The sequence below is a fragment of the Nocardiopsis sp. NPDC006139 genome, assembly GCF_040614155.1.
GTDB lineage: Bacteria > Actinomycetota > Actinomycetes > Streptosporangiales > Streptosporangiaceae > Nocardiopsis > Nocardiopsis changdeensis.
On record NZ_JBEXTT010000027.1, the window covers coordinates 1 to 56,334 of the forward strand.

The 56,334-nt window shown below is 74.4% G+C and carries 49 protein-coding genes (1 of these 49 only partly in view); 29 read left to right on the plus strand and 20 right to left on the minus strand.

Going from position 1 to position 56,334, the window contains the following annotated elements; translation table 11 throughout:
* The first annotated feature begins 361 nt into the window (after window positions 1-361).
* Together ABZ249_RS27630 and ABZ249_RS27635 are read left to right on the plus strand one after the other, a co-directional pair.
* Window positions 362-1,609, plus strand: a complete 1,248-nt coding sequence (locus ABZ249_RS27630; RefSeq protein WP_355268801.1) for a cytochrome P450 — start codon at window positions 362-364, stop codon at window positions 1,607-1,609.
* 246 nt (window positions 1,610-1,855) lie between these two features.
* Window positions 1,856-3,550, plus strand: coding sequence for a serine/threonine-protein kinase (locus tag ABZ249_RS27635; RefSeq protein ID WP_355268675.1), 1,695 nt, complete (start codon window positions 1,856-1,858; stop codon window positions 3,548-3,550).
* Between the two features lie 84 nt (window positions 3,551-3,634).
* Here the strand turns inward: ABZ249_RS27635 and ABZ249_RS27640 are convergent, their stop codons facing one another.
* The 3 genes from ABZ249_RS27640 to ABZ249_RS27650 all read right to left on the minus strand — a co-directional run bounded on the left by ABZ249_RS27640 (window position 3,635) and on the right by ABZ249_RS27650 (window position 6,711).
* On the minus strand, window positions 3,635-4,576 hold the full coding sequence (locus ABZ249_RS27640; RefSeq protein WP_355268677.1) for a glutaminase: 942 nt from the start codon (window positions 4,574-4,576) through the stop codon (window positions 3,635-3,637).
* 270 nt (window positions 4,577-4,846) lie between these two features.
* The gene (locus ABZ249_RS27645) at window positions 4,847-5,533 is read right to left on the minus strand and encodes a response regulator transcription factor (protein ID WP_220563594.1); all 687 of its coding nucleotides are present in this window, start codon (window positions 5,531-5,533) and stop codon (window positions 4,847-4,849) included.
* Window positions 5,530-6,711 carry a histidine kinase gene (locus ABZ249_RS27650; protein ID WP_355268679.1) on the minus strand — a complete coding sequence of 394 codons (1,182 nt, stop codon included), beginning with the start codon at window positions 6,709-6,711 and terminating at the stop codon, window positions 5,530-5,532. The genes ABZ249_RS27645 and ABZ249_RS27650 overlap by 4 nt, the downstream gene beginning before the upstream one ends.
* 144 nt (window positions 6,712-6,855) lie before the next feature.
* On the opposite strand from ABZ249_RS27650, the gene ABZ249_RS27655 reads away from it, so the two are divergent.
* Window positions 6,856-7,668 (plus strand): NAD(P)H-binding protein, encoded by an 813-nt coding sequence (locus tag ABZ249_RS27655; RefSeq protein WP_220563592.1) that lies wholly within the window; start codon window positions 6,856-6,858, stop codon window positions 7,666-7,668.
* A 69-nt stretch (window positions 7,669-7,737) separates the two neighbouring features.
* Here ABZ249_RS27655 and ABZ249_RS27660 read toward each other — a convergent pair whose 3' ends face one another.
* Window positions 7,738-8,895, minus strand: coding sequence for an acyl-CoA dehydrogenase family protein (locus tag ABZ249_RS27660; RefSeq protein WP_355268682.1), 1,158 nt, complete (start codon window positions 8,893-8,895; stop codon window positions 7,738-7,740).
* Window positions 8,896-9,046: 151 nt separating this feature from the next.
* Here ABZ249_RS27660 and ABZ249_RS27665 point away from each other — a divergent pair, with 151 nt between their 5' ends.
* The 4 genes from ABZ249_RS27665 to ABZ249_RS27680 all read left to right on the plus strand — a co-directional run bounded on the left by ABZ249_RS27665 (window position 9,047) and on the right by ABZ249_RS27680 (window position 14,471).
* Window positions 9,047-9,778, plus strand: a complete 732-nt coding sequence (locus ABZ249_RS27665) for a helix-turn-helix domain-containing protein (RefSeq protein WP_355268684.1) — start codon at window positions 9,047-9,049, stop codon at window positions 9,776-9,778.
* Between the two features lie 77 nt (window positions 9,779-9,855).
* Complete coding sequence (locus tag ABZ249_RS27670; protein WP_355268686.1) at window positions 9,856-11,481, plus strand: peptide chain release factor 3; 1,626 nt, start codon at window positions 9,856-9,858, stop codon at window positions 11,479-11,481.
* A gap of 706 nt (window positions 11,482-12,187) precedes the next feature.
* Window positions 12,188-13,477, plus strand: a complete 1,290-nt coding sequence (locus ABZ249_RS27675; RefSeq protein WP_220563588.1) for a citrate synthase — start codon at window positions 12,188-12,190, stop codon at window positions 13,475-13,477.
* Window positions 13,478-13,694: 217 nt separating this feature from the next.
* Window positions 13,695-14,471, plus strand: coding sequence for an HdeD family acid-resistance protein (locus tag ABZ249_RS27680; RefSeq protein WP_355268688.1), 777 nt, complete (start codon window positions 13,695-13,697; stop codon window positions 14,469-14,471).
* Here ABZ249_RS27680 and ABZ249_RS27685 read toward each other — a convergent pair.
* Window positions 14,468-14,782, minus strand: a complete 315-nt coding sequence (locus ABZ249_RS27685) for a putative quinol monooxygenase (RefSeq protein ID WP_355268690.1) — start codon at window positions 14,780-14,782, stop codon at window positions 14,468-14,470. The genes ABZ249_RS27680 and ABZ249_RS27685 overlap by 4 nt on opposite strands.
* Window positions 14,783-14,999: 217 nt before the next feature.
* Between ABZ249_RS27685 and ABZ249_RS27690 the strand changes: the two genes are divergently transcribed.
* From ABZ249_RS27690 to ABZ249_RS27735, 10 genes are all read left to right on the plus strand, one after another.
* Window positions 15,000-16,166, plus strand: a complete 1,167-nt coding sequence (locus ABZ249_RS27690) for a macrolide family glycosyltransferase (RefSeq protein ID WP_355268692.1) — start codon at window positions 15,000-15,002, stop codon at window positions 16,164-16,166.
* Window positions 16,167-16,433: 267 nt separating this feature from the next.
* On the plus strand, window positions 16,434-16,997 hold the full coding sequence (locus tag ABZ249_RS27695; RefSeq protein ID WP_355268694.1) for an AAA family ATPase: 564 nt from the start codon (window positions 16,434-16,436) through the stop codon (window positions 16,995-16,997).
* 261 nt (window positions 16,998-17,258) lie between these two features.
* A complete protein-coding gene (locus ABZ249_RS27700) occupies window positions 17,259-18,530 on the plus strand; it encodes a hypothetical protein (RefSeq protein WP_355268696.1) in 1,272 nt (423 codons plus the stop codon).
* Window positions 18,527-21,121, plus strand: a complete 2,595-nt coding sequence (locus tag ABZ249_RS27705; protein ID WP_355268698.1) for a tetratricopeptide repeat protein — start codon at window positions 18,527-18,529, stop codon at window positions 21,119-21,121. The genes ABZ249_RS27700 and ABZ249_RS27705 overlap by 4 nt, the downstream gene beginning before the upstream one ends.
* Window positions 21,122-21,510: 389 nt before the next feature.
* The gene (locus ABZ249_RS27710) at window positions 21,511-22,758 is read left to right on the plus strand and encodes a protein phosphatase 2C domain-containing protein (protein ID WP_355268803.1); all 1,248 of its coding nucleotides are present in this window, start codon (window positions 21,511-21,513) and stop codon (window positions 22,756-22,758) included.
* On the plus strand, window positions 22,742-24,088 hold the full coding sequence (locus ABZ249_RS27715) for a VWA domain-containing protein (RefSeq protein WP_355268700.1): 1,347 nt from the start codon (window positions 22,742-22,744) through the stop codon (window positions 24,086-24,088). The genes ABZ249_RS27710 and ABZ249_RS27715 overlap by 17 nt, the downstream gene beginning before the upstream one ends.
* 9 nt (window positions 24,089-24,097) lie before the next feature.
* Complete coding sequence (locus ABZ249_RS27720; protein WP_355268702.1) at window positions 24,098-24,820, plus strand: FHA domain-containing protein; 723 nt, start codon at window positions 24,098-24,100, stop codon at window positions 24,818-24,820.
* Between the two features lie 7 nt (window positions 24,821-24,827).
* Entirely contained in the window at window positions 24,828-26,378 is a 1,551-nt protein-coding gene (locus tag ABZ249_RS27725; protein ID WP_355268704.1) for a hypothetical protein, read from the plus strand.
* 26 nt (window positions 26,379-26,404) lie between these two features.
* Window positions 26,405-27,250: a glutamate ABC transporter substrate-binding protein gene (locus tag ABZ249_RS27730; protein ID WP_355268706.1), complete on the plus strand. Its 846-nt coding sequence runs from the start codon at window positions 26,405-26,407 to the stop codon at window positions 27,248-27,250.
* Between the two features lie 150 nt (window positions 27,251-27,400).
* The gene (locus ABZ249_RS27735) at window positions 27,401-27,715 is read left to right on the plus strand and encodes a DUF6221 family protein (protein ID WP_220563579.1); all 315 of its coding nucleotides are present in this window, start codon (window positions 27,401-27,403) and stop codon (window positions 27,713-27,715) included.
* A gap of 40 nt (window positions 27,716-27,755) precedes the next feature.
* On the opposite strand, the gene ABZ249_RS27740 is transcribed toward ABZ249_RS27735, so the two are convergent.
* Together ABZ249_RS27740 and idi are read right to left on the minus strand one after the other, a co-directional pair.
* Window positions 27,756-28,451: an HAD family hydrolase gene (locus ABZ249_RS27740; protein ID WP_355268708.1), complete on the minus strand. Its 696-nt coding sequence runs from the start codon at window positions 28,449-28,451 to the stop codon at window positions 27,756-27,758.
* 159 nt (window positions 28,452-28,610) lie between these two features.
* Window positions 28,611-29,147, minus strand: a complete 537-nt coding sequence (gene idi, locus ABZ249_RS27745; protein ID WP_355268710.1) for an isopentenyl-diphosphate Delta-isomerase — start codon at window positions 29,145-29,147, stop codon at window positions 28,611-28,613.
* Window positions 29,148-29,283: 136 nt separating this feature from the next.
* On the opposite strand from idi, the gene ABZ249_RS27750 reads away from it, so the two are divergent.
* Window positions 29,284-30,741: an SDR family NAD(P)-dependent oxidoreductase gene (locus ABZ249_RS27750; RefSeq protein ID WP_355268712.1), complete on the plus strand. Its 1,458-nt coding sequence runs from the start codon at window positions 29,284-29,286 to the stop codon at window positions 30,739-30,741.
* Between the two features lie 239 nt (window positions 30,742-30,980).
* Here ABZ249_RS27750 and ABZ249_RS27755 read toward each other — a convergent pair whose 3' ends face one another.
* The 3 genes from ABZ249_RS27755 to ABZ249_RS27765 form a co-directional block, all read right to left on the minus strand.
* On the minus strand, window positions 30,981-31,994 hold the full coding sequence (locus ABZ249_RS27755) for a zinc-binding dehydrogenase (RefSeq protein WP_355268714.1): 1,014 nt from the start codon (window positions 31,992-31,994) through the stop codon (window positions 30,981-30,983).
* Between the two features lie 168 nt (window positions 31,995-32,162).
* Window positions 32,163-32,801, minus strand: a complete 639-nt coding sequence (locus ABZ249_RS27760; RefSeq protein WP_355268716.1) for a response regulator transcription factor — start codon at window positions 32,799-32,801, stop codon at window positions 32,163-32,165.
* Between the two features lie 52 nt (window positions 32,802-32,853).
* The gene (locus ABZ249_RS27765) at window positions 32,854-34,026 is read right to left on the minus strand and encodes a histidine kinase (protein ID WP_355268718.1); all 1,173 of its coding nucleotides are present in this window, start codon (window positions 34,024-34,026) and stop codon (window positions 32,854-32,856) included.
* Window positions 34,027-34,392: 366 nt separating this feature from the next.
* Here ABZ249_RS27765 and ABZ249_RS27770 point away from each other — a divergent pair, with 366 nt between their 5' ends.
* Window positions 34,393-35,601, plus strand: a complete 1,209-nt coding sequence (locus tag ABZ249_RS27770; RefSeq protein ID WP_355268720.1) for a DUF418 domain-containing protein — start codon at window positions 34,393-34,395, stop codon at window positions 35,599-35,601.
* A 113-nt stretch (window positions 35,602-35,714) separates the two neighbouring features.
* On the opposite strand, the gene ABZ249_RS27775 is transcribed toward ABZ249_RS27770, so the two are convergent.
* The gene (locus tag ABZ249_RS27775) at window positions 35,715-35,999 is read right to left on the minus strand and encodes a ubiquitin-like small modifier protein 1 (RefSeq protein ID WP_355268722.1); all 285 of its coding nucleotides are present in this window, start codon (window positions 35,997-35,999) and stop codon (window positions 35,715-35,717) included.
* Between the two features lies 1 nt (window position 36,000).
* Window positions 36,001-37,101, minus strand: a complete 1,101-nt coding sequence (locus ABZ249_RS27780) for a sialidase family protein (RefSeq protein WP_355268724.1) — start codon at window positions 37,099-37,101, stop codon at window positions 36,001-36,003.
* A 452-nt stretch (window positions 37,102-37,553) separates the two neighbouring features.
* Between ABZ249_RS27780 and ABZ249_RS27785 the strand changes: the two genes are divergently transcribed.
* Window positions 37,554-38,156 carry a TetR/AcrR family transcriptional regulator gene (locus ABZ249_RS27785; protein ID WP_220563569.1) on the plus strand — a complete coding sequence of 201 codons (603 nt, stop codon included), beginning with the start codon at window positions 37,554-37,556 and terminating at the stop codon, window positions 38,154-38,156.
* Window positions 38,157-38,168: 12 nt separating this feature from the next.
* On the opposite strand, the gene ABZ249_RS27790 is transcribed toward ABZ249_RS27785, so the two are convergent.
* Together ABZ249_RS27790 and ABZ249_RS27795 are read right to left on the minus strand one after the other, a co-directional pair.
* Window positions 38,169-39,464 (minus strand): MFS transporter, encoded by a 1,296-nt coding sequence (locus ABZ249_RS27790; RefSeq protein ID WP_355268727.1) that lies wholly within the window; start codon window positions 39,462-39,464, stop codon window positions 38,169-38,171.
* A 76-nt stretch (window positions 39,465-39,540) separates the two neighbouring features.
* Window positions 39,541-39,948 carry a nuclear transport factor 2 family protein gene (locus ABZ249_RS27795; RefSeq protein ID WP_355268729.1) on the minus strand — a complete coding sequence of 136 codons (408 nt, stop codon included), beginning with the start codon at window positions 39,946-39,948 and terminating at the stop codon, window positions 39,541-39,543.
* A 76-nt stretch (window positions 39,949-40,024) separates the two neighbouring features.
* Here ABZ249_RS27795 and ABZ249_RS27800 point away from each other — a divergent pair, with 76 nt between their 5' ends.
* Together ABZ249_RS27800 and ABZ249_RS27805 are read left to right on the plus strand one after the other, a co-directional pair.
* The gene (locus ABZ249_RS27800; RefSeq protein WP_355268731.1) at window positions 40,025-40,471 is read left to right on the plus strand and encodes a MarR family winged helix-turn-helix transcriptional regulator; all 447 of its coding nucleotides are present in this window, start codon (window positions 40,025-40,027) and stop codon (window positions 40,469-40,471) included.
* 188 nt (window positions 40,472-40,659) lie between these two features.
* Window positions 40,660-41,745, plus strand: a complete 1,086-nt coding sequence (locus tag ABZ249_RS27805) for an enoyl-CoA hydratase/isomerase family protein (protein ID WP_355268733.1) — start codon at window positions 40,660-40,662, stop codon at window positions 41,743-41,745.
* 58 nt (window positions 41,746-41,803) lie between these two features.
* Here the strand turns inward: ABZ249_RS27805 and ABZ249_RS27810 are convergent, their stop codons facing one another.
* Entirely contained in the window at window positions 41,804-42,985 is a 1,182-nt protein-coding gene (locus tag ABZ249_RS27810) for a beta-1,3-glucanase family protein (RefSeq protein WP_355268735.1), read from the minus strand.
* Window positions 42,986-43,248: 263 nt separating this feature from the next.
* Between ABZ249_RS27810 and ABZ249_RS27815 the strand changes: the two genes are divergently transcribed.
* Window positions 43,249-43,983, plus strand: coding sequence for a dienelactone hydrolase family protein (locus ABZ249_RS27815; RefSeq protein ID WP_355268737.1), 735 nt, complete (start codon window positions 43,249-43,251; stop codon window positions 43,981-43,983).
* A 26-nt stretch (window positions 43,984-44,009) separates the two neighbouring features.
* Here ABZ249_RS27815 and ABZ249_RS27820 read toward each other — a convergent pair whose 3' ends face one another.
* Entirely contained in the window at window positions 44,010-47,312 is a 3,303-nt protein-coding gene (locus ABZ249_RS27820) for a BTAD domain-containing putative transcriptional regulator (RefSeq protein ID WP_355268739.1), read from the minus strand.
* Window positions 47,313-47,456: 144 nt separating this feature from the next.
* Here ABZ249_RS27820 and ABZ249_RS27825 point away from each other — a divergent pair, with 144 nt between their 5' ends.
* From ABZ249_RS27825 to ABZ249_RS27845, 5 genes are all read left to right on the plus strand, one after another.
* Entirely contained in the window at window positions 47,457-47,975 is a 519-nt protein-coding gene (locus ABZ249_RS27825; RefSeq protein ID WP_355268741.1) for an NAD(P)H-dependent oxidoreductase, read from the plus strand.
* Window positions 47,976-47,986: 11 nt separating this feature from the next.
* Window positions 47,987-49,579: an MFS transporter gene (locus ABZ249_RS27830; protein WP_355268743.1), complete on the plus strand. Its 1,593-nt coding sequence runs from the start codon at window positions 47,987-47,989 to the stop codon at window positions 49,577-49,579.
* Between the two features lie 177 nt (window positions 49,580-49,756).
* Window positions 49,757-50,695 carry an ATP-binding cassette domain-containing protein gene (locus ABZ249_RS27835; RefSeq protein WP_355268745.1) on the plus strand — a complete coding sequence of 313 codons (939 nt, stop codon included), beginning with the start codon at window positions 49,757-49,759 and terminating at the stop codon, window positions 50,693-50,695.
* Complete coding sequence (locus ABZ249_RS27840; protein WP_355268747.1) at window positions 50,692-51,486, plus strand: ABC transporter; 795 nt, start codon at window positions 50,692-50,694, stop codon at window positions 51,484-51,486. The genes ABZ249_RS27835 and ABZ249_RS27840 overlap by 4 nt, the downstream gene beginning before the upstream one ends.
* 93 nt (window positions 51,487-51,579) lie before the next feature.
* A complete protein-coding gene (locus tag ABZ249_RS27845) occupies window positions 51,580-52,302 on the plus strand; it encodes a DUF6882 domain-containing protein (RefSeq protein ID WP_355268749.1) in 723 nt (240 codons plus the stop codon).
* A 6-nt stretch (window positions 52,303-52,308) separates the two neighbouring features.
* On the opposite strand, the gene ABZ249_RS27850 is transcribed toward ABZ249_RS27845, so the two are convergent.
* The 4 genes from ABZ249_RS27850 to ABZ249_RS27865 all read right to left on the minus strand — a co-directional run bounded on the left by ABZ249_RS27850 (window position 52,309) and on the right by ABZ249_RS27865 (window position 55,832).
* A complete protein-coding gene (locus ABZ249_RS27850) occupies window positions 52,309-52,917 on the minus strand; it encodes a response regulator transcription factor (protein ID WP_355268751.1) in 609 nt (202 codons plus the stop codon).
* Window positions 52,914-54,005 carry a histidine kinase gene (locus tag ABZ249_RS27855; RefSeq protein WP_355268753.1) on the minus strand — a complete coding sequence of 364 codons (1,092 nt, stop codon included), beginning with the start codon at window positions 54,003-54,005 and terminating at the stop codon, window positions 52,914-52,916. The genes ABZ249_RS27850 and ABZ249_RS27855 overlap by 4 nt, the downstream gene beginning before the upstream one ends.
* Before the next feature lie 28 nt (window positions 54,006-54,033).
* Complete coding sequence (locus ABZ249_RS27860) at window positions 54,034-55,089, minus strand: medium chain dehydrogenase/reductase family protein (RefSeq protein ID WP_355268755.1); 1,056 nt, start codon at window positions 55,087-55,089, stop codon at window positions 54,034-54,036.
* 251 nt (window positions 55,090-55,340) lie between these two features.
* Window positions 55,341-55,832, minus strand: a complete 492-nt coding sequence (locus ABZ249_RS27865; protein ID WP_220563555.1) for a GreA/GreB family elongation factor — start codon at window positions 55,830-55,832, stop codon at window positions 55,341-55,343.
* Between the two features lie 187 nt (window positions 55,833-56,019).
* On the opposite strand from ABZ249_RS27865, the gene ABZ249_RS27870 reads away from it, so the two are divergent.
* Window positions 56,020-56,334, plus strand: the start of a protein-coding gene (locus tag ABZ249_RS27870) for a helix-turn-helix domain-containing protein (protein WP_355268757.1). 1,254 nt of this gene lie beyond the right edge of the window; the window shows 315 of its 1,569 coding nt (coding positions 1-315); its start codon is at window positions 56,020-56,022; its stop codon lies off the right edge, out of view.

The window sequence follows — 56,334 nt, forward strand, 5'->3', positions numbered from 1 at the left end:
CTGGCCGGTGCCGCCATGGCGTTCTCCAGCGTGTTCGTGGTGACCAACAGCCAGCGGCTGCACCGCTTCGGCCGCTGAGCCGCGGACGCCCGACGCCGTGGCCGGGACCGGTCACGGCGGCATCGCCCCAGGCCGCAGGGCGGGCGGCGGGGCACGGGAGGGGGCGGGCCTCGCCCCGGCGGGACCCCGGGCGCTAGTGTGAGCCCGCACACCCGCAGGGGTTCCGGGCCGGGTACGTCCGGGACCGCCGTGTCCAGGCCGCGTCAGCCCACTCCCCGAGGTCGCCGTGTCTTCAGGATGCCCCCACGCCGCGCTGTACCAGAGCGAGCCGCACCCCGACCCGTACGGCGTCTACGCGAAGATGCGCGCGGACCACGGGCCGGTGGTCCCCGCCGAGCTCTCTCCCGGGGTGCACGGCTGGGTCGTCACCGACTACGCCACCCTGATCTCCTGGTCGCGGGACACCACCACGTTCACGCACGACGCACGGCTGTGGCGGGACTTCACCGAGGGCCGGATCGGCCCCGACGACCCCCTGCTGCCGATGATGGCGCCCCGTGCCAGCGCCCTGTTCCTGGACGGGGCCGAGCACCAGCGGCTGCGCCGTGCGATCACCGACGCCCTGGGCGCGGTCACCCCCGCTCACCTGGCCTCCGTCACCACCCGCTACGCCGACCGGCTCATCGACGAGTTCTGCGCGCGCGGCCGGGCCGACCTGCTCAACGAGTACGCGCGGATGCTGCCGCTGCTGGTCATGAACGACCTGTTCGGCATGGACGAGGACCAGGGGCTGCGGTTCGTCGCCGCCATGCGCAACCTGTGGGCCGGGGTGGACGCCGAGCGCTCCAACGCCGAGGCCGAGCGGGCGCTGTCGGAGGTCGTGGACGCCAAGCACCGCGAACCCGGCGACGACCTCACCAGCCGCCTGATCCGGCACCGCGCCGGACTCTCGGACGAGGAGGTCATCATGCAGCTCCTCCTCGTCATCGCGGCCGCCAACGAGCCGACCGCCGCCCTCATCGACTCCGCCCTGCGGGCCGTCCTGGCCGACCCGTCCCTGCGCGTCCCCGGCGGCCCCTCCCCGGCCGCTCTGAGCGACCTGGTGGAGCGGGTGCTGTGGCGCGACCCGCCGATCACCAACTACCCGGTGATCTACCCCCGCGTCGACGTCCCGCTGGACAACGGCCGCGTCATCGAGGCCGGGTCGCCCATCCTGCTCGCCTTCGCCGCCGCCAACCACTTCTTCCAGAAGGACAACGCCGAGCAGGTGGCCGACGGGGCCAACCGCGCCCACGTGGCCTGGGGGGCCGGTCCCCACCGCTGCCCCGCCCGCGACGAGGCGACCGCGATCGCGACCATCGCCACCCGCCGGATCCTGGAGCGGCTGCCCGACCCGGCCCTGGCCGTCCCCCCGGAGGACCTGCGGTGGCGGCTGGCCACCCTGTCCTGGTCCCCGGTCTCCCTCCCGGTCCGCTTCACCCCGCAGGCTCCCGCCGCCCCGGCACCCGAGCCCGAGCCCGCACCCGCGCCGGCCGCCGAACCCGCCCGGGGCGGCGCGGTGCCGGCCCTGTCGAACCTCCTGAAGAGGCTGCTGGTGCGCCGGGGCTGACACGCCCGGGTACCGGCCCCGCCGAACCGGCCCCTCGGCGGGCCGCCGCGGTGGAATCGTCGCATGTCAGGGCGGTTTGCGGGGTTATGTCACCTCGAAGGGAGGAGACCGGCACCCCCGGGAGGAGGGTCGAGCGCCCTCCGGGGAACCTAGAATTCTCTCTCGGTCCCCCGGCCGCTCCAGACTTCTCCCCCGCACACCCGTCTTCTCCCCTGTACGCCCTTCCCCGCAGAGGATCGCGCGCCCATGAACAGTTCGGAAGCCGACTCCGGTCGACTCCTGGCCAACCGGTACCGCCTGGACGAGGTCATCGGCGCGGGCGGCATGGGCCGGGTCTGGAAGGGCAGTGACACCCTCCTGGACCGGCCGGTCGCCGTCAAGGAGCTGACCACCCCGCCGAACCTGCCCGCGCACGAGGTGGAGGTCCTGCGCACCCGCATGCTCCGCGAGGCGCGCAGCGCCGCCCAGCTCAGCCACCCGTCGATCATCACCGTGTTCGACGTGGCCGAGGAGGACGGCCGCCCCTGGATCGTCATGGAGCTGGTCAGCGGCTCCTCCCTGGGCGACGTCATCCGCGAGGGCGGGGTGCTGCCGGTCGCGCGGGTCGCCGACATCGGCGAGCAGATGGCGGCCGGGCTGTCCGAGGCGCACGCGAGCGGCATCGTCCACCGCGACATCAAGCCCGGCAACGTGCTCATCGACGGCAGGGGCCGGGCGGTGCTCACCGACTTCGGCATCGCCCACCTGGACGGCTCCACCCACCTGACCAGCACCGGGCTGCTCATCGGCTCGCCCAGCTACCTGGCCCCGGAGATCGCCCACGGGCACTCCGCCACCCCCGCCTCGGACGTGTGGTCCCTGGGCATCACCCTGTTCCAGGCCCTGGAGGGGACCCTGCCCTTCGACCGGCCCACCCCGGTGGCGACGCTGACCGCGATCGTCACCCAGGAGCTGCCGGCCCCGGTCAACGCCGGCCCCCTGGCCCCGCTGCTGCGGGAGCTGTGCGCCAAGAAGCCGGAGGACCGGCCCGGCATCGACGCGGTCCGGGCCCGGCTGCGGGAGATCCGGGACCGCGCCGAGGCGGCCGCCCCCGCCCCGGTGGCGCCGAACCTCACCACGACGGTGCCGACCGCGGAGCCGCGGTCCGAGGAGGCGGCCCTGGCGGCCGCTCCGCCGCCCGCCCCGGAACCGGCCGCACCGGCCCCCGCCGCGGCGCCCCGCGGCACCGAACGGGACCGGTCCCGGCGGCGCGGCCTGCTCGTGGTCGCCGCGGCCCTCGTGGTCCTGGTGGTCGCCGCCGGGACGACGCTCTACATCAGCATGAACCGGAGCGGCGCCTCCGGTGCCGGCCTGGTCTCCCAGCAGGAGTCCGGGGCGGCCGCCCCGCCGGAGGAGGAGTCCGAGCCGCCCGCCGGCGGGGACGGCGGGGACGGCGGCGGCGAGCCCGAGGAGGAGCCCTCGGAGTCGCCCGAGGAGCCGGAGGAGGAAGAGGACCCCTGGGCGGGCGGTCTGGCGGTCCACGAGGACTCCAGCGGCTTCACCGTGGAGTACCCGGACGGCTGGACCCTGCGCCGGGAGGGCCACATGGTCTACTTCGACAACCCCGACGGCGGCTACCTGCTCGTCGACCAGACCGACGACCCCGGTCCGGACGCCGCCCAGGACTGGCGCGACTTCGAGCCGGTCGGCAGCGGCAACTTCCCGGGCTACGAGCTGGTCGGCATCGAGGAGGTCGAGGACGACTGGACCGACGCCTACATCACCGCCGCCGACTGGGAGTTCACCTACGACGGCCGCAACGGGCGCATGCACGCCGTGAACCGCGGCTTCCACACCGAGGAGAAGGGCTACGCCCTCTTCCTGGTTGCCGACAACGACCACGCCGACATCAACCGGGAGCTGCTGGACCGGATCTCGGAGACCTTCGTCCCCGCCGCCTGAGGCGCCCGCCGCACCGCGGGGCCCGGGGACCCTCCCGGGGCCCGCGCGGCCGGCCGGGACACCGGGGGCCGGGGCGCCGGGCGGTCAGAACACCGAGCAGTTCGTCACCTGCGTGAACGTGTCCAGGGCCAGGGCGCCCGTCACCGAGTTCCCCTTGGCGTCCAGGCCCGGCCCCCAGGCGGCGACGGAGTAGCGGCCCGGCACGATGGCCAGGATGCCGCCGCCCACCCCGCTCTTGCAGGGCAGCCCCACCCGGTAGGCGAACTCGCCCGCCGCGTCGTAGGTGCCGCAGGTGAGCATGATCGCCATGATGCGCCGGGCGGCGTTCCGGTCGATCATCCGGCTCCCGTCCGCCCGCACCCCGTGCCGGGCCAGCAGCAGTCCCGCCCGGGCCAGCTCCTCGGTGCTGATGGTGATGGAGCACTGCCTGAAGTAGTGGTCCAGCACCTCCGGGACGGGGTTGCGCATGTTCCCGAACCCCGCCATCAGGTAGGCCAGCGACCTGTTGCGGTCGCCCGTCTCCAGCTCCGAGCGGGCGGTCACCCCGTCGGCGTCCAGGTCGGGGTTGCCGGTCTCGGCGCGCAGCAGCCCGCGCAGGGCGGCGAACGCGTCCCCGGTGTTGGCCAGCAGCTCGTCGGTGACCACGATCGCGCCCGGGTTGATGAACGGGTTGCGCGGGACGCCGTTCTCGAACTCCAGCTGGTAGAGCGAGTTGAACGCGCTGCCGGAGGGCTCCCGGTGCACCCGGTCCCAGATGTGCGTCTCACCCGCCTGGGTGACCAGCGCCAGGGTGAACACCTTGGTGATGCTCTGCATGGAGAAGCGCACTCCGGTGTCGCCGACGGTGTGCACCGACCCGTCCGCGGCCGCCACCGCGAACCCGAAGCGGGCCGGGTCCACCCGCCCCAGCTCCGGGATGTAGTCGGCGACCTTCCCTTCACCGATGTGCGGGCGGACCCGCGCCATCACGGCGGCGAGGACGTCGTCCAGGTCGATGTCGCCGGGCGGCCCGGACGCGGGGCTCACCGGCCGCCCCCGGGCACGCCCCGGCGCGCCGCCCTCCGGGCATGACCGCCGCCGCGGCCTGGCGTGGAACCGCTCACCGGACCCCTCCCCCTGTTCCTGGTGCCGCTCCGGTCGCTCACAGTACGGGCGGGGCTCCGGCGGGGGCCGCTACCGCGCCCGGCGTGTCGGGCGGGGGTGTCCAGGGCCTGTTCTCGGATGCCCCCTGTACTGCCGGGGGGTTCGTGAGGCGCCCGGCGGGCCCAAGCGCAGCGGAGGTACGAAAGAACACGGCTAGCCGTCCTGGACGAGGCGGGCGTCGTGCACCAGCAGCGCGACCTGCACCCGGTTGTTCAGCCCCAGCTTGGTGAGGATGCTCGACACGTGCGTCTTGACCGTCGGCACGCTCAGGAACAGCGACGCCGCGATGTCGGCGTTGGACCGGCCCTGGCCCACCGCCACCGCCACCTCCAGCTCCCGGGCGTTGAGGCCGGCCAGCCGCCCCCGGGCCCGGTCGGCCCGCGCGTCCGCGTCGCTGTCGCCCACCCGCTCCACCAGCCGCCGCGTCACCGTGGGGGAGAGCACGGACATGCCCCGCGCCACCTGGCGCACCGACTCCACGATCTCCGCCGGCGGGGTGTCCTTGAGCAGGAACCCGGCCGCACCCGCCCGCAGCGCCCGCAGCACGTGCTCGTCGGCGTCGAACGTGGTCAGCACCAGCACCTCCGGCGGGTCCTCCAGCGCCCGCAGGCGCTCGGTGGCGGTCAGCCCGTCCACGGTGGGCATCCGGATGTCCATGAGGACCACGTCGGGGGAGTACCGCTCCACCAGGTCCAGGACCCTGCCCCCGTCCTCCGCCTCCGCCAGGACCTTGATGTCGGGTGCCCCGCCCATCATCATCACCAGCCCCACCCGGACCAGTGCGTCGTCGTCGACGATGACCACGCCGATGTCCCGGTGGTCGCGCTGCGCCTCGCTCATGCGGGCCACGGTAGCCAAGCGGACAGGCGCCAGCCACCTCCGGGCGTGGGGCCGTGCTCCAGCCGGCCCGACAGCAGCGACACCCGCTCGGTCAGGCCCACCAGCCCCTGGCCGTCGGAGCCGCCCCGCGGCACCGGGGCCGGGGCCCGGCCGTTGCGCACCTCCACGGTCAGGCCCTCCCCGGGCGCGCCCCGCACCGACACCCGCGTGTCCGCGCCCGGGGCGTGCTTGCGCACGTTCGTCAGCCCCTCCTGCACGATCCGGTAGGCGGTGCGCCCCGTACGGTCCGGGACGGTCCCGTCGTAGTCCTCGGTGAACGCCACCCGCGCCCCGGCCTCGTCGGCCTCCTCCACCAGCTGGCGCAGGTCCGCCATGGTCGGCTGGGGCAGCTCGCCCACCGGCGCGCGCAGCACCCCGATCACCTCGCGCAGGTCCTGGAGGGCCTGGTGGGCGCTCTCGCGGATCACCTTCGCCGAGCGCGCGATCTCCTCCGCGGGCGCGTCCGGCCGGTACTCCAGGGCGCCCGCGTGCACGCTCAGCAGCGACAGCCGGTGCCCGAGCACGTCGTGGATCTCCCGCGCCATGGCCTCGCGCACCTGGTGCTGGGCGTGCTCGGCGCGCAGCTGCGCCTCCGTCTCGGCGTGCACGGCCCGCTCGCGCAGGGAGTCCACCAGCTCCCGGCGGTGGTGGACGCTCAGCCCCCAGCCGATGACCGCGCCCTGGACGGCCACACTCAGCAGGAAGGCGATGAGGGCGGGCAGGTGGGGGTCGGGCAGCACCAGCGACTTCAGGCCCACCGAGGCGATGCCCAGGCCGAAGACCACCAGGCTCACCTTGGGCGGCCGGTGCAGGGCCAGGGAGAACAGGGCGATGAGCAGCGCGCCCGAGACCAGGTCCGTCACGACCGAGAGCGCGATGAGGGACACGGCGATCTGGACCGGCCGGCGGCGCCGCCACCACAGGGACGTGCAGGCCGCCAGGGCCGCCAGCCGTTCGGCCGCCTCCCACCAGGTGGGGTGGTCGGGCACGGTGATCACGGGGACGTCACCGTGCGGAGGCCCCGGCGGCGGGAAGTCCAGGAGCGTCATGGCCGCGAACACGAGGGCGAGCAGGAACATGGACAGGTCCACGATCCAGTCGCGCACATCCCGCCTGTACGGCCCGGTGACGGTGTTCATCTCAGCGCGAGTCTATGTTCCGGCAGGCCGCGGCGGTCCCCTCGCACACGCGGACGATACCGATGGCGGTGGGCTTCCCTACTTCGGTCGCCACCCGCGCGGTGTGCGTCCACTTCCGTCGCCGCCGTGGGTACCGTGGAGTCGATGAGCACTCTGGTGACCGGAGCCACCGGCATGGTGGGCCGACGAGTCCTGACCGAGCTGAAACGGCGCGGCCTGCCCGCCGCCGGTGCCTCGCGCACCGCCGAGAGGCGGCTGGACTGGACCGACACCTCCAACTGGGCGGAGGTGCTCGAGGGTGCCTCGGGCGTCTTCGTGGTGACCCCCGTGGGCATGGCCCTGGGGCACCGGGTGGCCGCCTTCCTGGAGCGCGCCGCCGAGGCGGGGGTGGAGCGGGCCGTGGTCATGTCGGCGATGGGCACCGAGCACGCGCCCTCCGACTCCGACCAGCGGGCGGCCGAGTTCAAGGCCAAGGAGCTGTTCGGCCGGGTGACGGTGCTGCGCCCCAACTGGCTGTTCCAGGACTTCACCGAGGGCACCTTCGCCAACCTGGCCCGCTCCCGCAACGGGCGCCTGGAGCTGCCGGTCAAGCGGCGCACCGAGATCAGCTTCGTGGACGCCCGCGACGTCGCGGCCGTCGCGGTGGAGTCGCTCGTGGGCGACCACGGCGGCAAGGAGTACACCCTCACCGGGCCGCAGGCGCTGACCGTCGGCGCCGTCGTGCGCTGGACCAGGGGCACGGACAGCCCGGTGTGGCGGTTCAAGCCGGTGGACGAGTCGCGCTTCTACTTCCGGGCCTCCGACCGCGGCTGGGGCGAGCGCTACATCGACACCCTCAACGAGCGCTTCGCCGCAGCCGTCCGCGGCCGCGCCGCCGAGGTCACCGACGACGTCCACGCCGCGCTGGGCCGCGAGCCCATCCCGCTGGCCCGGTTCGCCCGCGAGTCCACCCTCTGACGGGGCCGGACGCAAGGACGCCCGGCCCCCCACTTTCGCGGAGCGGGGGCCGGGCGTCCGGTCCGTGGGCTACTTCTTGAGCAGCTGGCGGGCCATCACCAGGCGCTGGATCTGGTTGGTGCCCTCGTAGATCTGGGTGATCTTGGCGTCGCGCATCATGCGCTCCAGCGGGAAGTCCTTGACGTAGCCCGCGCCGCCCAGCAGCTGCACGGCGTCGGTGGTGATCTCCATGGCGGCGTCGGAGGCGTAGCACTTGGCCGCGGCGCCGAAGAAGGACAGGTCGGCGTCGCCGCGCTCGGACTTGGCGGCGGCCGCGTAGACCATCTGGCGGGCGGTCTCCAGCTTCATGGCCATGTCGGCCAGCATGAACTGGACCCCCTGGAAGTCGGCGATGGCCTTGCCGAACTGCTTGCGCTCCTTGACGTAGGCGACCGCGTGGTCCAGGGCGCCCTGGGCGATGCCGACGGCCTGCGCGCCGATGGTGACGCGGGTGTGGTCCAGGGTGCGCAGCGCGATCTTCAGGCCCTCGCCGGGCTCGCCGACGATCCGGTCGCCCGGGATGCGGACGTTGTCGAAGAACAGCTCGCGGGTGGGGGAGCCCTTGATGCCGAGCTTGCGCTCGGGCTCGCCCAGGGTGAAGCCCTCGTCGTCGGCGTGCAGCACGAACGCGGTGATGTTGCGCCCGCGCGGGCCCTCGGGGTCGGTGACCGCCATGACCGTGTAGTACTTGCTGACGCCCGCGTTGGTGATCCACGACTTCTGGCCGTTGAGGAGCCAGTCGTCGCCGTCGCGCACGGCCTGGGTGCGCATGCCGGCGGTGTCGGAGCCGGCCTCGCGCTCGGACAGGCCGTAGGAGAACATCGCCTCGCCGGAGGCGACCTCGGGCAGGTAGCGGCGCTTGACGTCCTCGGAGGCGCCCAGGATGACCGGCATCGTGCCGAGCTTGTTGACCGCCGGGATCAGGGAGGAGGAGGCGCAGACACGGGCGACCTCCTCGATGACGATGCAGGTGGCCAGCGCGTCGGCGCCCACGCCGTCGTACTCCTCCGCGATGTGCGGGGCGTGGAAGTCGGTGGCGACCAGGGCCTCCAGGGCGTCCTGGGGGAAGGCGCTCTTCTCGTCGACCTCGGCCGCGTGCGGGGCGATCTTGTCCTCGGCGACGGCGCGTACGGCGGCGCGCAGCTCCTCGTGCTCCTCGGTGGTCTTGAACAGGTCGAAGTCGCTCATCTGCGTTCCTCCGCGGGAGGTGCGCCCTCCCCCGATCGCTGGCACTGGGTGCCTTTGGTTGGCATTCAGTGTCAGAATAGGGGGTGGACGGTGCGAAGTACACCGTCGGGAGTCGGATACCTTTCGGGGGGCGTGCCAGGGGAGGGGAACGATGGTCCGTGAGCGATCGGTCGCCAGGGGGGCGTCCGCGCGCGTGCCCACCCGCGACGTGGTGCTGGCCGCCGTCCGCCTGTTCACCGAGAACGGCTTCGAGGCCACCACGATGGACGACATCGCGGCCGCCGGAGGGGTGAGCCGGCGCAGCCTGTTCCGCCGGTTCGGCACCAAGGAGGACATCCTCTTCGCCGAGCACGACGAGCTGTTCGCCGAGGTCTCCCGGCACCTGGAGACCGCCTCCGGCGAGCCCCTGGACGTGGTGTTCGCCGCAGCCCGCCTGGTGCTGCGCGACTACCTGCACGACCCCGAGGTCACCGTCCCCCGCTACCGCCTGGTCCGCGTCCACCCCCGGCTGCGCGACCGCGAGGTGGCGATGACCGCGCGCTACCAGTCCGCGTTCAGCCGCTACCTGGCCGCCCACGAGGGCGAGGGCGGCCCCGAGGAGCGGTCGCTGGCCGCCGGGGTGGCCGCCGCCGCCCTCATCTCCGCGCACAACCACGTGCTCCGCGGCTGGCTGCGCGACCCCGGACAGGACACCCGCGGGGTCTGGGAGCGCTACGACGCCGCCATGGAGTTCGTCCGCCGCGCCGCCGGTCCGATGCTGCACCCGGGGCGGGCCCCCGGGCGCGACCGGGTCATGGTCGCCGTCTACCCCGCCGACCTGGGCCGGGAGGAGCTGGTGCGCCGCCTGAGCGCCGCCGTGGACGAGGCCGGGCCCCGGGGCTGACCGGTGGTCCGGCCGCGCCGGGGGACGCGTAGGCTGGAACGGTTGGACAGCGGGAGAGAACCAAGAGGCGAGCGCGCATGAGTGTGGACACGGCGGGTGCTACCCGGCACGGGGCTGAGGTCGCCGAAGAGGCCCGCCGACGGCGGACGTTCGCGGTCATCTCGCACCCGGACGCGGGCAAGTCGACGCTGACCGAGGCGCTGGCGCTGCACTCGTCGGCGATCACGTCGGCCGGCGCGGTCCACGGCAAGGGCGACCGCAAGGGCGTGACCTCGGACTGGATGGAGATGGAGCAGGACCGCGGTATCTCCATCACCTCGGCGGCGCTGCGCATCGACTACGAGGGCCGGGTGCTGAACCTGCTCGACACCCCCGGCCACGCGGACTTCTCCGAGGACACCTACCGGGTGCTGTCGGCGGTGGACTGCGCGGTCATGCTGTTGGACTCGGCCAAGGGCCTGGAGCCGCAGACGCTGAAGCTGTTCGACGTGTGCCGGGCGCGCCGGATGCCGGTCATCACGTTCGTGAACAAGTGGGACCGCCCCGGGCGCGAGCCGCTGGAGCTGCTGGACGAGATCGAGCAGCGGATCGGGCTGCGCCCGACCCCGCTGAACTGGCCGGTGGGCATCGCCGGCGACTTCCGGGGGCTGATCGACCGGGACACGGGGGAGTACACCAAGATGACCCGCACCCCGGGCGGTGCGACCAAGGCCATCGAGGAGACCGTGGACGCCGACCGGGCCGCCGAGCTGGAGGGCGAGGCCTGGGTGCAGGCCCAGGAGGAGCTGGAGCTGCTGGAGGCGCTGGGCGCCGACTTCGACAGCGAGTCGTTCCTGGCGGGGAAGTCGTCCCCGGTGCTGTTCGGCGCCGCCCTCACCAACTTCGGCGTCGGCCGGCTGCTGGAGGCCGTGGTGGGCCTGGCCCCCGCCCCGGCGGCCAAGGACGACGTGAACGAGCGGCCGCGCCCGGTGGAGGCCCCGTTCTCCGGCCAGGTCTTCAAGATGCAGGCCAACATGGACAAGAACCACCGGGACCGGATGGCGTTCGTCCGGGTCAGCTCGGGGCGGTTCGACCGGGGCATGGTCCTCACGCACGCCGCCACCGGCCGCCCCTTCGCGACCAAGTACACGCAGGCGGTGTTCGGCGCGGACCGCTCCACCATCGACACGGCCTTCCCGGGCGATGTGATCGCGCTGGTCAACGCGCAGGCGCTGAAGGTGGGCGACACCCTCTACGACGGCCCCAAGGTGGAGTTCCCGCCCATTCCGAGCTTCGCCCCCGAGCACTTCGTGGTGGCCCGGGCCGTGGACGCCGGCAAGTACAAGCAGTTCCAGAAGGGGATCGCCCAGCTCGACGCCGAGGGCGTGGTGCAGGTGCTGACCTCGGACGTGCGCGGCGAGCAGGCCCCCGTGCTGGCGGCGGTCGGCCCGCTCCAGTTCGACGTGGTCAAGCACCGGATGGAGCAGGAGTTCCGCAGCCCCGTCGAGGTCTCGCCGCTGGAGTACTCGGTGGCCCGGCGCACGGACGAGGAGTCGGCGCCGACCCTGCACGGCCTTTCCGGGGCCGAGGTGCTGCGCCGCCGTTCCGACGGTGAACTGCTGGTGCTGGTGCACAACAAGTGGCGGCTGCGGGTCATCGAGCGCGACCACCCGTCGTTGTTCATGGAACCGCTGCTGGCCGGCGGCGTCGTCGAGGACGAGTAGCACTCCGCGGGCACCGGGGCGGGGGCGCGGAAAAGGCGCTCCCGCTTCTCCGCGGCCGGCGCCGTTATCACACCGCCGACACACCCGTGGAACACGGGGCCGGATGGCGCGCCCGGGGCGGGCGGGTGTGAACTCCCGTTCCACGGGCACACTCTTTGCCCATCCGGGAAGCCCCCGTGCGTATTCCGGGGAACGGTGCGGACTGCGGCGCCCGCGGCAGAGGCCAAGATCACCGCACCTGGGGTACCCCGCGTCAACCCCTGTGATCAGGGCGAAGGTACCCTGATAGATGGCCGCTAGGGCGCGTTCGGACAACTGATCGCACCCCGTCGTGTCCGGGTATGTCCATATCTGTGAAGGACACTCGGAAGATGGGGTCCGTGAGGTGATCGGGGTGCTCAGGGGACCGGCACAGGAGGTGTCGAGGCGTCGGGGGAGAACCCTCCGGGGTCCTGCGATGTCTCAGGGCGATCACGGAGTAAACGACATCTGGCAAAGATTGTAAATCTTCACCGTGCGGTAATTCCGCTCACGTCTGGGTATGTGTTGCATGTCACCTGTCCGTGAATCGGTGAAACTTATATGATTTTGCTTAATCGTCGTTTAACAAAACAGAACAATAACGAGTGAACAAGAACGTGGCGGCGGACCGCCCCGCGTCTGACGCACCTCACGTATCCCCCGCCTGGAAAGGTTGACCTCGGGCATGAGCGAAGACGACAAAGAGCGCACGGTGGAGCTCCACTACGAGGGCGGCGTGCTGAAGCTGCCGGTGTTCACCGGCACCGAGGGTGAGCAGACCATCGAGCTGAAGACCCTGCTGGGCTCGACGGGTATGACCACCCTGGACCCGGGGTTCGGCAACACCGCTTCGTGCAGCTCCAAGATCACCTATATCGACGGGGGCGCCGGGATCCTCCGCTACCGCGGATACCCGATCCAGGACCTCGCCGTGGGCAGCACCTTCCTCGAGGTGGCCTACCTGGTGATCTACGGCGAGCTGCCGGAGCCCGGCCAGCTCAAGGAGTTCTCCGACAAGCTTCGCGAGAACGCCGACATCCCGGCCGAGATGGGCGCGTTCCTGGACGCGATGCCCGGCAACGGCCACCCGATGGCCCTGCTCGCCAGCGCCGTCAACACGCTGTCCGCGTACTACGCCGACAGCGTCGACCCGTCCGACGAGGCCCAGGTGGAGCTCGCCACGATCCGGCTGTTGGCCAAGCTGCCGACGATCGCGGCCCGCATCTACCGCAACTCCATCGGCGCCGAGCCGATCGGCCCGGACGACTCCCTCGACTACGTCGAGAACTTCATCCGGATGACCTTCGGGGACAACGCCGCCAGCGGCGAGCTGGGCGACCTGTTCGGCAAGGCCGTGGACCTGCTCCTCATCCTGCACGCCGACCACGAGCTCAACTGTTCGACCGCCACCGTGCGCACCGTCGGCTCCTCGCAGGCCGACATCTTCGCCAGCATCGCCGCGGGCATCAACGCCCTGTCCGGCCCGTCCCACGGCGGCGCCAACCAGGCCGTGCTGGAGATGCTCGACGAGATCCGCGACTCGGGCGTCACCATCGAGGAGTTCCTCGAGCGCGTCAAGGCCCGCGAGGTCCGCCTCATGGGCTTCGGCCACCGGGTCTACAAGAACTTCGACCCGCGCAGCAAGGAGATCAAGGGCCTCGCGACCCAGATCCTGGACCGCGACGAGAACCCCGACGAGCTGTTCGCGCTGGCCCTCAAGCTCGAGGCCGCCGCGCTCGCCGACTCCTACTTCACCGAGCGCAAGCTCTACCCGAACGTCGACTTCTACACCGGCGTCATCTACCGGGCCATGGGCTTCCCGACCAACATGTTCACCGTGCTGTTCGCGATCGGCCGGCTCCCCGGCTGGATCGCGCACTACCGCGAGCAGCTGCACGACCCGGCCTTCCGGATCGCGCGCCCGCGCCAGCACTACATCGGCTCCGCCGAGCGCCGCTACCCGGGCCTGGGCTAGTCCCCGACCGGAGCGTACGCGACGCCCGCCCCGCCTCCCGGCAGGGCGGGCGTCCTTTTTGTCCGGTTATTCCACCTATCCATACCGGTACAGAACCGTCCCTTTCCGCGTATTTTGCGGATGCCCTGCCGTCGGCGTGCGACCTTGAGGGGAGTCGCAGGATGCGCCCTCTCCGACGGGAGCGCACAAGGGAGGTGAGGCGGCCATGATGCGGAACATGCCGACCGGGGAGGTCCTCGGCGCCATGAGCAGGAACTGGTGGATGGTGGTCCTCCGAGGGGTCGCCGCGGTGCTCTTCGGACTGATCGCGCTGATCTGGCCCGGGGTGACCACCGTCACCCTGGCGATCGTGTTCGGTGCCTACGCCCTCGTCGACGCGATCATGCTCGGATACGCGGCCTACCGGGCCGCCCCGGGGACGCGCGCCCCGCTCGTCGCCCAGGCGGTGCTCAGCGCCATCGTGGGTCTGATCGCGCTGATCTGGCCGGTCGCCGCGGTCATCGCGCTGGTGTTCGTGATCGGCGCGTGGGCCATCGTCACCGGCGTCTCCGAGATCGTCACCGCCGTCCGCCTGCGCGCCCGCATCAGCTCCGAGTGGCTGCTGATCTTCGCCGGCGCGCTCTCGGTCGTGTTCGGCCTGCTGCTGTGGTTCTGGCCGCTGGCCGGCGCCCAGGCGATCGTGTTCGTGGTCGGCGTCTACGCGCTGATCTTCGGCGTCGTCATGATCGTCGCCGGGGTCCGGCTGCGCGGCGCCGCCGACACCATCGCCGACGCGGACGCCATGGCCTCCGCCGACATGTCGGAGATGCCCGAGGACCCGGTGAGCGCCTTCGACGAGGGGTACTCCGAGGGCTACCGCGAGGGGTACCGGGGCGACCCGAACGCGCCCGAGCGGCCGACCGGGGAGGACACCGGCGACACCGGCGCGGTGCGCCGCAGCAGCGGCCGCCACCGGGCCCCCGAGGAGGGCGGCGACCCGGGCTCCCAGCCCTAGGACTCGCTGACGAGGAGAAGGCCGCCGCGGTCGACCTGGCTTCCGGGGACGACCGAGGCGGCCTTCTCCTGTTGCCAGGCCGCGAAGTGCGGCGAGGCGCGGTGCGCGGCCAGGGCCGCCTCGTCGGCGAACACCTCGTACACCCGGAACAGGTCGGGGTCCTCGGAGTCGGCCGTCACGTCGAAGCGCAGGCAGCCCGGCTCCTCGCGGACCGACACCGCGGCGTGCCGGGAGATCCCGGAGACGAACGCGTCGCGGCGCCCGGGCAGGACCCGCACCGAGACGACCAGGGACAACGGGCGGTCGGACACGGCGGCTCCTGTCGCGGCGGGGACGGGCGCCCGAGCCTAGCGCCCCGGCCCTTGCGCGCGGCGGTCGGGGTGCGGCTACGATGGCGGCGTGCACTTCCTCCAGATCTACGGCTAGAGGCCCGGCGTCACCGACGCCCCGGCGCCCCCGCCCCGTGAGCGGGCCGGGCGCCCCCTCGCCCTACCCGTAGCAGCTCCTCGACATCTGGAGGGACCCGCGATGACCCGTCGCGCCCACATCGCCATGGTCGGAGTCCCGGCCGTCAGCCACACCCTGCCCAGCCTGGAGATCCTTCGCGAACTGGTCCGCAGGGGCCACCGCGTCACGGTCGCCAACGACACGCTCATGGCCGACCTGATCACCCCCACCGGGGCCGAGCTCGTCCCGTTCACCACCACCCTGCCCACCGGGGACGAGGAGTGGCCGGACGACCCGGTCGAGGGCATGGACGTGTTCCTCGACGACGCGATCAACGTCCTGCCCGTCATCCGGGACGCCTACGACGCGGACCGGCCCGACGTGTTCCTGTACGACATCGGCGGGTACGCCGCCCGGGTGCTGGGGATCCGGTGGGGGATCCCCAGCGTGCAGCTCTCCCCGACCTACGTCGCCTGGGCCGACCACTCGGCCACGGTGATGACCTGGCTGGCCGACCAGCCCGGAGCCGCCGAGCACTTCGCCAAGTTCGACGCCTGGCTGGCCGAGAACGGGATCACCGGGATGGACCACACCTCCTTCGCCGGGAGCCCGGACCGGGCGCTGGCGCTCATCCCGCGCGAGATGCAGCCGTTCGCCGACACCGTCGCCGACACGGTCACCTTCGTCGGGCCCTGCCTGGGCGACCGCGCGGACCAGGGGGAGTGGAAGCGGCCCGCCGACGCGGAGAAGGTCGTCCTGGTGTCCCTGGGAACGGCCTACACCAACCGGCCCGGGTTCTACCGCACCTGTGTCGAGGCGTTCGCCGGGCTGCCGGGCTGGCACGTGGTGCTCCAGATCGGCAGGTACACCGACCCGGCCGACCTGGGCGAGGTGCCCGCGAACGTGGAGGTGCACCGGTGGGTGCCGCAGCTGTCCGTGCTGCGGCAGGCCGACGCGTTCGTCACCCACGCGGGTATGGGGGGCTCCAGCGAGGGGCTGTACCACGGCGTTCCGATGATCGCCGTGCCCCAGGCCGTCGACCAGTTCGACAACGCCGACCGCCTCCAGGAGCTCGGGGTGGCCCGGCGGCTCGACGGCAAGGCCGACGACCCGGCCGCCCTGCGGTCGGCGCTGCTGGAGCTGACCTCCGACCCCGGGACGGCCGCCCGCCTGGCGGAGATCTCCGCCAGGCTGCGGACCGAGGGCACGGCGTACGCGGCCGACCTCATCGAGGCCGAGATCCCCTAGCCGTGTCCTTTTGAACCTCCGCTGCGCCGCGGCCCGCCCGTCGAGTGGCGGAAGGTCCTCGACGGACGGCCCGCGGCCACAGGACCCCTCGAGAACCGCTCCTCCGGGACCTCCGGAACCCCGCCGGGCGCCCCATGAACGCCCAGCGGCACAGGAGGGCGTTCGAAGCAGGCCCCGGCCTCTCCGGATCCCTCTTCTCGGGCGCGTCCCGGCCGTGCGCCGGGGCGCGCCCCTCCCGTACCCCCGACCCCGCGGAAGGAAGCACGCGTGGACCACCTCGTCGTCGTCACCGGAGGGCCAGGCTCCGGTAAGACCACCCTCATCGACCACCTGGCCGGACTCGGGTACGCCCGCACCGGGGAGGCGGGCCGCGCGGTCATCCGCGACCAGCGCGAGATCGACGGCCCCGGCCTGGCCTGGCGCGACGACTCCCTGTTCGCGGAGCTGATGCTGGCCTGGGAGATCCGCTCGCACCGGGAGGCCGCGGCGCTGCCCGGACCGGTGTTCTGCGACCGCGGGGTGCCCGACCTGGTCGGCTACCTCCTGCTGCGCGGGCTTCCGGTGCCGGCGCACGTGGACACCGCCGCGCGCCGCTTCCGGTACCGGCGCACCGTCTTCCTCGCACCGCCCTGGCCGGAGATCTTCACCGGGGACGCCGAGCGCCACCAGTCGTGGGAGGAGGCCCTGCGCACCGACCGCGCCATGCGGGAGGCCTACCCGCGGTACGGCTACGACCTGGTGGAGCTGCCCCGGGTCCCGGTGGCCGAGCGGGGCCGGTTCGTGCTGGCGGCGCTGGCGGGCGATGAGCGGGATTCAGACCACTGGGGGTGAGTATTCCGCGCATGCCCTTTTGTGTCCGGAGTGGGGGAGGACCTTGGAAGGTGACGGAGCGGCCCCTGTTCGCCGACGTGGCGCGGGTGACCGTTCACGGCCGTAAATCCGGTCCTCCCTTGTGATCGACAGGGCCCGCCGCCAGACTCTTCTAGGTAAAGGGAGCATTGACCGTGCGCGTCCACCCGGTGGGCGCGGGGCGGACGGACGCGGGGAGTGGTACGGAAGGTGGCGAGCGCGTCGGAGGCGAATACGCCGCCCATGAGCCGGGAGGGCATCGAGCACGCGCTCAACCGGGTGCGCGGGGAGCTGAAGCGGATCACGCTCAACCTGGCCGACCTGGAGGACCACGTCGGCCACCGGATGCTCAAGGGCGCGGACCTGCGCGGCCTCACCCGGGAGCGCTGGGAGCACGCCGAGCGCCACGTCCACCGCCTGTGGACGACCTACGACGCCTTCCGCCGCACGGTGGAGGAGGCCACCGGACACCACGGGCAGGGCGGCGGACGCCCCTCCGACCAGGTCCGGCTGACCTTCCTGCTCACCGGGCCCTGCCTGGAGCTGCCGCTGGAGAAGGCCCCGCTGCACGAGCGCGGGCTGCTGGACACCGACACCGAGCACATCACCCTGGCCGAGGCCGTCGCCCGGATGACCGCCGACTACGAGGAGGTCACCGAGGTCGTCTCGGCCGCCGAGACCGCCTGGAACTCCCTGCACCCCCGCCTGGCCGACCTCGACTCCCTGTGGCGGGAGGTCGGCACCCTGAGCGACATGATCGAGGAGGCCGGCGACGAGAGGGACGACGAGTCCCTGCGCTCGGAGCTGGCCGGGATCGGCGACACCGTCCGCCGCGACCCCCTCTCCCTGCTGGGCGCCGACCGCCGGGTCGACACCTCGGGCATGGAGCGCCTGCGCAAGCGCCTGGAGGCGGCGCGCGGCGAGCTGCGCGACGCCCTGCGCATGCGCGACTCCTACCGTGAGAGCACCGCCCGCCTCGTCTCGGCCGTCGACGACCTGGAGGCCGCCCTGGCCTCCCTGCGCGAGCGGCGCGCCCACGTGGCCGGCCGTATCCGCGAACCGCGGGCGATCGACGTCCCCGACCCGGTGCCCGCGCTGCGCGCCCGGATCGACGCTATGGACGCCCTGCGCTCCCGGGGTCGCTGGCGCGAGCTGGGCGTGCTGCTCGGCGAGACGCAGGCGGCCGTCCACGCCGCCTCCGACGACGCCCGCGAGCGCGAGGAGAACCTGGAGGGCCTGCTGGAGCGGAGGGACGAGCTGCGCGGGCGCCTGGAGTCCTACCGCGCCCGTTCGGTCCGGCTGGGCCTGGCCGAGGACCCGGAGGTCGCCGGACTCCACGATCGCGCGCACCGGGAGCTGTGGACGGCGCCCGGCGACCTGCGGGCCGCCACGGTCGCCCTGGCCGCCTATCGCAGGGCGCTGGAGGAGCCCGGGGTGACCGAAACCACCCAGGACAGAACCACGCCGGGTCCAGACGCGTCAGACGGCGAGAGCGATGGTGGTGTGAGCAGATGACGAAGTGCACGAAGCCCGGGTGCGGCGGAGCGATCGAGGACGGCTTCTGCGTCGTGTGCGGTCTGGAGCCCGCGCCCGGCGCCGTGCCCCCGGCGCCCGGCCCCCGGCAGAACCCCTCCTTCACGGCCCCCGCGCCCCGGGGCACCGGGCCGCAGCCCGGGTACGCGCGGCAGCCGGCCCCGCAGCCCCCGCCGTACCCCCACCCGGCACGGCCCCACCCCTCGGGCCCGCAGGCGTCCTTCGGGGCGCCGGCGTCCGGCGGTCCGCCGCCCACGGGACCGCAGTACTCCTTCGCCGCGCCGAGCGCTCCGGGGACGCCGTCCGGCATCCCGCCGGGCACTCCCTCCGGCACGCCCCCGGGCACCCCGCCCGGCACGTCCTCCTCCGGCGGCACCGGCCTCGACCAGTGGCTGGGCTCCTCCGAGGGCGACGACATCAGCGACCCCATCCACTCCCACCCCATCTCCGGCAACATCCGCCTCTCCGGCCGATCCGGCCCCGGCAGCATCACCGGTTCGGTCGGCGGCGGCACGGGCCCCGGGTCCGGGCGCACCCGGCGCTCCACCCGGGGCATGCTCGGCGCGGGCATGGTCCTCGTCCCCCCGGTGCCCTACCGGGACCCGGCCGAGGCGATCATGGAGAACCCCGTCGTCTCGGAGAAGAACCGGTTCTGCGGCAACTGCGGGGAGAAGGTCGGCCGCACCCGCGGCGACCAGCAGGGGCGCACCGAGGGGTTCTGCCGCAAGTGCGGCACCCAGTACTCCTTCACCCCCAAGCTGGGCCCGGGGGACAAGGTCGGCGGCCAGTACGAGGTGCTGGGCTGCCTCGCCCACGGCGGCCTGGGCTGGATCTACCTGGCCCGCGACCGCAACGTCAACGACCGCTGGGTGGTGCTCAAGGGCCTGCTCAACGCCGGCGACGCCGAGGCGCACAAGGCCGCGGCGGCCGAGCGGGCCTTCCTCTCCGAGGTCGAGCACCCCAACATCGTCAAGATCATCAACTTCTCCCAGCACCCCGACGCGCGCACGGGCATCCCCGCCGGGCACATCGTGATGGAGTACGTCGGCGGCAAGTCGCTGCGCGAACTCCTGATGGAGCGCCGCGAGCAGGACCCCGACGCCGTACTGCCGGTCGACCAGGTCATCGCCTACGGCCTGGAGGTCCTGCGGGCGCTCGGCTACCTGCACTCCAAAGGCCTGCTGTACTGCGACTTCAAACCCGACAACGTCATCCAGAGCGAGGAGCAGATCAAGCTCATCGACCTGGGCGGCGTGCGCCGCATGGACGACACCGTCAGCCCCGTCTACACCACCCCCGGCTACCGGGTCCCCGAGGACGAGCTGCGCGGCCCCGGCCCGACCGTCAGCGCCGACCTGTACTCGGTGGGGCGGGCGCTGGCCGTGCTGAGCTTCCGGTTCAGCTTCATGCGCGAGTTCCCGCACGAGCTGCCGCCGCGCGGTTCCGTACCGCTGCTGGAGCGCCACGAGTCCTACGACCGGCTGCTGCGCCGGGCCACCCACCCGGAGATGGAGCGCCGCTTCCACGACGCCTCCGACATGGCCGACCAGCTCACCGGCGTGCTGCGCGAGGTGCTCTCCGACCTCGAGGGCGCGCCCCACCCGGCGCCCTCGACCCTGTTCGGCGGCGAGAACTTCACCATCGGCTCCGACGTGGGCCGCGCCGACCGGATGCTCGTCCCGCCCTCGCCCACCGAGGCGGCGACGCTGCTGCCCGCGCCGCTGATCGACCCCACCGACCCGGCCTCCCAGCACCTGCGGGGCTTCCAGGCCCTGCCGCCGGAGGACCTGGTCGCGGCGCTGCGGTCCATGCCCGAGCCCACCCCCGAGACCCTGCTGATGCTGTCCCGGACGCTCATCACACTGGGCAGGCACGGGCAGGCCATGGACGTCCTGCACCAGTTCAGCGAGCGCATCCCGGGCGACTGGCGCACCATGTGGTACCTGGCGGTCGCCGAGCTGAGCACCGGCCACTTCCAGGGCGCCCGCGACCACTTCGACGAGCTGTACGGCCACCTGCCCGGGGAGATCGCCCCCAAGCTCGGACTGGCCCTGGCCTGCGAGCGCACCGGCGAGCACGCGATCGCCGCACGCCACTACCAGAACGTGTGGAACACCGACCACTCCTTCGTCAGCGCCGCGTTCGGCCTGGCCCGCATCCGGCTGGCCCAGGGCGACCGGAACGGGGCCATCGCGGTCCTGGACACGGTGCCGGAACTGTCCAGCCTGTACGTGCACGCCCAGACGGCGCTCATCTCGGTGCTGGTGGCCCGCCACCCCGGCCGGGAGGCGGACGACCTGGTGCGCGCCGGACAGCGCCTGGAGCGGCTGGGCCTGGACGGCGAGTCCACCGACCGACTGGCCGCGCGGGCCCTGGAGTCCGCGCTGGACTGGCTGGAGGCCGGCGGCCGGGCCGACGGGACGGCGCTGCTGGGCGGCCCGCTCACCGAGGACGGTGTGCGCGCCAACCTGGAACGGCGCTACCGGGACCTGGCGCACCGGTCCACCTCGGTCACGGAGCGGTACGAGCTGATCGACAAGGCCAACTCCCTACGACCCGTGACGCTGCTGTGAGGATCGAAGGAACAGCGATGACGAAGGTGCGGACCTGCCCGGGGTGCGCCGACAGGGTGTCCGCCGGCGACGCCTTCTGCGAGCGTTGCGGCCACCCCCTGCCCGAGGACGTGCGGCAGGCCCCGGCGGAGAACCCGGACACGGTACAGACAGGTCCGAACCCGGCCGCGCCCGGGCTGGTCCCGGCGGACGGCGGACCCACAGCGCCACAGGTGAGCCTGTACGGCGCCGAGCGCTACGAGGGCCGGGGGGAGGGGCACTCGGAGCCGACCCCGTCCGGGCCGAGCCCCTCCGGGGCCACGCCGTCGGGCCGGACCGCCCGCGAGGAGCCCCATCCGCAGGGCGTCTACCGCACCGTCAACCCGGCCGACGTCACGGTCGCGGGGGTCATCCCCTCGGACGCGACGCCCTCCGGGAGCACCCGGCCCGCCGGCGCGGCCCCTCCGGGCCCCACAGCGCCCCAGGGGCCGCGGCCCGCGGGCCCCCCGCCCGCGGCCCACGGCGGTCCCCCCTCGGGGCCCTCGGGGCCACCGGTGCCGGGCGCGCCGCCCGCGGAGACGACCCCGCGGGGGCCCGGCCGCTCCCTCACCGACAGCCTCGCCGTGGACGACGACTGGGACGCCATCGACTCGCTGGCCACTCAGCCCGTCCGCCGCGACCCGCAGCCGCGCAGGCCGGCCCCCGAGCCGGTCGTCCCCGACTGGCCCCCGCCCGGCGGCTCCGGGGCCGTCCGGCCCGCGGGCCCCGACCTGTGCGTGTGGTGCTCCGGCCGGGTCGTGGACGGCTACTGCGAACGGTGCGGGTTCCTCCAGCCCACCGGCCGCGACCACGTCGAGGTGCGCGCCCGCGCCGCCGTCGGCGTCAGCGACCGCGGGCTCAGACACCGGCGCAACGAGGACGCCATGGCCATCCGGGTCGTCCCCGACGACTCCCCGCACGCCGCCGGCGTGGTGTGCGCGGTGGTCTGCGACGGCGTCTCCAGCTCGCCCCGCTCCGACGAGGCCTCCCGGATCACCGCCGAGACCGGCGCGACCGTCCTGGCCGAGCAGGTGCGGCGCGGCGTCGACGCCCGCGAGGCCACCGGCGTGGCCATGACCAGGGCGGCCGAGGCCGTCGCCGCCATCGCCGACTCCCCGAGCTCGGCGCCGGCCTGCACCTTCGTCTCCGCCGTGGTGGACCCCGCCGCGGGCACCGTCACCATCGGCTGGGTCGGCGACAGCCGCGCCTACTGGCTCTCCGGCGGCCCCTCCTCCAGCGGTTCGGCCCTGCTGACCCGGGACGACTCCTGGAGCGAGGCGATGGTGCAGATGGGCGCGCTGTCCCGGGAGGAGGCGATGCGCTCGGCCAACGCGCACGCCCTCATCGCGTGGATGGGCGCCGACTCCGGCGAGATCGACGCGCACATCTCCACCGTCACCCCCACCGGCCCCGGGACCGTCCTGCTGTGCAGCGACGGCCTGTGGAACTACTACCCCGAGGCGCAGGCCCTGACCGAAGCGGTGCCCGGGGCGGGGACCCGTCCGCTGGACGCGGCCCGCACCTACGTCCGGCTCGCCCTCGAAGGGGGCGGCAAGGACAACATCACCGTCGTCGTCATTCCCGTACCCACAGGGGGCTCCCGTGCCGAACAGGGCTGAACCCACCGCCGAGCCGGAGTTCCGGGTCGAGGTCGACCAGAACCGGTTCCTGCCCCTGGGCGGGCGGGAGGTGCACGCGGTCGTCGGCATCACCTCCACCGGGCCGGTGCTCGTCGGAGCGGACGTCCGGGCGACGGAGCTGATCATCGTCGACACCTCCGGCTCCATGTACGGGGAGAAGATCAACGCCGCCAAGCAGGCCGCCCGCGCCGCCGTCGAGACGCTCCGCGACGGGGTGCGCTTCGCGGTGATCGCCGGGCACCGGCAGGCCGAGATGATCTACCCCGCCGGGAACACCCTGGCCACCGTCGACCCCTCCACCCGGGCCGAGGCGCTGGAGGCCGTCGGCCGCCTGCGCGCCGACGGGGGCACCCGGATGGGCGCCTGGCTCACCCGGGCGGCCGAGCTGTTCGCCACCGTCGACGGCGGGGTCAAGCACGCCATCCTGCTCACCGACGGCCAGAACAACGAGGTCTCGCAGGACTTCGAGCGGACCCTGAGCCGGATCGCGGGGAGCTTCGTCTGCGACTGCCGCGGCGTGGGCACCGACTGGAAGGTCGAGGAGCTCCGCAGGATCGACGCCGCCCTGCTCGGCGGCGGCCCCGGGATCATCGCCGACCCCGCCGACATGGCCGCCGACTTCCGGGCGATGGCGCGGGCCTCCATGGGCAAGGCCGTCGCCGACGTGGCGCTGCGCCTGTGGACGCCCCAGCATGCCGTGGTGCGCTACGTCAAACAGGTCGCCCCCACCGTCCAGGACCTCAGCGACCGCGGCGTGGAGCGGGCGGCACAGGCCAAGGACTACCCCACCGGTTCCTGGGGTACGGAGAACCGCGACTACCACATCTGCGTGGAGGTCCCCCCGGGCGATCCCGGGCGCCAGTTGCGCGCCGGGTGGGTGCGCGTGGTCCTCCCCGGTCTCGACGGCGCCCAGGACAGGGTCCTGGCCTCGGGGAACATCCTCGCGGAGTGGACGACGGACGAGGACAGGGCCACCGAGATCAACCCCCGGGTGGCCCACTACACGGGCCAGGTGGAGCTGGCCCAGGCCATTCAGGACGGGCTGGAGGCCCGGCGATCAGGGGACGAGGACACCGCGACGACGCGGCTGGGCCGAGCCGTCGCGCTCGCGAACGAGACGGGCGACGAGGAGACCGCCAGACTCCTCGGAAAGGTGGTCGACGTCCTGGACCCGGTCACCGGAACCGTTCGGCTCCGCCCCACCGTCGAGAAGATCGACGAGATGACACTGGACACCAACTCGACCCGGACCGTTCGGACCCGGCCCCGCCCCTCGGGGCCGGACGACGGTGCCCCCGGACCCGGGTAGGAGGGACCCATGCCGAGTTGCCCATCCGGGCACCACTCCACGGCGACCGACTTCTGCGACATCTGCGGGCTGCGCCTCCAGGCGTACGAGCCCGCGCCACCCGCCTGGTCGCAGGGCCCGTCGGCGCACACGCCGCCGACGGCCCACGTGCCCCGGCCGAACCGGCCGCCGCAGGCCCCGCCGCCGCGGCGGTCCTCCGGCGCGCCCCGGGGCGGGCCCTGCCCGGAGTGCTCGACCCCCAGGACCGGGAGGTTCTGCGAGGAGTGCGGATACGACTTCGCCTCCCACCAGCGCCGGGACCCCGGCGGAGGGGCCCCGGGGATCCGGGTGGGCTGGCGGGCCACCGTCACGGCCGACCCCGCCTATTACCAGTACATGGTGAACCAGGGCATGCTCGACCCCGCCCGCATCGCCTTCCCTGCCGCCGTCCAGCCGCGCAGGGTGGACCTGACCGGGGGGCGGGTGCACATCGGGCGGGCCAGCGCCACCCGCGGCTTCACCCCGGAGATCGACCTGGGCGGTCCCGGCGGGGACCCCGCGATCTCCCACATCCACGCGATCCTGATCGCCCGCCCCGGCGGCACCTGGGTCCTGGTCGACCCGGGTTCCACCAACGGGACCACGATCAACGGGACCGACAACCCCGTCGCCCCCAACGTGGAGGTCCCCCTGAACGACAACGACCGGATCTATGTCGGCGCATGGACCGTCATCATCCTCCAGAAGGGGTGAGCCCCCGTTGATTCCCTCCCCCACCGCCCCGTCGGAGCCGACCCGTTCCGGCGGCCCCCCGGAACCCGGAGCCCCCGCGGGCGGGACCGCCCGCGCCAGGGCCGCCCGCACCGGGACCTACGCCCGTGACGGGTGGTCCCGCTTCCGGCGGTGGCTGGCCACCACCCCCGCCCGGGTGTGGCTGCTGACCCTGGTGAGCGCCGCCGCGATCATCGGCCTGTTCGCGTCCGCCTCCCACACGCTCGGCCAGGCCCGCGCCGGCCTGGACGTGCTCGGCCGCGGCGCCGGCCCGCAGGCCATGGCCACCACCGACCTGTACCTGTCGTTGGCCGACATGGACGCCCGTATCGCCGACGTGCTGCTCATGGGCACCGACCACGGCCTCGGCTCCGGGCGCGAGGACGCCCTCGAACAGTACGAGGCCAGCCGGGAGCAGGCCAACGAGTCGCTGCTCCAGGCCGCGTCGCTCACCGAGGGCGACACCGTGGAGGAGCGCAACGTCCAGGAGGTCCTGGACGGACTGGGCGCCTACGAGCGGCTCGTCACCCAGGCCCTGCTGCGCAACGACGAGGCCGAGGCCGCCCCCGGCGAGGTGAACGCCGAGGCGCTGGAGTCGTACCGGGCGGCCACCCGGCTGATGCACACCGAGCTGCTGCCCAAGGCGTTCAACCTCGGGCTGGACTCCTCGGCGATCGTGCGCGCCAACCACGAGGACGGGCAGGCCGCGGTCACCCTGGGCCTGCTGTGGGTCGGCGGCGTCGGCGTGGCGGTGCTGCTGTCCCTGCTCGGCCTCCAGGTGTACCTGCGGCTGAAGTTCCGCCGCCGGTTCAACCTGCCGCTGATCGCCGCCTCCGTGCTCACCGTGGTCCTCACCGCGGGGGTGATCCAGGCCCTGGTCGGCAGCGGCGGGCACCAGAGGGACGCCAAGGAGGAGGGCCTGGACGCGGCGATGTCGCTGGCCCGGGGCGGGGCGATCGCCACGGACATGCAGGCCGACCAGAGCCGCTACCTGCTGGACCCGGAGCAGGCCGACAACTACCAGCAGGTGTACCTGGAGCGGTCCCAGCAGGTGCTGTCCCGGCCGGTGAACAACCTGGCCGACTACTACACGGCCGTCGACGAGGTGGCCGCCTCCTACCCCGAACTGCCCGGATCGGACGGCTCCGACCCCGACGACCCCGGCACCCTGGGATACCTGGGCCAACGGGCGCACGACGCCCTGCTGCCCGGCCAGCAGGACCGGCTGGCCGACGTGCTGGGCGCCTACAACGAGATCCAGACACAGGACCGGCTCATGCGGGAGGCGGTGCGCAACGACGACCTCGGGGAGGCCATCGGCATCCGGATGGGTGTCGCGGACTCGGAGAACGGCACCTTCGCGGCCTACGAGGAGGCGCTGGACGGCCTCACCGAGGTGCACCGGGAGGAGTTCGCCCGGGGCATCCGACAGGGCGACGCGGCGCTGGCCCCCTGGGCGTGGCTGCTGCCGGCCGGATCCCTGGCGCTGCTCCTGCTCGTCGCCCTGGGCGTGCGCCCCCGGCTGGCCGAGTACCGCTGACCCTCCGAGAGACAAGGACAAGGCCGATGAGGTTTCGACACCGCCGCGTCGCCGCCGCGGCCGCACTGGCCGCCACGGCGGTGCTCGGGCTGCCCGCCTGCTCCGCGGTGCTGGGCGGGGAGGAGTCGCTGGTCGACGCGGACTCGCTGGTCGTGGGCGTCAAGTACGACCAGCCCGGGCTGGGTCTGGAGACCGCGGAGGGCAGCGGCGAGTACGAGGGCTTCGACGTCGACGTGGCCCTGTACATCGCCGACCAGTTCGGGATCCCCCGGGAGAACGTCGAGTTCGTGGGGCTCAACTCCGCCGAACGCGAGGAGAAGCTGGAGAGCGGCGAGGTGGACATGGTCGTGGCGACCTACTCCATCACCCCGGCGCGCAGGAACCAGGTGACCTTCGGCGGCCCCTACTACGTGGCCAAACAGGACGTGCTGGTGAGAGCCGACGCCACCGGCATCCAGGGGGTGCGCGACCTGGAGGGCATGTCCGTCTGCCAGAGCGAGGGCTCCAACTCGGTGGACCGCATCACCGAGGGCCTGGGCGTGTCGGTGGAGAGGAGGGAGGAGGACACCTACAGCGACTGCATCGAGGAGCTGAGGACGGGGAACGTGGACGCGGTCTCCACCGACAACCTGATCCTGGCCGGGTTCTTCGCCCAGACCCCCGACGCCTTCCGGTTCGTCAACAACCCGTTCACCGATGAGAAGTACGGTGTGGGGCTGCCGTACGGCGACATCGAGGCCTGCGAGGCTGTGAACAAGGCGATCAGCCGGATGTACCAGGAGGGCGACGCCGCCGAGATGCTGGACCGCTGGTTCGGGGAGACCGACCTGGAGATGGTGTACAGCGTTCCCCAGTTCGAGGGCTGCGACTGATCCGCGGGACTCCGGCGGGAGCGGCGGTGCCGCTCCCGCGGGTGTGTCGGGGCACGCCGCGGGCGGTCCGCCGGTGGTGGCCCACTCGGGGGTTATGGCAGATACTGACCCTTATGTAAGGCATTGGGGGCTCAGGATAGGAGTTGTCCGTTGACCATCGTCGAGTTCCTCAACGCGCGTTTGGACGAGGACGAGCGCGCGTCGAAGGCCGTACCCGTGGGAGCACGCGGCCGGGACCGGGCGTTGGCCGAAGTCGCCGCCAAGCGCAAGATCGTGCAGGGGTACACGCGCGCGCACCACGCCAGCATGCGCAGCCTCCAGCCGACCATGGCCGGGGCTCCCCCCGTCCCCGCGCGGCAGGGCGAGGACCCCTGGTCCGAGCTGCTGGCCTGGCGGCTGGCCGTGAAGTACCTGGCCGCCGTCTACCGGGGGCACCCGCAGTACGACGCCTCCTGGGAGGACTGACCGGGGGCCCGGGAGGAGCGGCGGACGGAACGGGGGACGCTCACGGCGCGGCCAGGCCCGGCAGCGCCTCCACCGTCTCCACCAGGTCGGCGCCCGTCGCGTCCGGAGCGCCGAAGACCGCGGGGAACCGCCTTTCCAGGTGCGCCGACCAGCCCGTGACCAGCCCCGCGCGGGCCGCCCCCGCCACGTCCCAGCCGTGCGCCGTCACCAGCGCCAGCCGCCCCGGCAACACGCCCAGGGAGCGCGCCGCCGCCCGGTAGGCCTCCGGGGAGGGCTTCCAGGCCCGGCCCGGGCCGCCGCCCATGACCCCCTCCACCAGCCCCTCCAGGCCGGCCCGCTCCACCAGCTCCAGGGACGTGGCCGGCCCCGTGTTGCCGAAGACCACCGCCCGCAGGCCCGCGTCGCGCACCGCGGCCAGGGCGGCGGCCGCCTCCCGGCGCGGCTCCAGCTCCGACAGCCCGTCCACGATCGCGTCCTCCGCGGCAGGGGCGATCTGGTGGCCCGTGACGTCGCGCAGTGCGGTGCGCACCACGTCCTCGAAGGACCGCCCGCCGCCCACCAGCGCCAGCGCGAACACGTCCCGCGCCAGGTGGTCGGACCAGCGGGCCATCAGGACCCGGGGGATGCCCGCCTCGCGGAACCGCCACTCCAGCGGGGCCAGCGGGAACAGGGTGTCGAGGACGTCGAAGGCGACCACGGCCGGGCGCGCGGCCCGGCCCGGGGGGACAGGGGACATCGGTGCGGCTCCAGGGGGGAGGAGGGACGTGCCGACCGGAGTCCTACCCCGATCCGGGGCCCCGCCGCGCCGCCCGGCCGGGAGCGGCCGCCGCCCGCGTCGGCGGCGGCAGCGGAGGAGGCGGGCGGCGCGGCGGGCGGAGCCGGATGAAGCCCGGGGTCAGAGGCGGTCCAGGAGGGGGATCTGCTCCACCGCCCACGGGCTGAGCAGCCACGGGGTGCGTTCGGCCACCATCACCAGGTCCTCCCAGCGCGCCCAGGAGAACTCGGCCACCTCGGCCGGGTCCGGGGACGGGGCGTCGTCGGTCAGCGCCCAGAACACCGGGCAGAACTCGTTCTCGACGATCCCCTCCGCCGACACCGCCCGGTAGCGGAAGTCCGGCAGCGCCGGGCGCACCTCGGACAGGGACAGCCCCAGCTCCTGGCCCACCCGGCGGCGCACCGCGGCCTCCAGGTCCTCGCCCGGCGCCGGGTGGCCGCAGCAGCTGTTCGTCCACACCCCCGGCCAGGTGGTCTTGCCCAGGGCGCGGCGGGTCAGCAGGATCCGGCCCGAACCATCCCTGACATAGCAGGAGAACGCCAGGTGCAGCGGGGTGTCGGTGGTGTGCACCGCGGCCTTGTCCGCCGTCCCCACCGGTTCGAGGCCCTCGTCGAGCAGCACGACGAGCTCGCGCTCGCCGGTCGTCGGTCTGGTCACTGGTCTCTCCCAACCCGCGGGGCACCCGCGTCGTCTCGTCCTTCCATGGTCGCCCGTCCCGGACACCGTTTCGTGCGCATAAGGTTCCTCTGGGCGAAGAGTCGCGCCCGGCAGGACGTCCATGTGGAGTGAGCGGATGACGGAGACGAACACGGTGGCCGCAGAAGGGGCAGGGAGCATCGACCCCGAGCGGATGCGGGTGTGCCTGGACGTGATCGCCCGGGTCGGAGAGCTGCCCAGCGACCACCCCGACTCCCTCGCCCTCCAGAGGGCCAGCGCCAAGCTGTTCAAGACGGTGAAGGAGACCCGCCGCAGGGAGCGCCGCGAGGCCCGCAGGGCCCACGACGACGCCGTGCTGGCCGCCACCGCCACCGCCGCCCCCGACCGCATCGACGACGAGACCAACGGGCGGGCCCTCAGCAGCGGCGCCACCGGCGAGCTCGCCGGGGTACTGCGCAAGGCGCGCGGGTGCTACATCTGCAAGGAGAAGTACCGCGAGGTCGACGCGTTCTACCACCAGCTGTGCCCGGCCTGCGCCGCCTTCAACAGGGAGCGCCGCCACGCCCGCACCGACCTGACCGGGCGGCGGGCCCTGCTCACCGGCGGCCGCGCCAAGATCGGCATGTACATCGCGCTGCGGCTGCTGCGCGACGGGGCGCACACCACCGTCACCACCCGGTTCCCCAACGACGCCGTCCGCCGGTTCGCCGCGATGCCCGACAGCGACCGGTGGCTGCACCGGCTGGACATCGTCGGCATCGACCTGCGCGACCCGGCCCAGGTGCTGCGCCTGGCCGACGAGGTGGCCGCCCGGGGGCCGCTCGACATCCTCATCAACAACGCCGCCCAGACGGTGCGCCGCTCCCCGGCGTCCTACGGGCCGCTCATCGAGGCCGAGTCCCACCCCCTGACCGGCGACCACCTGCCGCGCCCGCTCGTGCTGGGCGGCGTGGGGCGGCAGGCCCTGGAGTCCTCCGACGCCCTCGACGGCAACGCGCTCACGCCCGAGATGCTCACCTCGCTTGCGCTCACCACCGGGTCGGCGTCGCTGGAGCGGGTCCGCGCGGGCACCGCCGTCGACGCCGGGGGCCTGCTGCCCGACCTGGCCGCCGACAACAGCTGGACCGACCGGATCGGCGACATCGAGCCCGTCGAGATGCTCGAGGTCCAGCTGTGCAACGTGACCGCGCCGTTCCTGCTGGTGGACCGGCTGCGCCCGGCGCTGGCCGCCTCGACCGCGCGGCGCACCTACATCGTCAACGTGTCCGCCATGGAGGGGGTGTTCGGCCGTGGCTACAAGGGCCCCGGCCACCCGCACACCAACATGGCCAAGGCCGCGCTCAACATGCTCACCCGCACCAGCGCCCAGGAGATGCTGGAGACCGACGGCATCCTGATGACCAGCGTCGACACCGGGTGGATCACCGACGAGCGGCCCCACCCCGACAAGGAGCGGATGGCCGAGGCCGGGTTCCACGCCCCCCTGGACCTGGAGGACGGGGCCGCGCGCGTGTACGACCCCATCGTCCGGGGCGAGCGCGGCGAGGACGTGCACGGCTGCTTCCTCAAGGACTACGCCCCCGCCGCCTGGTGACCGTGACCGTGCCGCCGGGACCCGAGCGGAGTCGGGGGCCGGGCCCGTACCGGCGGGGGATCACGTCGTGGCGTGCCCCGGGCCGGGTGGGTCCTGGCCGGGCGGCCCGGGGGTAGAGCCCGGTCCGCCCGGACCGAGTCCAATCGGACCGGGACCGTTCCTCGGGATCGCCCCGGCCGAGGCGACGGGGCCTGAAGGGAGCCGGGACGGGCCGGACCGGGGACCGGTCCGGCCGGTGGTCACGGCTGTAGCACGAGGCGGACCGGCGAGCCGACCCGCTTCTCCAGCTGCTCCACCGCCGCCGGGGCCTCCTCCAGGGGGAAGGTGCCGCTGATCGACGTGGAGAAGTCCAGGCGGCCCGCCCGGACCAGCTGGACGAGCTGGATCACGTGCTCGGGCTCCGAGCCGTAGTGGCCCAGGATCTGCTGCTTGAGGTAGCTGAACCGGGTGCCGTCCTTGACCTCCAGGGGTTTGTCGGTGAGCCCCACCAGGACCAGGCGGCCGTGCTCGCCCAGCACCTGGAGCGCCTGCTCGCGCACCACCGGCACCCCGGCGAAGTCGAACGCCACCGCCAGCCCGTGGCCGTCGGTGAGCTCGCCGATCCTGGTCAGGAAGTCCGGGGCGGTGGAGTCCAGGGCCGCGTCGGCGCCGAAGTCCAGGGCCCGCTGCCGGGCCTGGGGGTCCGGGTCGGCGGCGATGATCGGCGCCGCGCCCACCAGGCGCAGCAGCTTCACCGCGTGGGCGCCCAGACCGCCCACACCCCACACGGCGACCGCCTCGGCCGGGCCGACGTCACCGGTGGTGGTGACCGCGGCCCAGGGGGTGGACACCGCGTCCGGGATGATCGCCGCCTGCTCGAAGGGCAGGTCGTCCGGGAGGGGGACGAGGGTCTCCTCGTCGGCGAGCGCGTACTCCGCCCAGCCGCCGTCGTAGTCCACGCCCCGGGTGAGCACCCGGCCGTGGTGGTCGAGCTGGCCAGCCTGGAGCGCCACCCGCTCGCCCACCTCGGTGTCGGCCACCTCCGGGCCGAGCTCCTCGACCACCCCCGCCACCTCGTGGCCCAGGGTGACCTCGTCGCCCTCCAGGTACAGCGGTCTGAGCGTGCCGTCGATGAGGTGCACGTCGGACAGGCACACCCCGGCGGCCTTCACCCGCACCAGGACCTGTCCGCGCCCGGGCACCGGCCGGGGGACCTCCTTGACCTCCAGGGTGTTGGTCCGAACGTTGAGCCGGGCAGCGCGCATCGTCGCCATGCAGAGCCTCGCAGGAGTAGTGGTCGTCGGTCTCCCCGGTTCCTTTACCCCGAGCCGGGGGCGTGCCACCACGATCCTGCGCGACGGGTCGAGCCGGATCCAGGGGTGGCCGTGTGGCGGGTCAGGGTTTCGTCAAAGGCCGGGCCCCGCCCGCGTCCGGGCCCGCGCTCACTGCGCGTGCCCGTTGCGGAAGGCCCAGGCGACCAGCTCGGTCCGGTTGCGGGTGCCCAGCTTGGCCTGGATGCTCGCCAGGTGGGTCTTGACGGTGCTCACCGTGACGTGCAGCAGCGCGGCGATCTCGGTGTTGGTCCGGCCCAGCGCCACCGTCCGGGCGATCTCCAGCTCGCGCGGGGTGAGCCCGCCGTCGTCGCGCGCCCGCACCGGGCGGCCCCCGGTGGCGAAGTGCCGGATCAGCCGGACGGTGATCTCCGGCGAGATCAGCGCGTCGCCCCGCACCGCGGCGCGCACCGCCTCCACCAGCAGCCCGGCGCCGGCGTCCTTGAGCAGGAAGCCGACGGCGCCCGAGGAGAGCGCCTCGTTGACGTACTCGTCCAGGTCGAACGTGGTCACCACGACCACCTTGACCGGGTCGGCCGCCAGCCGCCGGGTGGCCTCCAGGCCGTCGATCCCCGGCATGCGGATGTCCATGAGGACCACGTCGGGAAGCCTCTCCCGGGCGAGCCGGACCGCCTCCAGGCCGTCCCCGGTCTCGCCGACCACCTCGATGTCGCCCTCGGCCTCCAACATGTAGCGGAACCCCGTCCGCACCATCTGCTGGTCGTCGGCCAGCAGGACCCTGATCGCCATCCGGCACCCCCGTTCCACCTTCACTGTGCCCGGTCCGGGGCCGCCCCGGAGGTTATCCACAGGGCTTCTCGGGGAGGCGGACGTGCACCTCCCAGCCGTCGGCGCCGGGGCCCGCGGTCAGCTCGCCGCCCAGCAGCCGTGCCCGCTCCGCCATGCCGACCAGCCCGAACCCGCCCGCGCCGCCCGAGCCGCGGCCGTCGTCGCGCACCGCCATGCGCACGCCGTCGCCCGCCTCGACCTCGACCGACACCCGGGAGGCGCCGCGCGCGTGGCGCCGGGCGTTGGTGACGGCCTCCTGGGCGATCCGCACCAGCGCGGTGCCCACCTCGGGCGCCAGCCCGGCCAGGGAGCCCTCCACGCGCACCGCCACCTCCAGGCCGCCCGCGCCGCCGGCGAGGCGGTCCAGGCCCTCCCGCGCGTCCGGCACCGGCGGCGCCTCGTCGGGCTCGCGCAGCCGTGACACCAGGGAGCGCATCGCCTCCAGGGCGCGCGCCCCGGCCGCCTCGATCTCCGGCAGCGCCCGCACCGCGGCCTCCGGCCTGGTGTCGGCGATCCGGCGCAGAGCCTGCGCCTGGACGACGATCCCGGTGACCTCGTGGGCCACCACGTCGTGCAGGTCGCGGGCGACCGCCAGCCGCTCCTGGGCCCGCGCCCGCTCCACGTGGTACTCCCGCTGGTACCGGCGCCACCGCAGGTACAGCCCCGGCGCCAGGCCCACCGCGACCAGCAGCAGGGCCGGGGTGAGGGTGTCGCCGGCCCCCTCCCGGAGCCGGTCGGAGGCGGCGGCCAGGAAGGCGGCGGCCGACACCGCCGCGATCCACCGCGCGTCGCAGCGCAGCGCCGTGACGGCCAGGGCCAGGAGGAGGGCGCACGCCTCGGAGATCGCGACGGGGTAGCCGAACATCCCCTTGGGCAGCGGCCACAGCGCCAGCGAGGAGGCCGCCACCACCAGGGGCGCGGCCAGCGCCGCCGCCCCGGTGGCGGCCGCTCCGGCCCGCGGCCGCAGGGCGAGCAGCACCAGCCCGCCGGCGGCCGCGCCCGAGGCCGCGGGCAGCCAGTCCCACGGCCCGTGCGGCGGCCCCGGCCACGGGGTCGCGGCCAGCCCGCTGCGCACGGTCAGCAGGTCCGCGACGACGGCCAGCGCGAGCACGGCGCCCGCGCCGCCCCAGAGGATCCTCTCCCCCAGGGGTCCGCCGAGCACCTCGACGATCCTGTTCAGCCCCATGCCCTTCAGCCTAGGCCGCGACCCCTTCCCGGCCCTCGGTCGAAAGGACGAGGCGGGGGACCGCTCTTTCAGCCGATGTGGCCGACGGGGCCCGCCCGCCACCCTTGGAAAGGTCGGCGCACCCCGCGCCGACGCACACTACCGACACCGTGCGGGCACCGCACCGCACAGCCCCGCAAGGGGTCGTTCGCGCGGCACGGACACCCGTACCGCGCAGTCCCGCGCAGCGTGGGCGCCTGCGCCCCGGCCCGTGGAACGGCCGCGTGTGGCGGATGTCCGTACGTGCGGGCTCGCGTGGCCTTACGGCCGGCGGGGGTGTGGTGGGACGGGGAGACGACGAAGGGGAGCCCGATGGCGGGAGAGCGGATGACGGAGACGGTGGGCACCGGGGAGGTGCGGCCGCCCGCGGAGGCGGGGCGGCCCGCGGCGGAGGGACCGCCCGCCGCGCCGCGGCGGGTCGAGTTCCTCGACGTGGCGCGGGCGCTGGCGATGATCGGCGTGGTCCTGATGAACGTGACCGTCGTCGTCTTCTCCGCCGAGAGGGCGGGCGAACGGGCACCGGACACCGTCGCCTCGGCCGTGGACACGGCGCTGACCCTGCTCATGTCGGGCAAGGCCCGGTCCATGCTCATGGTGCTGCTCGGCGTCGGCGCGGTGCTCGCCTGGAAGGCGGCGGACGGGCGGGGGGAGCGGCCGTTCGCGCTGATGCTGCGCCGCTACGTCTCGCTGGGCCTGCTGTTCGGCCTGCCGCACCTGCTGGTGTTCTCCGGCGACATCCTCACCCACTACTCCGTCACCGCCCTGGTGCTGGCGCCGCTGATGCCGGTGCTGCTGGCCGGCGGGCGGAGCCGGCCGCTGGTCGCCGCGGCGGTCGCCTTCGCGGTCGCGCCGTTCGTCGAGAACCTCGTACCGCTATCGGGCGAATGGGCGCTGCTGCTGCTCCTGGTCCCGCAGACCCTCGGCTTCTTCTGCGTCGGGATCTGGCTGGCCCGCCGGCCCGAGCTGGACCCCGAGCGCGCGGGGGAGCCCTCCCGGCTGCCCGCGGCCATGGTGTGGACCGGCCTGGCCGGACAGGTCCTGGGCATGGCCCTGATGTTCGGCTCCGACCTGCTGTTCCCCATGGAGTTCGGCGCCGACGGGGTGCCGGTGCTCGGACCGGACGGGATGCCGCTGGTGCACCCGGCCTCGCACATGTTCACCTCGGCCGCCGGCACCCTGATGGGCCTGGGCGGCGCCCTGTTCTACCTGGGGCTGGTGTGGTGGCTGATGCGCAGGCGGCGCGGTACGGCGCGCGCCCTGGGCGCGCTGGCCCCGCTGGGGCGCATGACGCTCACCGTCTACCTGGGCAGTACGGCGGTCTTCCTGCTCGCGATGGGCCCCTGGGAGACGCAGATCCCCATGCTCGCCCAGTACGTGCTGGCCGCCGGGTACTTCGCGGCCATGCTGGTGTTCGCCCGCCTGTGGTCGGCCCGGTTCCGCTACGGGCCGCTGGAGTGGGTGTGGCGCATGATCACCCATCTGCGCGTCCTGCCGCTGCGCCGCCGACCACGTCCGCGGCCCGTGCAGGCCGGGTAGCGCCCCGGGCGACGCCCGGCCGGTGCGCAACGCCTCGCTCCGGCCTCCGTGCGGCACCGCCCCGCCGGGCCGGCGGGGCGGCCGGGAGGGGCCGACCCGCCGCCGGGGCGGGGTCAGCCGCCGGCGACCGAGGGGAGGATGCGGACGTCGGTGCCCTCGGGCACCGGGGTGTCCAGGCCGTCGAGGGCCCGGCACTCCTCGGCGTCCACGAACACGTTGACGTACCGGCGCAGGCGCCCCTGCTCGTCGCGGATGCGCCGGTCCAGGCCGGGGTGCTCCGACACCAGCCGGTCCAGCACGTCGCGCAGCACCGCCGCCGGGCCGACGTCCACGGGCAGGTGGGCGGCGCCCCCGGCATCCGCCCGCAGCAGTCCGGGAAGGTGGACCGTCACGCTCATCTCACACCTCCGTCGCCCGCACGCACAGGACGTCGGGCAGGTGCGCGGCCACCCGGTGCCAGGGGCCGCCGTCGTCGGCCGCGTACACGTCCCCGCCCCGGGTGCCGAAGTAGAAGCCCGGGGAGTCGGCCCCGTCGGTGCAGGCGGCGTCGCGCAGCACGATGCCGAAGTACGGCTCCTCCGGGAGCCCCTCGGTGGCCGGGACCCACCGCCCGCCGCCGTCGTCGGTCCGGTACACGCCCAGCCGGTTCTCCGGCGGCAGGTGCACCTCCTGGCTGACCACCGGGAAGTTCAGCGCCGTCCCGGGCAGGTGGGGGTGCGCCACCACCGCGAACCCGAAGTCCGTGGGCAGCCCCTCCTCCACCGGGCGCCAGCCCTCCCGGGCGGGGTGCTCGGACCGGTAGACCCCGTGGTGGTTCTGGGCGTACATCGAACCGTCGGGGGCCAGCGCCACCTTGTGCACGCACTGCCCGTACTCGGGTTCGTCCTCGGGCAGGAAGACCGCGGAGATGCCCCGGTTGGCGGGCGCCCAGCTCGCCCCGCCGTCCCCGGTCTGGTAGACGCCGCCGGTGGACATGGCCACGGTCATCGCCTCGGGCGAGCGCTCGCCCCGGCCCAGTACCCCGGGCAGGATCGTGTGCACCGCGCCGCCGCCCGCGCCGGGGAACCAGTCGGCCCGGTGCGGGTGGTCCCACAGGGCGCGGACCAGCTCGAAGCTCTCCCCGCCGTCGGCGGACCGGAACAGGGCGTGCGGCTCCACCCCGGCGTGGACGACACCGGGCGTCTCGCCGAACGCGAACTGCCAGACCCGGGTGAGCGAGGCGTCGGTGTCCTCGGGAAAGACCAGCGGAGCCGTCTCGGGCTCCCGCCAGTGCTCCCCGGCGTCATCGCTGTACCAGACGCTCGGGCCGAAGTGCGAGCTCTCCGCGCCGGCCAGGATGCGCCCGCTGTGCGGGTCGATCCCGACCGCGTACACGGCGCTCATACTCGCGTAGTCGGCGCTGTCGAGCCGGTGCGGGCCGCGCACCTCCCAGGTGCGCCGATCCTCGCCGGTGGCGGTGAAGAGACCTTTGCGCGTGCCGATGACCAGCAAATACGTCATGTTCGGCTCCGTATCGTGAAGCAGGTCACAACACTCTCGCACGTCCTCACGACAAACGGGGGCACCGCCGGTAGCGGGTCGGGTTCCGGTCTTCTATGAGCCTTCAATAGTTAGGAACCCGAACGATTTACCGTGGGTGCAGAATTGGTGCCGCCGGGAAATGCGGCCCCCGGGAGGCCATAACCTCCACACGGCCGGAAACCATATGGGCGAGGGGATTCGTCAATCGGAGGTACTGCGGTTGTCAGACCAGGGGCGCTCTGCAATAAAATTCCGCCCCAACCGGCGTCACCGTACGGGACGGGGCCTGAGCCCGTGCGGATGCGTTCCAAAACCCCCATCAGGTCCAGACGACTTCCCGCTCTCCCGGCCCTCAGGGGGCGTTTCGGGACTACCGTCCCAATGGTCCCACGCCCCAGGTAGAACCGGGTCCACTCGATAGGGTCCGCCTCATGCACCACCCCCCCGACACACTTCACGCCCGCAAACGCCGCAAGGCCAGAGCCATGATCGTGTCCGCCGCCTTCCAGCTCTTCGCCGAGCACGGTTTCGACAACGTCACGGTCGCCGCCATCGCCGAGCGCGCGGAGGTGGGCCGTACGACCTTCTTCCGCTACTTCGGCGACAAGCAGCAGGTGCTGTTCGCCGACGAGGGAGCCGAGGTCGAGCGTCTGTGCGCCTACGTGCGCGACAAGGCCCCCAGACCCCTGGGCGCCGATCTGGGCGCCGCCGTCGAGCTGCTGAGGGAGGCCGGTGTCGCGGCCCGCCCGCACGCCGCGCTCTCCCCGGCGCACTCGGTCGTCCTGGTGCGGCTGCTCCGGGAGAGCACCGACCTGCGGTCCCGCTACCTGCTCACCCGCCAGCAGCGGGCGATCCGGCTCGCCGGGGCACTGGTGGAGGTCGGTGCCCCGGAGAACGTCGCCGTCCTGGCCTCGCACATCTCGATGGCCTGCGAACTGACGGCCATGCGCCTGGCCCCGGGCCCGGATGTCTTCCCGGACCGCATGGACGAGGCCTACACACTGCTGGGCTCGCTGAGCGGCAGAGCCGACTGAGGCGGAGGGGACTCAGACGTCGTATTCGCGCACCAGGCGTGCGAGCCTGCGGCCGAAGACCACCGCGACGGCCAGTCCGACCGCACCGATGAGGGCATAGGGGGCGCGCAGGGCGCCCTCGTGTCCCGTCAGCGGGGTGAGGGCGGAGACCATCACCCCGCCCGCCGCCATGCCCAGGGCGCTGACACCCCAGCTCACCGTGCGCATGGCGGCGTTGACCCTGCCCAACAGCCGGTCGGGTGTGATGCGCTGGCGGATGGAGGTCATCGCCACCGCGTAGCCGAGCACGAGCCCGCCGGCCAGCAGGTACCCGACGGCGACCACGGGGAGGGCCGGCAGCGCCGCGATCACGCAGTAGACGATGCCGGTGGCGGCCAGGCAGGCGACCGGCAGCGTGCCGTGCGGGAGCGCCGCCCGCAGCCGGGCCACCGACTGGCCGCCGACGATCCCGCCGACCGCGGCGAACGCCATGAGCAGGCCGAACCCGACCGGTCCCAGACCGAGCACGTCCCGCACGAACAGCACCTGGGTGGACAGTGCGGTGGCGTAACACCCGTTGACGAACAGGGCGATCCCCGCGACCAGCCGCAGCAGCGGCTGCTCCCGGATCGCCCTCACCCCCTCGGCCAGGTCCGCGCCGACGCCCCGCAGCCCGCGCCGCTCCGGGCCGGGCCCGGCCGTACCGGTGCGTCCGGCCGCGTCCACACCGCGCACCCGGAGCAGGGCCAGCACCGACACCACCAGCGCGGCGGCGTTGAGCACGAACGGCGCGAACAGCCCGAGGGAGACGAGCAGGCCGCCGACGGGCCGCCCGCCGAACTCCTGGACGACCAGGGCCCCGGTGCGCAGGTGCCCGTTGGCGCGCTCCAGCCGGTCCCGGGGGACCACCGAGGCGACGACGGTCTCCGCCGCGGTGTCGTAGCAGACCTCCAGCGCCCCGAAGCAGAACGCGAACGCCACCAGCAGCGGCACCGACGCCGCCCCGGAGAAGACCACGGCGGCCAGCGCCGCCCACAGGGCCAGCCGGACGGTCCCGGCCCCGGCCATCACGGGGATGCGGGGCAGCCGGTCGATGAGCACCCCGGCGGGCAGCGCCAGCAGCAGCCAGGGCAGCCGCCCGGCGGTGGCCACGGCGGCGACCAGTACGGGGTCGGAGGTGAGGGAGGAGGCCAGCCACGGCATCGCGATCATGGCGACGCCGTCGCTCAGGTTCGCGGCCAGCGCGGCCGACCAGAACGCCCAGAAGCGCCCGCCGAGCGAGCGCTCGGCGGGCTTCGGCCGCGGAGCGGGGGAGTGGTCGTCGGGCACGGGAGGATCACCGGACCTTTCCGGCCCGGCTGCGGCGGGGGTTCCGCGGGGGTGCGGACCGGGCCTCGCGGCCACCCTAAGTCCCCGTCCCGCACACCCCGTGACCGGTACCGGTCCGCCGGGCGGCGGACAGTGCGGCCGCGACACCCTCGTCGAAGCGCAGCACGCGGGACACCCGTCCGTCGCGGACCTCGAAGAGGGTGGCGGTGACGACCGGGGCGGTCCCCGGCACATGGTCGGGGCGGCCGGGCCAGGTGGCGTTCTGGGCGACCACCGTGTGCCGCCCGTCCACGGGGAACACCGCGGTCGGCTCCAGCCGGATGCCGGAGGAGCGCACCCAGTCCAGGAGGGCGGCGATGCCCCGGGCCGTGCCCCGGGGGCCGCCGACCTCCACGTCCTCGGAGGTGACGGCGCGGACCGCGTCGGGGTCGCGGGCGTCGACCGCCCGGTGCCAGCGGCCGAGGGGTTCGGGCAGCGGTTCCATGTGCGCCTCCAGATGTATGCGGTTCGCATATTCCTTCGCTAGTGTATGCGAAACGCATACAAAGGGGGAGGGGACGATGTCCGGGCACGAGGACGGCCCCGGGCGGCTGCTCTTCCGGTTCGTGCGCCACTGGGCGCGCGGCTGGAACGGCACCGACGGGGACGACGCGAACGGCCGCGACGTGATGGTGGTCGAGGCGGTGGCCGACCTGGGCGACCGGGCGACCGTGAACGCGGTGGCCGGGGAGCTGGGTATGGACCAGTCGGGGGCGAGCCGCATGGTGGCGGGGGCCGTCGAGCGCGGCCACCTCCGCAAGGACACCGCCCCAGACGACCGCCGGGCGCGCGTCCTGGTGGTGACGGAGCAGGGGCGGGAACTGGTCCGCTCCGCCCGCCGCTGGCAGGAGTCGGTCTTCGCCGAGCTGGCCGAGGGCTGGCCGGAGGAGGACGTGCGGACCTTCCGGCGGCTGATGGCCTCGCTCATGGAGCGAGACCACCGCCGACGGGACGCGGACCGACCGTGACGGCCCGCCCGGCGCCCGCACGCGGAGGCCCCGTGCCGGCCGGCGCCGCCGTCGCACGGGGGCTACCGGCACCCCGCCGGGCACGGCACTGAGAAGATCGTGCGCGATCCGAGGGTGCACCCAATCCTGGAAGGGGCCGACGAGGTCATGAACCCGATCACCGCGCGCGTACCGGAGGGGGCCGCCTGATGTCCACCGACGGAGAGAAGGTGCTGGTCCGCGTGGAGGGCCGCCTGGGGCGGCTCACCCTGAACCGGCCGCGCGCCATCAACGCCCTGGACCACGACATGGTCACCGCGCTGCGGGAGGCGCTGTCCGCCTGGGAGCACGACGACGCGGTCGCCGCGGTGCTCATCGACGGGGCGGGCGAGCGGGGCCTGTGCGCGGGCGGCGACATCCGCGCCATGGCCGCCAGCGCCCGGGACCGCGACGGGGCGGCCGCCGCGTTCTGGCGGGACGAGTACCTGCTCAATGAGTACATCTCCCGCTACCCCAAGCCCTACGTCGCGTTCATGGACGGCGTGGTCATGGGCGGAGGCGTCGGCGTTTCCGCCCACGGATCGGTCCGTATCGTCACCGAGCGCTCGACCGTGGGCATGCCCGAGGCCACCATCGGGTTCGTGCCCGACGTGGGCGGCACCCACCTGCTGTCCCGGGCGCCCGGGGAGACCGGCACCCATCTGGCGCTCACCGCCGGATCGGTGGGCGCGGGCGACGCCATCGCCCTGGGGCTGGCCGACCACTACGTGCCCTCCGCGCGGCTGGCCGACCTGGCCGGGGCCCTGGCCCGCGCGGCCGGGGCCGGGGACGTGGCCGAGGCGGTGGGCCGGTACGCGGGGACCGCTCCCGCCCCGACCCTGACCGGCGAGCGCTGGATCGACGCCTGCTACTCCGTCGGCACCGCGGAGGAGATCGTGGAGCGGCTGCGCGGCCACGGCGACCCGGCGGCGGCCGCGGCCGCCGACACGATCCTGTCCAAGTCGCCGACCTCGGTGAAGGTCACCCTGGAGGCGCTGCGCCGGGCGCGGGACCTGCCCGGCCTGGCGGAGGTCCTGGAGCAGGAGTACCGGGTCTCCTGCGCGGCCCTGGACTCGCCCGACTTCGTCGAGGGGGTCCGTGCGCAGATCATCGACAAGGACCGCCACCCCAAGTGGGTGCCCGACACCCTGGCCGGGGTCGACGCCCGGGACGTGGCCCGGCACTTCCGCCCGGCCCCCGACGGCCCGCTGGGCCTGGCCGGTCCCGGCGCGCCCGCCGCGGGAGGCGGCCGCTGACCGGGGCCGGACCCGCCCGGGGGCGCCGACCGGCGTCGGCGCCCCCGGGCCGCGGCCCTCAGAAGGCCGTGAGGGTGACCTCCAGCCGCTGCGCGCCGTGGTCCTGGACGTAGGAGGCGAAGTCCGCCACGTCGTCGAACGCGAACCCGTAGGCCTTGCCGTCCACGGTGTTCTCGTGGAAGACCGCCGCGTACCGGTTGGTGACCTCGTCCAGGTAGAAGCCGGAGGGGTCGTCGGTGGGCTGGGCCGACTCGGTGAGCAGGGTGGACCGGTTGAGCGCCGCCCCCAGGATCGCGGCGACCGGGCCGCTGATCCCGTCGTTGGGGGCGGCCAGCGCGCCGTCGCAGAACAGCACGTCCCGGGTGGAGGGCCGGTCGAAGGCGCGCACCCCGCCGTCGAACGCGAACCGCCCGCCCTGCACCCGGCCGGTGAAGGTCCCGGCGTTGGTGGTGACGGTCAGGTCGTTGCCCGCGTAGTGCGACCACACGCGGTCGATGTAGGGGTCGAAGTAGTCGGCCGGGAAGAGGCCGGCGTCCAGCGCGTGGCCGGGGGCGATGACCCGCAGGTCGTCGTAGACCAGGGACGAGAACACGGGGTCGGCCGCCAGGGTCCGGAAGACCGCCTCGCGTCCGCCGGGGCGGAAGAACCCGGTGCTCTGGTCGGCGTCGCCGATCAGCCGGATGCCGATGGGCACGCTGAACTGGTCGACCATGCTGGTGTTGCAGAACATCCCGGCGTCGTTGTGGGTGAACTCGACGGTGTCGTGCAGCACGTCGAACCCGGGGGAGCCCTCCACCCATCCGGCGGGCAGCTGCGGGGCCGGGGCGCCGTTGCCGTCGGTGACGATGCGGATGTGCAGGGGGCCGCCCAGGGAGAGGTAGATCCGCCCGGACATGTACGGCAGGGTCAGCCCGGCCAGGTCGGCGAACGGGATCGAGTAGTCGGTGTACCCGTCCGGGCCGTTGTCGTCCAGGCTCACGGGGTGGGAGACGCCGTCGGCGTCCACCCGGCTGTGCCGCCCGGTGGTGAGGTCGGTGCCGATCACGTAGACGAGGATCTCGTCGTCGGAGAACCGCCCGGTCTCGTTCCGGAAGCCCACCGGGAGCGCTCCCGGATTGGCCGCTTCGGAAGAGGCGGTGAGGTCGGCCGTGGCCTCCCGGGGGGTGCAGCCGAGCGTGCCCAGGAGCGGGACGGTGGCGGCGGCCCCGAGGCCGCCGAGGAACAGTCTGCGGTCGATCATGGTGAGTCTCCCCAGAGGTAGCGGGTGTGGAGGACCGGGAACTAAACGACCATTAGGCAACGCACCGGTCAACCCCGGTAACCGAAGGTGTTCGTCTGGGGGCGGCGTTGTCCGTGGTGAGGGAGTGATGATGTGACTCATGTCACTTTTAAGGGTGGCCTGTGACATTCGCCGGTCCCGGCCGATGACATCCGCCACTGGTCCGCCCGAACGCGGACGCCCTAGGGTGTAGGCGATCCGGAGGGCCGGGACCAGGAGGAGCCGTGGCGGACATCGACCTTGGCGAGTACACCCGGAACGGGGAGGGGTCGCCCCGCCTGCGCGCCTACCTCGCCGTTCCCGCGGGCGAGGGCCCCTGGCCCGGCGTCGTCATCACCCACGAGGCCTGGGGCGTCGACGAGCAGATGCGCGCCCACGCCGACCGGCTGGCCCGCCTCGGCTACCTCACCGTCGTCCCGGACCTGTACAGCGAGGGCGGCATGGCCCGCTGCGTGGTCAGGGTGCTCCTGGCCATGCGCTCCGGGCGCGGGCGGGCCATCGCCGACATCGCCGCCGCCAAGCGGTGGCTCCTGGACCGGGACGACTGCACCGGCCGGGTCGGCGTGGTCGGGTTCTGCATGGGCGGCGGGTTCGCCCTGGCCACAGTCGCCGACTTCGACGCCTCCGCCGTCAACTACGGGTTCATCCCCCGGAACCTGGAGGGCGCCCTGGACCGGGCCTGCCCCGTCGTCGGCAGCTTCGGCGCGCGGGACGGCGGCCTGCGCGGAGCCGCCGGCGAGCTGCGCGCCGCCCTGGACGCCGCGGGGGTCGCCAACGACGTCAAGGAGTACCCGGAGGCGGGGCACTCCTTCCTCAACGAGGCGCCCAACGGGCCGAAGGCCCTGCGCCCGGTGTTCCGGGCGATGCGCACCGGGCCGCACCCGGAGTCGGCGGCCGACGCCTGGGAGCGGATCGACGCCTTCCTCACCGAGCACCTGGCGCTTCCCGCGGACTCCTGAGGCTCCGGTCCCGGGGGGCCGCCCGGTCAGCCGACCTCCTCCGCCCGGGAGGGGAGCGGGACGGTCCGCCCCCGCGCGAAAGCGGCCTTGTACGAGTCCTCGCCCAGCGCACCGGCCGCGCGCCGGGCGATCCGGTCCACGTCCCCCCGCTCGGCCTCCGGCAGGGGCGCGCCCAGCGACTCCCGGGCGGCCGCCGCGGTGCCCAGCAGGGACGCCGCCCGTTCCGCGTCCCCGCCGAGGGCCAGTGCCCCGGCCGTCCCCTCCAGGGCGAGGGCGACCGCCCGCGGGTCGCCGACGCGCAGCGCCGAGGCCAGACCCCGCCGGTGCAGGTCCAGCGCCTGCGCGGCGTCCCCGCGCTGCTCGGCGCAGAACCCCAGCTCGGCCAGGACGAACGCCGCTCCGGGTTCCGCTCCGAGCCGCAGGTTCCACGCCAGCCAGGGGCGCAGGTGCCCCTCGGCCCCGTCCGGATCCCCGCGGCGCCGCGCGGCCATGCCCAGGCCGATGGCGGCGAACTCCTGTCCCGCCTGGTCGCCGTGCTCCACGGCGACCCGCAGGGAGCGCCCGTGGAAGTCGTCCGCCCGGTCGAAGTCCCGCTCCAGCAGGGCGACGCGGCCCAGCCCGGCCAGGTGGCGCGCGAGCTCGCTCCACAGCATCAGGCCCTCCGCGACGCCGACCGCCTCCCGGCGCAGGGCCGCGGTCCGCTCCAGGTCGCCCCTGATCTCGGCGTGGGCGGCGAGGGCGTCCAGGGCCTGGAGCCTCCCCCAGCCGTCGCCGAGCCCGTCGAACAGGGCCAGGCTCCGTTCGCCGTCACCGAGCAGCCCGGGCAGGTCGCCGCGGAAGTGCGCGATGTTCGCCCGGGTCGCGAGCGCGGCCGCCTCCACCCACGTGTCGCCGAGGGCGCGGGCGTCGCGCAGCGCGCGGCCCACCAGCTCCTCGGCGACGCCCAGGTCGCCGAACCCCATGTGGGCGGAGCCCAGGAACCAGACGGCCCGGGCCAGGGCCGCCCGCCCGGGCGGGTCGTCGGGCACCGCCGCGGCCGGGAGGGAGGGGGCGGGCCCGGAGGCGGCGGACCCGTTCACGTACAGCTCCAGGGCGGCCCGGGAGAAGGCCGCCCGGACCTCCCGCATCGACGGGGACCCGGTCCGCGTACCCGGGGTCCGCGCCCCGACCGCGGCGAACCTCTGCAGCGCCTCCCCGAACCGGCCGCGCAGGAACAGGTGCCAGGTGCCCGCCAGCGCCAGCCGCAGGGCCGTCTCCGTGTCCCCGAGCTCCAGGGAGTGGTGCAGCGCGGCGCGCAGGTTGGCGGTCTCCGCGTCCAACAGGAGCAGCCGGCGGCCCTGCTCCCGCCCGGTCAGGTACGGGTCCGCCTGTTCCGCCAGGGCGGTGTAGTAGGCGGCGTGCGCGCGTCGGGCCGCGTCCCGTTCACCCGCCTCCACCAGCCGTTCGGCGGCGTAGGCGCCCACCGCCTCCACCAGCCGTTCGGCGGCGTAGGCGCCCACCGCCTCCACCAGCCGTTCGGCGGCGTAGGCGCCCACCGTCTCCAGCAGCCGGAAGCGCGGGCGGTCCGGGTCGGGTACGGCCACCACCAACGACCGCTCCACCAGGCGTTCCAGCAGGTCGAAGACATCCTCGGCGGCCACCCCGGGGCCGGCGCACACCGCTTCCGCCGCCTCCAGGGTGCACCCCTCGGCGTGCACCGACAGACGGCGCAGCACGGCCCGTTCGGCCTCCGAGGCCAGATCCCAGCTCCAGTCGATCACCGCCCGCAGGGTGCGCTGCCGGGCCGGGGCGTCCCGCCGCCGCCCGGCCAGCAGCCGGAACCGGTCGTCGATCCGCTCCAGCAGGCCGTGAGCGCCCAGGGTCCGGATGCGCGCCGCGGCCAGCTCCAGGGCCAGGGGGATGCCGTCCAGCCTGCGGCAGAGCGTCACCACGGCGGCCGCGTTGTCGTCCGTCAGCCGGAACCCGGGGGCGGCCGCGGCGGCGCGTTCCGCGAACAGCCGGACCGCGTCCGACTCCAGCGCCGCGTCGGGGCCGTCGTCGGTGCCGGGCAGGTCCAGGGGGTCCACCGACTCCAGCACCTCCCCGTCCACCGCGAGGGGCTCCCGTGTGGTGGCGAGGATCCGCAGCCCGGGCGCCGCCCGCAGCAGCGCGGTGACCGTGCCGGCGGCGGACTCCACCACGTGCTCGCAGTTGTCCAGCAACAGCAGGGCCCGCCGGGCGGAGAGGGCGTCGCACAGCCGCGCCACCGGGTCGGTCTCGGAGGTGCCGCGGCCGCGCAGCCCCAGTACGGCGCCCACCTCCTCGGCCACCGCCTCCGGTCCGGCGCCGGACTCCCGCTCCGGGCGCAGCCCGGCCAGCTCCACCAGCCACACCCCGTCGGGGTGGTCCGCGGAGCGCGCCGCGGCCACCGCCAGGGCGAGCCGGGTCTTGCCCACCCCGCCCGGCCCGGTGAGGGTGACCAGGCGGTGTCGGTCCACCAGCCCGGTGACACGGCCGAGCTCCGCCGCCCGGCCCACCAGGGCGGTCGGCGGCACCGGCAGGTCGCCGCCCCTGCCCGGGGGGTGCGCGGCGGCGGGCTCGGCCAGCCCGGGGTCCTGGTCCAGGATCCTCAGGTGCAGCTCCGCCACCTCCGGACCCGGGTCCGCCCCCAGTTCCTCGGCCAGCCGTTCCCGCAGGTCGGCGTAGGAGGACAGGGCCTCGGCCGGGCGCCCGGAGCGGTACAGGGCGAGCATGTGGAGGGCTCGCAGCCGTTCGCGCAGCGGGTGTTCCCGCACCCGTTCGGCGAGCCCCTCCGCCACCGGCGCGTGCTCGCCCGCCTCCAGCCGGGCCCGGGCCAGGTCCTCCACGGCGGTGAGCCGGAGCTCCTCCCAGCGCACGGCCGCCGCGTCGGCCGAACCGGTGTCGGGAAGGTCCGCGAACGCCGGCCCCCGCCACAGGTCCAGGGCCTCCGACAGCAGCGCCGCGCGCGCTCGGGGGTCGGCGGTCGCGCGGGCCCGCTCGACCAGCGCCGAGAACCGCCCGGCGTCCACCCCGTCGGCGGCCACCTCCAGCACGTACCCGGGCGGGCGCCGGGCCACCAGGCCCCGGCCGCCGGGTTCGGCCCGCTCCAGGGCCCGGCGCAGCTGCGACACCTTGGTCTGGAGGGTGTTCGTCGGGTTGGCCGGCGGGTCGTCGCCCCACAGGTGGTGGGCGAGGCGGTCGGCGGAGACCACCCTCCCCGGTTCCATCAGCAGCGCGGTCAGCAGGGTCCGCACCTTCACCTCGGGAACGCGGACGGGGGTCCCCTCATCGGTCCACACGGCCAGCGGCCCCAACACCCCGAAACGCATGGGATCAACCTAGCCGGGCGGCCGCGCACGGCCCGCCTCCGGTCCACCGTCGGAGAACCGTCGGAGAACCGTGCGCGCCGACCGGTGGAGTGGTCCCACAGCGGGCGGACGAGGCGTCCGCCGAACCGGTGAGGGGGCTTGCCGATGGACGACGGACCGCCGCGCGTCGCGATCGTCTTCGACGGCGCCGGAGGGGAGGAGGGCCGGGCGGCCGCGGTCCGGATCGCCGACCGGGCCGTCCACCGGGGCGACCTGGAGGCCGACCTCCTCGATCTGGCCGAGGCCGCGCTGCCCGAGGCGGCGGACCCGTGCGCCGGGCCCGTGCCCTGCGCCGTCGGGGACCTCGCCCCCTGGCTGGCCGACGCCGACGCCTTCGCCGTCGTCACCGCCGGGGACGACCTGCCCGCAGGGCTGCGCGACGCCGTGGGCTGGTGCGCGGACACCTGGCGGGACAAGCCGATCGCCCTCGTCGTAGCGGGCGACCGCACCGACGCCGTCCGCGCCGGCGCCCTCCTCCGCTCCCTCCAGGTCGGGCCGGTGGTGATGACCGCCTCCCTGCACGGAGGGACCGCCACCGACCGGTGGTGCGAGGACACCGCCGACCGGCTGCTCGACCACCTCCTCCGGCGGGTGCTCCGGCCCCGCCGGCCCCGAACCCCGTGAAAGGCACGAACATGTCAGCGAACTCCACCGCCCCCGCCGCGAGGCCGGGGTGGCGGGCCTGGGCGGGCCTGGCCGTCCTCAGCCTGCCCACCACCCTCCGGGCCCTCGACGTCACCGTCTTGTACCTCGCGCTGCCGCACCTGAGCACCGACCTGGGGGCCACCGCCACCGAGCGGCTGTGGATCATCGACGTCTACGGCTTCATGGTCGCCGGCCTGCTGGTCCTCATGGGCACCCTCGGCGACCGGATCGGCCGCAGACGCCTGCTCCTCTTGGGCGCCACCGCGTTCGGGGCCGCCTCCGTGCTGGCCGCCTACTCCACGACACCGGAGATGCTCATCGCCGCCCGGGTGCTGCTGGGCATCGCCGGAGCCACCCTGATGCCCTCCACGCTCGCACTGATCAGCACGATGTTCACCGATCCGCGGCAGCGGGGGCCGGCCTTCGGCGTGTGGGCCACGAGCTTCTCCGCGGGCGTCGCCCTCGGGCCGATCCTGGGCGGCCTCATGCTGGAGTTCTTCTGGTGGGGGTCGGTGTTCCTGCTCGCCGTCCCCGTGATGGCGCTGCTGCTCGCCACCGCCCCGTTCCTGCTCCCGGAGTACCGCGACCCCGAGCCCGGCCGCCTGGACCTGCCCGGCGTCCTGCTCTCGATGGCCGCAGTCCTGTCCGTGGTCTTCGGCCTCAAGCGGCTGGCCGGGTACGGCCCGGAGCCGGAGGCCCTGGCGGCGATCGCCGCCGGCGTCGTGCTCGGCCTGCTGTTCGTCCGCCGGCAGCGCCGGTCGAGCGACCCCCTCCTGGACCTGCGCCTGTTCTCCGGGGCCGCCTTCTCCAGCGCTCTGGCCGTGATGCTCCTGGGCCTGCTGCTCATCGGCGGCGTCTACCTGTTCGTCACGCAGTACCTTCAGTCCGTCGCCGGGCTGTCCCCGCTGGTGGCCGGCCTGTGGCTGCTCCCGTCGGCGGCCGGGCTGGTCGTCGCCTCCACCCTGGCCCCCGTCCTCGCCCGGCGGGTGCGCCCCGCCTACGTTTTGGCCGGTTCGCTGGCCCTGGCCACCCTCGGGTTCCTGCTGCTCACCAGAGTGGGGCCCGAGGACGGGCTCGTCACGGTGGTGGTCGGGTTCACCCTGGTCTACGCCGGGATCAGCCCCATCATGGCGCTGGGCACGGACCTCATCGTGGGCTCGGCCCCGCCGGAGAAGGCCGGGGCCTCCGCCGCCATCAGCGAGACCGCGATGGAGGTGGGCGTGGCCCTGGGCATCGCGGCCTTCGGCAGCGTGGGCACGGCGGTCTACCGGCTGTCGATGGCCGGGGCGATGCCCGCGGGTGTCTCCGCGGACGCCGCGGCCGACGCGTCCGACGGACTGGAGGGCGCGGGGCGGGCCGCCGCCGACCTGCCCGCCCCGGTGGCGCGGGACCTCCTGGACACCGCGGCCGCCGCCTTCACGTCCTCCCTCACCACCGTGGCCTGGATCAGCGCCGCGCTCGCCGTCGGGATCGCGGTCCTGGCGGCGGTGGCCCTGCGCCGGGTCCCGCCCACGGGGGCAGCCGAGGCGGAGGAGGGCGCCCCGGCCGGGGAGCCCTCGACAGGAGAGCCCGTCGCCGGCTGACCCCGGTGCCGTCCGGGCCGGTGCCGTCCGGGCCGGTGCCGCCCGGGGCGGCACCGGCCCTCCGGTGTCCACGGCACCCGTGACAGGTGTCATGGGCGGGTCCTGACGGACGGACCGGGTCCGGGGCGCCCCCGCGAGACAGGCTGGAGGGGACCGGCCGATAGCAGGGGGGAACCGATGATCGCCGTACGGGAACTGGTCAAGCACTACGGGGGGACCGTCGCCGTGGACGGACTGACCTTCACGGTGGAGCCCGGCAGGGTGACCGGGTTCCTGGGGCCCAACGGGGCGGGCAAGAGCACCACCCTGCGGATGGTCCTGGGACTGGACGCCCCGACCTCCGGCAGCGCCACCGTCGGCGGGATGCCCTACCGCGACCTGCCCTCGCCCACCCGGCGGGTCGGCGCGCTGCTCGACCCCGGCGCGGTGGAGCCCGGGCGCACCGCCCGCGGCCACCTGCTCTGGCAGGCCCGCGGCGCGGGCATCGGCCGGGCCCGGGTGGACGAGGTGCTGGGCCTGGTCGGCCTGGCGGACCGGGGCGGGCACCGCATCCGGCACCTGTCCCTGGGGATGCGCCAACGGCTGGGCATCGCGGGGGCGCTGCTCGGCGACCCAGGCGTGCTCATCCTGGACGAGCCCCTCAACGGGCTCGACCCGGAGGGCATCGTGTGGGTGCGCCGCCTGCTGCGCGGTTTCGCCGACGAGGGCCGCACCGTGCTGGTGTCCAGCCACCTGATGAACGAGATGGAGGCCACCGCCGACCACGTGCTGGTGATCTCCCGGGGCCGGCTGGTCGCCGACGTCGGCATCGCCGAACTGGCGGCCGGTGCGCGCGAGCGCGTCGAGGTGGCCACCCCGGACCCGGGCGGCCTGTCCGCCCTGCTGGCCCGCGCGGGCGCCGCGTCGGCGCCCGCCGGGGACGGCCGGCTGGAGGTCACCGGCATGGACGCCGCCCGGGTGGGCGAGCTGGCCGCCGCGCACGGGGTCGTGCTGCACGCGCTGGTACCGGTGAGGGCCCGCCTGGAGGACGCCTTCATCCGCCTCACCGGAGAGAACGGGCGGGCCGCCGACGGGGCGGCCGGCGAAGGGGAGGCCGAAGGGGAGTGGGTGCGATGACGAAGACGACGAAGCGGTCAGCGCGGCGTGCGGGGACCGGCGCGGCCGTGGCCGCGGAGTGGACGAAGCTGACCGGGTCGGCGCGCGACCGGCGCGCCGCCGCGGCCGCCGTCGGGCTGGCGCTCGCGGTCGCCGCCGTGTTCTGCCTGACCCTGGAGCCGACCACCGGCGTGCCCCTGGCCGACCAGCCCGCCTTCGACGTGCTGACCGCCTCCCTGCTGGGGGCGGACGCCGCCGCGCTGGTGCTGACCGTGCTGGCGGCCGCCGCGGTGGGCGGCGAGTACGCCACCGGCATGATCCGCACGACCTTCACCGTCACCCCGGACCGGGGCCGGGTGCTCCTCGCCCGCGCCGTCACCGTGGCCGCGGCCGCCGGGGCCGTGGCCCTGGTCGCGGCGGCCGGGGCGGCCCTGGTCTCGCTGCTGGTCCTGTCCGGCGCCGGACTGCCCGTCTGGGACGCCGCCGACCCGGCGGTGTGGCGGGCGGTCGCGGGAGCCGCGCTGATGGCGCCGTTCCACGCGCTGGTGGCCACCGCCGGGGCGCTGTGGACCCGTTCCACGGCGGGCGGGGTGGTCGCCGCCCTGGCGCTGCTGGTGGCCCCGACCCTGGCCGGATGGATCCCCGGCGGGAGCCTTCTGCTGCCGGTGCTGCCGGGGGAGGCCCTGCACTCCCTGGCCGGGATCGCCGGCCCCGACGGTCCCCACCCGGCGGCCGCCGCGCTCGTCCTGGTCGCCTGGAGCGCCCTGGTCCTGTTCGCCGCGGACCGGGCCGTCCGCCGCCAGGACGTCTGAGGCGGGCCCGCGAGGTGGGACGATACGCCGGGGCCGGGCACCGCCCGGCCCCGGCGTCCGGTCGTGTCGGACACGGTGCATAGCATCGCGGGCATGAGCAAGCACACTCTCCCCGACATGCTCGACGACGCCGCCCTGATGTCCTTCGAGCACCAGCTGTACTTCCAGGAGTTCATCGGCGAGCACAGCTGGAACGTGGACCTCCAGGAGGGCCGGTTCGAGTTCTCCGGCGAGCGCCCCCTGGTCTGCGACCGCTTCCACCTGCTGGGCAGCGCTGCACCCGGGCCGGGCTCCTGGATGTGGGGCTGGGCCAACCCCTCCGGCTTCCGTCCGGACCTGACCGCGCTGAGCGCCGCCGTCCGCGACTTCGGCCGGGAGCACGACGTCCCCGAGCTGGCCGCCGCCGAGGTGCCCTTCGACGCCCTGCCCGGCGCCCCCCGGGAGGTGCCCCTGGTGGTCGGCCAGCTGACCGACGCGGCCAAGCTCCTCACCGGCCGCTGGTTCTCCTACAACGGCGAGGTGGGCGGCGGCACCCGGGTGGCGTTCATCATCGAACACCCCGAGCTGCGGCTGCCCGAGCCCGAACCCACCAGGGTCATGAGGGTCATCCAGCAGGGGCTGATGGATCTGCGGCTGACCGACCACAAGCGGGCCCTGTACACGTACGGCCGCCTGCGGGGCCTGTCCCCGAGGTTCACCGACGAGGAGCGGGGCACGCTGCTCCTGTCCCTGCCCGGGCTGGAGGCCCGTGTCACCTTCGACCACCTCGGCCGGGTCGGCAACATCAACGCCTCGCTGTCCAAGCCCGACGCCTGAACCCCGTCAGAGCCAGCCGTGCTCCTCGGCGACCCTGGCCGCCTCGGCGCGGGTCCGGGTCCCGGTCTTGCCGATGGCCGACGACAGGTGGTTGCGCAGGGTCCCCTGGCTCATCCCCAGGGAACGGGCCAGCGCCGCCACGTCGTCTCCGCCGTTCAGCACCGCGGCCAGCACCTCGCGCTCGCGCGGCGTCAGCGGGCTGGTGCCGTGGGTCAGCGAGGCCACGGCCAGGTCGGGGTCGACCACCCGCAGCCCGCGGTGCACCCGGCGGACGGCGTCCACCAGGTCCTCGGGTGAGGCGTCCTTGACCACGAACCCGCCCGCCCCCGCCCGCAGCGCCCGGGTCAGGTAGCCGGGGCGGCCGAACGTGGTGCACATCAGCACCCGGCAGTCCGGCAGGGCACGGGTCAGCTCGGCGCACACCTCGATGCCGTCGCCCCCGGGCATCCGCACGTCCAGCAGGGCGACGTCGGGCCGGACCTCGCGGGCCAGCTCCAGCGCCCGCGCGCCGGTCTCCGCACGGGCCACCACCTCGATGTCGGGCTCCAGGTCGAGCACGGTGGCCAGGGCCCCGCGCACCATCGCCTGGTCGTCGGCGACCAGCACCCGGATCACGGGCGTCCTCCGCTCTCTTCGACGGGAACCTCGGCGCGGAGGGTGAGCCCGCCGCCGGGCGTGGGGGAGAGGGTGAGCGTACCGCCGCGCTCGGCCAGCCTGCGCTCCAGCCCGGCCAGCCCGTTGCCGGGGACGACCCGGCCGGCGCGCCCGTCGTCGCGGACCTCCACCCAGCCGGGGCCGGTGGAGATCTCCACCCGGCCGGCGCCCGCGTGGCGGACCACGTTGGTGACGGCCTCGCGCACCGCGTACCCGAGCGCCTCGTCGCCGCCGGAGGGGACCTCCCCGGGGACGCGCAGCTCGACGTCGGCGGCGGCCAGCGCGGCCCCGGCGCGCAGCAGTTCCCCGGCCAGGGTGACCCGCCGCGTCCCGGCGACGGCCTCGCGGACCTCCGCCAGCGAGCGCCGGCCCAGGTCCTCCAGCTCGCGCAGTTCGGCCGCGGCCCGTGCGGTGTCCCCGGTGGCCTCCAGGATGCGGCGGCCCGCGCCGGCCTTGACCACGATCGTGGTGAGGCTGTGGCCGAGCAGGTCGTGCAGGTCGCGGGAGAACCGCTCACGCTCGCGCAGGACCGCGAGCTGGGCCGCCTGGTCGCGGCCGCGCCGCAGTTCGGCGTTGGCCTCCACCAGGCGGACGGCCAGTGCCACGGCCACCGACACCGAGGCGATGACCACGAGGCCGCCCAGCTGCCCCTCGGTCCGGCCGGTGGCCAGCGCGGCGGTGCCGACCCCGGCCAGCACCAGGGCGGTCGCGCCCAGGGACAGGGCCAGGGGCAGGGCGGTCGCGCAGGCGGCCAGCGCGAACATCGTGATCCAGGAGTGCTGGGGTCCCACCGCGGCGACCAGGGCACAGCCGAGCAGGAGGAGCAGGGCGCAGGCGGCCGTCCGCGCGGTGCGGTCGAGCAGCGGCGCGGCCGCGGGCAGGGACGCGCACCCCAGCAGGTACACGCCCAGGGCCGCGACGGTGGCGCCCTGGGACAGGGCGGAGTCGGCCGCGGCCCGCTCCCACTCCCGCCACAGCAGCGCGGTGAACAGGGCGGTCAGACCGTACGAGAGCAGCGCGGTGCGCGCCGTCCCCTGCTCCTGCCCCATGCCGAGCATCCTACGGGCCCGGGCCCGGTCAGTCCCGTCCCGCGGGCACGACGACGACCTTGCCGACGACGGTGCCGGACTCGGCCAGCGCGATCGCGCGGTCGATCTCCTCCAGCGGGACCCGGGCGGCGACCGGCGGGGCGACGGCCCCCTCGGCCAGCAGGGCGAACACCGCGCCCAGGTCCTCGGCCAGCAGGCGGCGGTAGCGCTCGGGGGAGCGGTGCCCCTGCCAGAGGTTGAAGAAGTGCGCGCTGCGCCGGTTGGGGAGCGCGTTCCACAGCAGCAGCCGGCCGAACAGGGCCAGCACGGGCATCCGCGCGTTGCCCTGCTCGTCGCGGGTGGCGGCGGTGCCGTAGGACACCAGGGTCCCGCCGGGGGCCAGCAGCCGGAAGGAGTCGGTGATGGCGGGCCCGCCCACGTGGTCGAACACGGCGTCCGCGCCGTCGGGGGCCAGCTCCCGGATGCGCGCGTACATGTCCGGGTCCCGGCGGTCGACGGGCAGCGCGCCCAGGGCGCGGACCGCCTCCAGGTGCCGGGCCGAGGCGGTGCCGACGACGGTGGCCCCGGCGCGGCGGGCCATCTGGACGAGCAGCGAGCCGACCCCGCCGTTGGCGCCCAGCACGACCACGGTGTCGCCCCGCCGCACCCGGGCGAGCCGGTGCAGCATGCGGTACGCGGTGACCCCGTTGACCACGGCGGCCTCGGCGTCGGCCGGGTCCACCCCGTCGGGGACGGGGACCAGGTCGGCGGCGGGCAGGGCGACCCGGTCGGCCCAGCCGCCGGTCTTGGTGAGGGCGGCCACCCGGCGCCCGACCAGGGCGGGGTCGGCGCCCGGGCCGACCTCCTCCACCCGGCCGACCAGGTCGTAGCCGGGCACGAACGGGAAGGGCGGCTGGTCGTAGTACTTGCCGCGGCGCATCTGCTGCTCGGCGAAGGAGACGCCGGTGGCCTCCACCCGGACCAGGGCGCCGCCGTGTGCGGGGGGCTCCAGGGTGCGGCGGCGCAGGGTGATCTCCTCGGCCGAGCCGGGGCCGTGCAGGACGGCTTCGAGGGCGGTGCGGGCGGTGTGTCCGGTGGCGGTCATCGGTGGCTCCTTCTTCGAGGTTCGTTTGTGAGTGCTCACTCACTTGTCAGGGCCGAAAAGAGCCCGACCGGGGTCGGGCAGCAGTGCGGTCCGGCCGGGTTCGGCCGTGAGTGCGGAGAGGCGTCCGTGGCGTCTCGGGCCGCTTCGGTTCCGCTTATGTATGTGAGTACACACTCACAAGCGGAGGATGTCAAGGAGGGCGGCGGAAAAAAGGGGGGCGGGGCGGCCGGGACGGCCGCCCCGGGACGGGGTCAGCGTGCCGAGCGGTAGGGGGCGGCGTCCACCAGCGTCACCCCGATCACCGCCCCGCGCGGGGAGGTGAAGGTCCGCCGCTCGCCGCGCACGGCCCCCAGCAGGGCCTCCCCCAGCGGCGACTGCGGCGAGTACACCGTCACCGCGTCCGCCACCGAGGCGTCCCGGACACCGAGCAGGAACTCCTCGGTGTCCTCCTCGTCGTCGTAGCGGATCGTCAGCACCTTGCCGGGCGCGGCCACCCCGTCGTCGGGCGCCGCCTCCTCGACCACGGCCTCGCGCAGCAGCCGCTCGATCGTCTGCACCCGGGCCAGGCGCACGGCCGGGTCGTGAATGTAGCGGGGCGCGGGGATGATGCCCCCCGCGCCCCCGTCGTCCGATCCGGAACCCGTTCCGATGTCGTCCTCGGGGAGTGTGCTCAGCACCCGCAGCTCCTCCTTGAGCCGCTCGTACGCCTCCCGGGTCATCCAGGTGTCGGTGGTCTTGTGCATGGGACGTTCCTTGTCTTCACGAACAAGCGCCACGGACGCTGTCCGTGGCGCGGATGGGAGTACGCGAGGGTCGGGGGCGCTGTCCCTCGACTTGAGTGTGTCCAGCGGCGGCGGGCGACCCGTTATCGTGGGAGGACAATCACGGTGCGGGTTCTTGTCGTGCTCCGACAACGGGGGAGGCGGTGCGGTGATCAACCTCGACCGGCTCGTCAACGTCCTGGGCGGCTACGGCGCCCACCTGGTGGGCGACGGCCGCCTGCGCCGCCGCGAGCTGCGCAGCGTCGCCATGCACGACCCCACCGACGACGCGCCGCCCCTGGGCGACGCCTTCCTCGCGGTGGGGATCGACGCCTCCGCCACCGCCCTGCGGCTGGCCGAGCAGGCCCGCGCCGTCGTCGTCATCGTCCGCTCCGCCACCGGGCCCGGCGCCGAGATCCGCGCCGAGCTGCACGAACGCGGCATCGCCATGGTCGTGGTCGAGCCCGCCGTGTCCTGGAGCCAG

Excerpts from the sequence above, each read along its gene's own strand:
- ABZ249_RS27645 (WP_220563594.1), bottom strand. The coding sequence starts at position 5,533 with ATGAGCGAGGCGCAGCGCGACCACCGGGACATCGGCGTGGTCATCGTC.
- ABZ249_RS27800 (WP_355268731.1), top strand. The coding sequence starts at position 40,025 with ATGTCCGGGCACGAGGACGGCCCCGGGCGGCTGCTCTTCCGGTTCGTG.
- ABZ249_RS27810 (WP_355268735.1), bottom strand. The coding sequence starts at position 42,985 with ATGATCGACCGCAGACTGTTCCTCGGCGGCCTCGGGGCCGCCGCCACC.
- ABZ249_RS27650 (WP_355268679.1), bottom strand. The coding sequence starts at position 6,711 with ATGAACACCGTCACCGGGCCGTACAGGCGGGATGTGCGCGACTGGATC.
- ABZ249_RS27855 (WP_355268753.1), bottom strand. The coding sequence starts at position 54,005 with ATGGGGCAGGAGCAGGGGACGGCGCGCACCGCGCTGCTCTCGTACGGT.
- ABZ249_RS27820 (WP_355268739.1), bottom strand. The coding sequence starts at position 47,312 with ATGCGTTTCGGGGTGTTGGGGCCGCTGGCCGTGTGGACCGATGAGGGG.
- ABZ249_RS27765 (WP_355268718.1), bottom strand. The coding sequence starts at position 34,026 with ATGGGGCTGAACAGGATCGTCGAGGTGCTCGGCGGACCCCTGGGGGAG.
- ABZ249_RS27795 (WP_355268729.1), bottom strand. The coding sequence starts at position 39,948 with ATGGAACCGCTGCCCGAACCCCTCGGCCGCTGGCACCGGGCGGTCGAC.
- ABZ249_RS27785 (WP_220563569.1), top strand. The coding sequence starts at position 37,554 with ATGCACCACCCCCCCGACACACTTCACGCCCGCAAACGCCGCAAGGCC.
- ABZ249_RS27770 (WP_355268720.1), top strand. The coding sequence starts at position 34,393 with ATGACGGAGACGGTGGGCACCGGGGAGGTGCGGCCGCCCGCGGAGGCG.
- ABZ249_RS27860 (WP_355268755.1), bottom strand. The coding sequence starts at position 55,089 with ATGACCGCCACCGGACACACCGCCCGCACCGCCCTCGAAGCCGTCCTG.
- ABZ249_RS27825 (WP_355268741.1), top strand. The coding sequence starts at position 47,457 with ATGGACGACGGACCGCCGCGCGTCGCGATCGTCTTCGACGGCGCCGGA.
- ABZ249_RS27840 (WP_355268747.1), top strand. The coding sequence starts at position 50,692 with ATGACGAAGACGACGAAGCGGTCAGCGCGGCGTGCGGGGACCGGCGCG.
- ABZ249_RS27690 (WP_355268692.1), top strand. The coding sequence starts at position 15,000 with ATGACCCGTCGCGCCCACATCGCCATGGTCGGAGTCCCGGCCGTCAGC.
- ABZ249_RS27805 (WP_355268733.1), top strand. The coding sequence starts at position 40,660 with ATGTCCACCGACGGAGAGAAGGTGCTGGTCCGCGTGGAGGGCCGCCTG.
- ABZ249_RS27700 (WP_355268696.1), top strand. The coding sequence starts at position 17,259 with ATGAGCCGGGAGGGCATCGAGCACGCGCTCAACCGGGTGCGCGGGGAG.
- ABZ249_RS27845 (WP_355268749.1), top strand. The coding sequence starts at position 51,580 with ATGAGCAAGCACACTCTCCCCGACATGCTCGACGACGCCGCCCTGATG.
- ABZ249_RS27670 (WP_355268686.1), top strand. The coding sequence starts at position 9,856 with ATGAGTGTGGACACGGCGGGTGCTACCCGGCACGGGGCTGAGGTCGCC.
- ABZ249_RS27775 (WP_355268722.1), bottom strand. The coding sequence starts at position 35,999 with ATGAGCGTGACGGTCCACCTTCCCGGACTGCTGCGGGCGGATGCCGGG.
- ABZ249_RS27760 (WP_355268716.1), bottom strand. The coding sequence starts at position 32,801 with ATGGCGATCAGGGTCCTGCTGGCCGACGACCAGCAGATGGTGCGGACG.
- ABZ249_RS27635 (WP_355268675.1), top strand. The coding sequence starts at position 1,856 with ATGAACAGTTCGGAAGCCGACTCCGGTCGACTCCTGGCCAACCGGTAC.
- ABZ249_RS27655 (WP_220563592.1), top strand. The coding sequence starts at position 6,856 with ATGAGCACTCTGGTGACCGGAGCCACCGGCATGGTGGGCCGACGAGTC.
- ABZ249_RS27730 (WP_355268706.1), top strand. The coding sequence starts at position 26,405 with ATGAGGTTTCGACACCGCCGCGTCGCCGCCGCGGCCGCACTGGCCGCC.
- ABZ249_RS27630 (WP_355268801.1), top strand. The coding sequence starts at position 362 with ATGCGCGCGGACCACGGGCCGGTGGTCCCCGCCGAGCTCTCTCCCGGG.
- ABZ249_RS27755 (WP_355268714.1), bottom strand. The coding sequence starts at position 31,994 with ATGGCGACGATGCGCGCTGCCCGGCTCAACGTTCGGACCAACACCCTG.
- ABZ249_RS27660 (WP_355268682.1), bottom strand. The coding sequence starts at position 8,895 with ATGAGCGACTTCGACCTGTTCAAGACCACCGAGGAGCACGAGGAGCTG.
- ABZ249_RS27780 (WP_355268724.1), bottom strand. The coding sequence starts at position 37,101 with ATGACGTATTTGCTGGTCATCGGCACGCGCAAAGGTCTCTTCACCGCC.
- ABZ249_RS27705 (WP_355268698.1), top strand. The coding sequence starts at position 18,527 with ATGACGAAGTGCACGAAGCCCGGGTGCGGCGGAGCGATCGAGGACGGC.
- ABZ249_RS27865 (WP_220563555.1), bottom strand. The coding sequence starts at position 55,832 with ATGCACAAGACCACCGACACCTGGATGACCCGGGAGGCGTACGAGCGG.
- ABZ249_RS27835 (WP_355268745.1), top strand. The coding sequence starts at position 49,757 with ATGATCGCCGTACGGGAACTGGTCAAGCACTACGGGGGGACCGTCGCC.
- ABZ249_RS27830 (WP_355268743.1), top strand. The coding sequence starts at position 47,987 with ATGTCAGCGAACTCCACCGCCCCCGCCGCGAGGCCGGGGTGGCGGGCC.
- ABZ249_RS27720 (WP_355268702.1), top strand. The coding sequence starts at position 24,098 with ATGCCGAGTTGCCCATCCGGGCACCACTCCACGGCGACCGACTTCTGC.
- ABZ249_RS27750 (WP_355268712.1), top strand. The coding sequence starts at position 29,284 with ATGACGGAGACGAACACGGTGGCCGCAGAAGGGGCAGGGAGCATCGAC.
- ABZ249_RS27740 (WP_355268708.1), bottom strand. The coding sequence starts at position 28,451 with ATGTCCCCTGTCCCCCCGGGCCGGGCCGCGCGCCCGGCCGTGGTCGCC.
- ABZ249_RS27675 (WP_220563588.1), top strand. The coding sequence starts at position 12,188 with ATGAGCGAAGACGACAAAGAGCGCACGGTGGAGCTCCACTACGAGGGC.
- ABZ249_RS27680 (WP_355268688.1), top strand. The coding sequence starts at position 13,695 with ATGCCGACCGGGGAGGTCCTCGGCGCCATGAGCAGGAACTGGTGGATG.
- ABZ249_RS27665 (WP_355268684.1), top strand. The coding sequence starts at position 9,047 with ATGGTCCGTGAGCGATCGGTCGCCAGGGGGGCGTCCGCGCGCGTGCCC.